This is a genomic window from Bacillus sp. LQ01 (assembly GCF_057624735.1).
The window spans coordinates 1,092,601-1,150,271 of sequence record NZ_JBYEZL010000001.1; the positions used below are offsets into that span (position 1 = coordinate 1,092,601).

The window sequence follows — 57,671 nt, forward strand, 5'->3', positions numbered from 1 at the left end:
TTTACCTTGACTGTATAAAGGAATTGTTGTTAAGGTTAAATGTGAGCGTATAAAAGGTTTGCTAAAGGAGTTTTGAAATGAATCGGTTAAAATGGGGAAGGATGACAGTCCTATTAGTCATTATTTTAGGGATATGTTGGTTCTTATTCCAAGGAAATCAAAAGAGCATAGCGAATGTAGAGGGACAACCTTTGCAAGTGGCAGAACTACCTAAAGCAGGATTTACTGAAAAAGTAGTCCCGCCAAAGTACATCCCACCAGAAATTAACGCAAAAGCAGCTATGATTATCGATGCGAGTGATGGAGATATTATTTATCAATATAATGAAAATGAAGCTTTTGCACCGGCTAGTATGTCTAAGATGATGACAGCGTATCTCTTACTAGAGAGTATACATAACGGGAAAGTTCGCTGGGAAGATCCAGTGAAAATGAGTGCGAAGGCGGCACAAACAGAGGGAGCGAGAATCCCAGTACAAGTTAATGATACATTAACTGTTAAAGATTTATATCATGCATTAATGATTGAGTCAGCTAATAATTCAGCTGTGGCTTTAGCAGAACATATGGCAAAATCGGAGAAAGATTTCGTTCAGCTTATGGATGCAAAAGCGAAACAGTTAAAAATGTCGGAACATGCTAAATTTGCAAATGCTTCTGGATTACAAGAGCCAGATGGAAGTGAAACAAAAATGACGGCTGGTGATGTAGCACAATTAGCGTATCATCTTATAAAAGATTATCCGGAAATATTAGAAGTGACTCACTTACGCCAAAGTCAGCTAGCATTTAATAATATTAATGTTATAAGCACAAACGACATGTTAAACAAAAATAATAAAAGTTTATATATAGAAGGAATGGACGGACTAAAGACTGGATTTACAGATAGTGCAGGATACTGTTTTACTGGGACTGCAAAGCAAGGTGATAATCGAATTATTACAGTGGTCATGGGGACATCAAGTAAAACAAAACGTTTTACAGAGACAAATAAGTTAATGTCGTATGCATTTGGATTAGTTAATTAAGTAAGTAAAATACGAATCTAGATCGCTACATAAGTAAGACTGTTTGTTGTTACTAATTTTAGATAACAACAAACAGTCTTTTTATTTTTATTTTAAAAAGGAAAAAGCTTCTAAATATAAGTGTTATTATTTGAGTTTGTTTGTTGCTGTGATATTATAAAGTTATAAGCTTATTAATAATAAGTTTGAGGGGCGTAATATGATATATACATATGAAATAGCCTCAATTGAAAATTGGAGGGAATTATGATGGCAAAAGATTTTTACTCAGCAATTGAAGACAGAAGATCTATTTATGCAATTAGTAAAGAGCAAGTAGTTTCTGATGAGAAAATTCAAGAAGTGATTTATCATGCTGTAAAACATACACCTTCAGCTTTTAATTCTCAAAGTGCTCGCGTTGTTGTTTTATTAGGAGAACAACATGATAAATTATGGGATATTACGAAAGAAACGTTACGAAAAATTGTACCTGAAAATAACTTTGCACCTACTGAAGAAAAAATGAATGCATTTAAAAGTGGTTATGGAACGGTTTTATATTTTGAAGACAGTGAAGTAGTGGAAAGCCTTCAAGCTAACTTTGCATTATATAAAGATAATTTCCCAACTTGGTCTCAGCAATCATCAGGAATGTTACAATTTGCAATTTGGACAGCTTTAGAAATTGAAGGGTTTGGTGCTACGTTACAGCATTACAATCCGCTAATTGATGAAGAAGTGAGAAAAGAGTGGGATGTTCCAGAGAATTGGAAACTTATTGCGCAAATGCCATTTGGTAAACCGGTAGTACATGCTGGTGAAAAAGAATTCCAACCGCTAGAGGACCGTGTGAAAATTTATAAATAATTTAAAAAGGTGAACAGGAATATAACCTGTTCACCTTTTTTTATACGTAATAAGGGTTTTTTTGTCCGGCATTTTTCATCTGATTTTTTAATTCGTTTTTACGTGTTTCAATAGCTGATACTTTTTGTAATGTTATTATTGAAACGAATTGAATAAAAGCATAGTATAGCTCTATGTTTTTTTGTATTGGATCATCTATTATATTTCTCACAAATATGCCTCCTCTTTTTATTCCAATAAAACTCCGCATTAATGGGCAGCCCGAGTGGTGAGGGTTAATAATTAGCGGAGGATGTATAAAACCCTTCCTGATTAAAGTTTCATTTTATAAGGGAATGAAACTTTAATTAATTCGCTAAAATTCTTGTTTATTAAGATATGTATATAACACTATAAATATCCTATAAATTCCATTATAAGAAAAAGAGAACAGTTGATATAGTGTGTGTTTTCTTTAAAGGAGAAATGGCTTTTGTGAAATAAATCTTACAATTCGTCAAATTATTTCAAAATTGTAGATAGTATAGAAATTTAGTTTTCTAAAAATATTATACTATTGATAAATAGAGTGATTTTTGTCATGATGAAAGTATACTTCATGTAAGGAGCTTTATAAGGAAATACATACTTGAGTTTGTATTAGGTTAATAGAATTTTTTATAATAGATAGAAAAGGGATATTTTATATTAAAATATTAAATAGAATGTCGAATTTTCATGCGATATATAAGAAATTTGAAAAAACCATTGCAAAAACACTGTGTTTAATGATAAAGTTCACATGAAGTTCACACGGATTTCACTTTGTTCATTTAAAATGAACTCTGTGTGAAAAATAAAACTCTTGCTAAAAAATGGAACTGGATGAATATTTTACTTTGATAATATTGTAAAGTATTAAAGTTTTAGTTTTTTTTTAAGAGGATAGTAGGGAAAGGAAGTAAAGACAACTTATGAAAAAAGTAATTGCAGGTTTAGCAGCAGCTTCTGTAGCTGGCGTTGCAGTTCCAGGAATGGATTCTGCTCATGCACAAGTTTCAAATGAAGCGCTAAAAGAAATTAATGGACAAACTCAAACTCAAACGACTGTAACTGAAACAAAAACTGTAGAAACAACTTCTGAATTAAAATACACAGTAACTGCTGATGTATTAAATGTTCGTTCAGGTGCTGGTACAGGACATAACGTTATTTCTAAAGTAAAATCAGGCCAAGTGCTACAAGTAGTTGGACAAGAAAATGGTTGGTTCAAAGTAAACGTAAATGGTCAAACAGGTTATGTAAGTGGTGACTTCGTAACGACTGGTGGCAAAACAGGAACGACTGTTCAACAAGGAACAGGTACTTACACAGTAAACGTTTCTTCACTTAACGTACGTACAGGCCCAAGTACATCTCATACAGTATTAGGTTCTGTAAACAAAGGTAAAACAGTACAAGTTGTAGGTGAAGTGCAAGATTGGTTTAAAATCAACTTCAATGGTGGAACTGGATACGTAAGCAAAGACTTCGTAACAAAAGGTGGTTCTGCTGTATCTAACGAAACACAACAACCAACTACAAACAACAATACTACAACAGTTCAAACTGGTGGTTCTTATGTTGTTAACACTGGTGCCTTAAAAGTACGTACAGGCCCAGCTACATACAACGCTGTAATCGGTGGAGTAACAAATGGTAAAGTATTAAACGTTACTGGTGCTGAAAATGGTTGGTACAAAATTAACCATAACGGCCGCACAGGTTACGTAAGTGCAGACTTCGTTAAGTTTGTAAAAGGCGGAGTAAACAACGTTACAAATAACAATAATGTTACAAATAACGTTCAACAACCAGGTAAAGACGTACAAAAACCAACAACAGGTGGAGATACATCTTCAATCGCTGGATTCGCTAGATCTTTAAATGGTTCACCATACAGAACTGCTGGTACAACACCTGCTGGTTTTGACTGCAGTGGATTCATTCACTACGTATTAAATCAAACTGGTCATAAAGGCGCTCGTCAAACAGTTGCTGGATACTGGAGCTCTAAAACAAAAACTAGCAATCCACAACCAGGTGATTTAGTATACTTCCAAAATACTTATAAATCAGGTCCTTCTCACATGGGTGTTTACTTAGGAAACGGTCAGTTCATTAGTGCAGAAACAGATGCAACTGGTGTACGTATTAGTTCTGTAAGTAACTCTTACTGGAGCAAGCACCTATTAGGTTACACAAAAGCATACTAAGAAAAAGTAGTTTTATATACTTTTCGTATAGAGAAAAGGCTTTCCAAGGAAACTTGGAAAGCCTTTTTATAGTTGAATAAATTGGAAGTTTAATAGTTTTTATTTTAACTTTCCATTTAAAAATCGATCATATAAGTCATGGAAATAGTTAGGACGAAATAAGTTCGCTGCATGTCCCGCTAACGGTATTTCCTTATATAGAACGTTAGGCAAAATAGATTTCAAATCAAATAGACAAGATTTATAGAGATGATCATGCTCTCCCATTACCCATAGTATAGGGTGAGGAAGTGATTTTAATTTAGATTTTAAATCGAATTCTAACCGATGTCGTAATGACTGGGCAATTATGGATGAATGTAATTGTAATCCGAAACGGTAGTAAATATTTCTTGAAATGACTGCGAACGGATTTGCTTTTAATATACCGCTTGGAAAAATAGTATTTGCGTATTGAGAGAGCCATTTAGAGTATTCATCTCCTCGCTTCTCCCAAAAATTTTGAAATACATTATATAAACGAGAAGGGTTATTGTAATGTCCTCCAATATGACAAATACTTAATACTTTTTCTGGATGCATTTGTGCAAAAATTGTAGAGATGTAACAGCCGTAACTTAGCGCACAAATATGTGCTTTTTTAATACCTTCTTGTTCATATAAGTTTAATAATTGATCTACGAGGCGCTGTAATGAAAAGTCGATTGCTTCTCCTTTATCATCACCGTGACCTAATAAGTCATAAGTTATAATGCTGTAGGAGGCAGAAAATCGTTTTTGCTCTTTTTTGAAGGCGCGACGATTGCCAACTAATCCATGAATAAAAATAATTGTTTCCTTTTCAGAATGTATATTTGTTTGCAAAAAGGATACTCCTTTCACTAACTGGAGATTTATATCGTGTTTTAAATTATTTATCTATAATTTACATAGAATAATATTAAGTACCAGGTAATAATATCAGATGTTTATATCTGTTGTAAAGATGAGTTTTTATGTATATTTTGTAAAAATAGAAAAAGTGTGTTTACATTCAGTTTACATTTGTATCGTATTCTAATTTTAGAAAGAACAGTTTTGTTTAACATGAGGAGATGAACAGGAATGGAAGTTAGAAATGAAATAAAGAAAAAAGGGAGTTGGAGGCAGTTTTTACGCCTTATTCAAGATACAAATCCTCCGAAAGGAATTTTAGTTTTTGCGTTGTTAATGAGTTTGCTTTCTACGGGAGCGAGTTTATTTATTCCTATGCTGACAAAAGGATTAGTAGATAATTTTTCGCTTTCTTCAATTAGTGCAGGACAAATTGTTGGGTTAATTGCTTTCTTTGTAATGCAAACTATTGCGGCAGGGTTGTCTATATATTTACTAAATTATATTGGGCAGAAGATTGTAGCGGGACTAAGAGAACGTTTGTGGAAAAAGGTACTTATCTTGCCGGTATCTTATTACGATCAAAATAGAACAGGTGATACGATTAGCCGTATGACGAATGATACAGGTGTTGTGAAAACGTTAATTTCTGAGCATTTGTCAAACTTATTAACAGGTGGTATTTCAATTGTTGGATCGTTAATTGTATTATTTGTTTTAGATTGGAAAATGACTGCGTTACTTTTAACGGTTATTCCGTTGTCTGTGTTAATTTTAGTTCCACTTGGACGAAAAATGTATAAGATTTCAAAAGCGCTTCAAGATGAAACTGCATCTTTTACAAGTGTGTTAACGCAAGTGTTATCAGAAATTCGTTTAGTGAAATCTTCAAATACAGAAAAGAGAGAATATGAAACGGGTAATACAGGTATACAAAAGTTATTACAATTTGGTTTGAAAGAAGGAAAAGTGCAAGCATTAATTTCGCCAGTTATGTCGTTTGTTTTAATGGCACTACTTGTTATTATCGTAGGGTATGGCGGGATGCGAGTTTCTAGCGGTGCATTAACAACCGGTGAACTTGTAGCGTTTATTTTGTATTTAGTTCAAATTGTAATGCCAATGAGTCAATTATCTATGTTCTTTACACAATTCCAAAAGGCAATTGGTGCAACGGAAAGAATTAGTACGATTTTAGAATATGAAGTAGAAGATCATGAAACTGGTGTGAAAGTGACAAATGCTAAGCAACCGATCGTTCTTGAAAATGTACATTTTGAGTATAACGAAGAAGAGCAAGTTTTGAAAAATATTGATTTCACAATTGAATCTGGAAAAGTGACAGCGATTGTAGGACCAAGTGGTAGTGGGAAAACAACGTTATTCTCATTACTGGAACGTTTTTATGAGCCAACTAGTGGCGCCATTAAATTAGGGGAAGAATCAATTACGAGTTATTCATTACAGTCATGGCGACGTCAAATCGGTTACGTATCACAAGATAGTCCGTTAATTGATGGAACAATTCGTGATAATATTTGTTATGGCGTCGAGGGCGAAGTAACGGATGAAGAAATTGAAAAAGTAGCAGCAATGGCATATGTTGATGCATTTATTCATGACTTACCAAACGGTTATGCAACAGAAGTTGGAGAACGTGGTGTGAAGCTTTCTGGGGGACAAAGACAGCGAATTGCCATTGCCCGAGCGTTACTTCGAAATCCGCAAATTCTTATGCTAGATGAGGCGACTTCAAGCTTAGATAGTAAATCTGAGTCTGTCGTTCAAAAAGCGTTAAATAACTTAATGAAAGGCAGAACAACGTTAGTGATTGCGCATAGACTTTCTACTGTTGTAGATGCAGATAAAATTGTCTTTATTGAAAAAGGGAATCTTACAGGTAGTGGTACGCATGATGAATTATTACAGACGCATGATATGTATCGTGAGTTTGCAACGCAACAATTGAAAATTAAAGAGGGTGCATTATAAAATGAATCATCAGCGGGAAGTTTACTCCACTGATGATTCTTTTTTAAAAAATATATTAGATGCTAAGTAGAAAGGAAATGGTTCCTTTGATACCTAAAATTTTAATAGTAGATGACGATCCACACATTAGAGAACTCGTTTCGGTATTTTTAGAACGAGAAGGTTTTCAAACATATGAGGCAATTGATGGAGTAGATGCACTTCAGAAAATGGATGACGTAAAAGTCGATATGGTTATTCTTGATATCATGATGCCAAATATGGATGGATTTGATGTATGTTTTGAATTAAGAAAATACTATGATATCCCGGTTCTGATGCTAACTGCCAAAGGGGAAACATCACAAAAAGTAAAAGGATTTCACCTTGGGACAGATGATTATCTTGTAAAACCATTTGACCCTATAGAATTAGTAGTGAGAGTAAAGGCATTATTGAAACGTTACCAAATTACAGTTTCCCAATCGATTCAAGTTGGAAATGTATTATTAAATCGTAAAACATTCGAAGTTACATCTGGAGAACAAACGGTTACATTACCGTTAAAAGAATTTGAGCTGCTCTTTACTTTAGGGTCTAAATCGGGAAGAACTTGTTCGAGAGAGCAATTAATTGAAGAAATATGGGGATATGATTTTGAAGGGAATGAACGTACACTAGACGTTCATATTAATCGGTTACGTGAGAAGTTTCAAGAAGAGCAGTCGAAATTTAGTATTAAAACAATAAGAGGATTAGGGTATCGCTTAGAGGTAAGTAAATGAGAAAAAGAAAACGAATGAGTAAGTTGAAGATGCTGAAAGTATTTGGAGCGGTATTAGCGCTCTTTTCTTTTCTTACCATAATTTGGTCTATCGCATTTTATGTAGCAACTAGTATATTGAATGCTTTTGACGTAAACGTATCGCCGTTTGTTGCTTTTCTAATTAGTGATATGGTCGGTTTTGTCTTTATTATTCTTATTTGGACATTGATTGGAATATTAATGAGACCAAAACGAGAGGCGATGATTTGGACTATTATTGAACCGATACAAAAAATTGCAAAAGGAGACTTCTCCGTAAAAATAAGAAATGAAGAAAAGTATGATGGTGAAATTGGCGTGCTCGTAAAAAGTATAAATGATATGACAGATGAACTGAATACGATGGAGAAAATGAGACAAGAGTTTGTATCGAATGTTTCTCATGAAATACAGTCACCGTTAACTTCTATAAAAGGATTTGCTAGAGCACTACAAGACGATAATCTTTCGGAGGAAAAAAGAAAGCATTATCTTACCATTATTGAAACTGAAACAACGAGATTATCTAAACTAAGTCAAAATTTACTAAAGCTAACTCTTTTAGAATCAGAAGAGTATACACCAGAAAGAGTGAGCTATCGATTAGATCAACAATTAAAGCAAATTGTGTTAAATAGTGAACCACTCTGGGCTGAAAAAGAAATTGAGTTAGAACTAGATTTAGAAAAAGTATATGTTATTGCTGACCAAGAAAGTATGAGTCAAGTGTGGATTAATTTAATTCATAATAGTATTAAATTTACTCCAAGCGGTGGTACGATTACTATTCAGTTAAAGGAACATGAGACAGTAGTGGAAGTGCGTATCCGTGATTCAGGAATTGGTATATCAGAAGAACAGAAACAACATATTTTTGAGCGTTTTTATAAAGCGGATTCTTCACGAAATCGTGCCTATGGAGGAAGTGGCTTAGGTTTAGCTATTGTAAAGAAAGTACTCGACCTTCATCAAGGAGAGATAAAAGTGGAGAGTGAGGAAGGAAAAGGTACTGAATTTATTGTGCGTATGCCGAATCATGAAGAGAAATAGTGTTAGAAGGAGAACCTTCTAACACTATTTCTCTTTAAAAATGCATTTACTGTTACTGCAATTATATTGATAAGCTTTTCCTTCGCTTTTCATACTCATACACTCCCCTATGCTGGATTTGTTTTTATTTTACATGAATAATGGTAAAAAAATGAAACTTATAAATAAAAACTTTCTATAGTTACCTACAAGTAACCTACGCACATGAAAGTGCATCATTGCCTTTTTACATAAACATAGATACAATTTTAATATAATACATAACTGAGATGATTAAGGAGTGTTATACTTGGCAGAATTATTACAAGGTAAAAATGCTTTAATTACAGGAGCAGGTAGAGGGATTGGTCGCGCTGTAGCAATCGCATTAGCGAAAGAAGGCGTAAATGTAGGCTTATTAGCTCGTTCAGAAGAAAACTTAAAAGCTGTAGCAAAAGAAGTAGAAGCAGAAGGTGTAAAAGCTGTTATTGCAACTGCTGATGTTTCTTCATGCGAAGAAGTAACAACTGCGATTGAAACGTTAAAAAATGGTTTAGGATCTATCGATATTTTAATTAATAACGCTGGTATTTCTAAATTCGGTAAGTTTTTAGAACTAGACGTTGCTGATTGGGAAAAAATCATTCAAGTAAACTTAATGGGTGTATACTATGCAACTCGTGCAGCTTTACCGAGCATGATTGAACAACAATCTGGTGATATCATTAACATTTCATCTACAGCAGGACAAAAAGGTGCACCTGTAACAAGTGCATATAGTGCTTCTAAATTTGGTGTCCTTGGCTTAACAGAATCGTTAGCGATGGAAGTTCGCAAACATAACATTCGTGTAACAGCTTTAACTCCAAGTACAGTAGCAACTGATATGGCTGTAGATTTAGGATTAACTGATGGAAACCCTGATAAAGTAATGCAAGCAGAAGATATTGCAGAATTTATCGTAGCGCAGCTGAAATTAAATAAACGTACATTTATTAAATCTGCTGGGCTTTGGTCTACTAATCCATAGGAATTAAATTTAACTTTAAAAGAAGGGATATCTATTCTGTAAGGGGTAGATGTCCTTTCTTTATTTTTTGTATTCGAGACAGAATTTTCGGTATAATTAAAAGTGAATGGTAGAAAGCATTGGGAAATTGAAAGGGATGGCAGTTGTAAAAGAGTGATGTAAGGAGGAAAAAGGGATGAAAAAGAAGTTTCAAAAATTATAACATGTATCGTGTATAACGAGATTAGCTCGTGGACCTCCAATATACATAACACTATATTATATATTAAAAAATTGGAGGATATAAGTAGATGAGAACTGAAAAAGAAATGTTAGACGTAATTATAAATATAGCAAAAGAGGATGAAAGAATTCGAGCAGTTATCATGAATGGATCGCGTGTAAATCCAAATGTGAAAAGAGATTGTTTTCAAGACTATGATATTATGTATGTTGTAAATGATATACAATCTTTTACGTCTAATCATAATTGGATTCATAGATTTGGAGAAATAATGATAGTACAAATGCCAGAAGAAATGTCGTTAGTTCAACCAGATGAAGATGGGAAGTTTCCATATTTAATGCAGTTCATGGATGGGAATCGGATTGATTTAACGCTAGTTCCAGTTGAGTTAATAAAAAAGTTCGTTGGACAAGATAGTTTAAGTAAACTGCTTCTTGATAAAGATAATTGTATGGAAGGATTCCCGCCAGCAAGCGATAAGGATTACTTAATAAAAAAGCCTACAGAAAAAGAGTTTTTGGATTGCTGTAATGAATTTTGGTGGTGTAGTACAAATGTGGCAAAAGGGTTATGGAGAGAGGAACTTTCTTATGCAAAAGGAATGCTTGAAGGACCAGTGCGAGATATGTTCATCGTAATGCTAGAATGGCATATTGGTATGAAAACAGACTTTACAGTTAATACAGGGAAGTTTGGAAAGCATTTCGAGCAATATATTGAAGAAGATATGTGGGAGCAATTTAAAAGGACATTTTCTAATGCTGAATATGAAAACATATGGGAGTCATTCTTTGTCATGAGTGATTTATTTAGGGAAGTGGCGAACGAAATCGCTAACACGTATGAATATCAATATCCGCAAGAAGATGATGATAAAGTGACGAACTATTTAAAACATGTGAAAACTTTGCCAAAAGATAGTACATCAATTTATTAATAATATAAAGCAGTAAGACTGTCCTAATTAAGGACAGTCTTATTTTTGTTTATGAATAACAATTTCTCTAACAAAGTGCAGATGAATCACATATGAAAATTTAGGGAGGTTTTTTATCATGTATTATTTTTATTCGCCACAAATGTTTACTCCATATCAATGGGGACTAGAACGAGATGTTTCGTATGCTTATATGCCATATAACTCACTTTATTATGGAGAATATATAAGCGCATTGCCATACGCATATATCCCTCAAAGCTATGAAGTACAAATGAAAGCAGATGATCGTGGATCGTGGACACCATTTTCATGGGTTGAAAAATATGCGTACGCATTTTCAGGACCGTATAATAAAGCGGAAGTAGCTCTTACATTTGATGATGGACCAGATTCAGAATTCACGCCAAAAATATTAGATAAGTTAAAACAACATAATGTAAAAGCTACTTTTTTCTTACTTGGTGAAAACGCAGAAAAATTTCCGAACGTAGTAAAGCGTATTGCAAATGAAGGGCATGTAATTGGTAATCATACGTATAGTCATCCGAACTTAGCGAAAGTAAATGAGGATGAGTACCGTAATCAAATTATAAAAACGGAAGAAATATTAAATCGTTTAGCTGGTTATGCACCGAAGTTTATACGTCCGCCATACGGTGAAATACTTGAAAATCAATTAAAATGGTCCACAGAGCAAAATTTTATGATTGTACAGTGGAGTGTTGATACGGTTGATTGGAAAGGTGTGAGTGCTGATACGATTACAAATAATGTGTTAGGGAATTCATTTCCTGGAAGTGTCATCCTCCAACATTCAACACCAGGTGGGCATTTACAAGGATCTGTAGATGCACTAGACAAAATCATTCCGCAGTTAAAAACGAAAGGGGCACGTTTTGTAACACTTCCAAGTATGTTCCAGACATCAAAAGAAAGAAAGTGAATGTGTTATGAATTGGGAAAATAAGGTTTATGTCGTATAATGAAAGTGTAAGTTAGGGGGGATATAATTGATTTATGCACTAGTAAACATAGGAATAAGTATATTGATTGGTATTATTTTTGTACTTGCGGCAATTATTCTTCAAAAAAATCCACCGACCGATATTAATGCGGCATATGGTTATCGTACGAAACGATCTATGAAAAATAAGGAATTATGGGGTGCGGGTAACAGGTATAGTGCAGAAGTGATGAAGCAAAATGGATTCATCATGATGTTAATTGGAAGTGTTATTAGTATACTGTTTAGATACTCCCATACAACGTTAGCTATAATGATCTTTATGCTAGTACTAATCATTCGCTTATTCATACGAGTAGAGAAAAGATTGAAGGCACTTGAGCAATAATGAAAAATAGGACTCCACGCAATATAATGCTAGGAGTCCTATTTTATTTATAAACTATTATTTTCTAGTAAGTCTTTTCCTTGTTCAACAACAAATTCATAGTATGCAAGATCATATGGATAAATATCATCAAAAGTTATCGTTATCGGTTTATTGCTCAAAACAGAAGTAGCTGTAAAAGATGAAATTTCACCATTTAATAGTTGTAGAAAAGAAGTTGCATGTACTTTCATCACATCGTCTACTTCTTCACCTGGTGCGAATGGAAGTGGATTGATGACATTGTGAAAATACATATGACAAAATTCACGATCAGTAAGATTTGAAATTTCATAATCTATTTTAAAGATTCCTTTGTATACTAAATCAGTAGTTTGAAAGGAAAGCCCCAATTCTTCTTCGATTTCACGAAGACCACCAATTTGTACATCTTCATCATGCATAATATGTCCAGCTGAAGTAATATCCCATATAAGTGGAGCTTCTTTTTTATTTTTAGAGCGTAATTGGAAATATAAGAATATATCTTTAGCATCTTTTTCTACAAACCAACAATGAAATGTTTCGTGCCAATCACCGTCACGATGCACTTCATCGCGTAATTTCTTCCCAAGTGTATTTCTTTCAGAATCAAATATTGTTAACCACTCTGTCATTTTAATTCCCCTTTCTGCAAATTTTATTATACAATATTCGTATTGAATTTTGGGAAAATAAAGAAAAAGGGGCGATTATAAGTGGAGATAGAGCGTATGGAAATAAAATCGATTATTTCAACAGAGGAAGAGTTACGGAAAATATTGGGGAAACCAAGTGAGCGAGCATTGAAAAAAGTTATTTCATCATTAGACCACCATTGTGTAGATTTCCTTTCTAAATCTCCTTTTCTAGTATTATCTACTGCAAATAAGTTGGGGGAGTGTGACGCCTCGCCGAGAGGAGACGCACCTGGATTTGTATACGTACTCAATAATAATAAAATTATCATTCCAGAAAGGCCAGGAAATCGTCGTATAGACTCCATTTTGAATATTATTTCAAATCCACGTGTAGGACTAATCTTTTTTATTCCAGGTCTTGGGGAGACACTTAGAATAAATGGCCGAGCGTATATTACAAACGACGAAGAAATTTTGAAAGAAATGCAGGCGAATGGACGTAATCCGTTGCTTGGAATTGTTGTTGAAATAGAAGAGTGTTACATTCATTGTGCAAAAGCGTTTATTCGTTCGAAGATATGGGATCCAGAATCTTGGTTAAATAAAAAAGAGTTACCTTCAGCAGCAAAAATGTTGTTAGAGCATGCGAAAGTGAATGCTTCAGAAGAAGATGTTGCACGTTCTTTAGAAGAAAGTTATACAAAAAGATTGTATTAAAAATTTTATTGATATAATTTTGTAAGGTGAGTATGTACGGGTTTTAGAATGGGGATTTATCCCGCATTAACGGGCAGTAACACCCCTACCTCAAAATTCAGCGAAAGCAAAGAAGTTAGGTGGGGATCAACTGCCCGTAAAAGCCCGATTGGTGAAGGCTAATAATCAGTGGGGATGAACAAAATCCTCACTGATTAAAGTTTCACTTTATATATGAACCGTTGATTTATAAACTGGAGAAATGACAAAATAGGTAAATTGAGTGGCAGTTGCATAATGCTATTGTGAAATATAATAAAAAATTATTTTGAAAATAGTTAGTAAAAATAGGCTTGCTTTTTAAAAATTTGATAACTATAATAAGTTAACAAATAGACATGAACGAAAAAGTAATGATAAGGACACGAAATCATTTTTACGGTTTACAGAGAGGGAAGCCAAGGGTGTGAGCTTCCTAACACGAGAAATGATTTTACCACCTTTGAACTTCAATAGTGAACGAGTAATCTAGTAATTATTGGCGGTATCAGCCGTTATCTGAACTTGAGCAATCTAGAAGGAGATACGTCTAGATTGGAACAAGGGTGGAACCACGAAAACACATTCGTCCCTTTCCTAGGGATGAGTGTGTTTTTTATGGTATAAGAGATTGAAAATTTAAAATAATTAAAAAATAGTATTGATTTTGTTTTTTATGCGAGTATAATGAGTTAACAAATAAACATGAACGAAAAAGTAACGATAAGGACACGAAATCATTTTTACGGTTTACAGAGAGGGAAGCCAAGGGTGTGAGCTTCCTAACACGAGAAATGATTTTACCACCTTTGAACTTCAATAGTGAACGAGTAATCTAGTAATTATTGGCGGTATCAGCCGTTATCTGAACTTGAGCAATCTAGGAGGAAATACGTCTAGATTGGAACAAGGGTGGAACCACGAAAACACATTCGTCCCTTTCCTAGGGATGGGTGTGTTTTTTTACTTTGAAAGGAGGTGCGGTAATATGAAACGATTTATAAGTACGGAAATAACCACCACCTGCATGACAAAAAAGCAGAGTAAGGTGATTTATAGATGTAACAATTAAACTTTTAGGAGGAGATTAGAAGATGAATAACGTTATAAATGTTGGGGTATTAGGTTTAGGTACGGTCGGAAGTGGTGTTGTTCATATTTTGAAAGAACATTATAAAAAAATCGCACTTGATACAGGATACGAAGTGAAAGTGAAAACAGTCGTTGTACGTGATTTGGAAAAAGAACGCGATGTTTGTATTGATGGAATTGCAGTAACAAGTCATGCAGATGAAGTTCTAAATGATTCAAATATTGATATTGTAGTAGAGGTAATGGGCGGAATTGAAGAAGCAAAACAGCATATTGTTAAGGCTTTACGAAATAAAAAACATGTCGTAACAGCAAATAAAGATTTAATGGCTGTATATGGTGCAGAGCTTCTTCAACTGGCGAACGATAATGATTGTGATTTATGTTACGAAGCGAGTGTAGCGGGCGGTATTCCAGTGTTAAGAGGACTAACTGATGGGTTAGCATCAGATCAAATTGAAAAAATAATGGGAATTGTAAATGGTACAACAAATTATATGTTAACAAAAATGAGTCAAAATGGATGGTCTTATGAAGAGGCTTTACAGGAAGCACAAAAATTAGGCTTTGCAGAATCGGATCCGACAGCAGATGTAGATGGACTAGATGCGGCGAGAAAAGTAGCAATTCTTGCAAACTTAGGTTTTTCGATGAATGTTTCATTAGATGATGTGCAAGTAAGAGGGATTCGAAAGGTCGAAAAAGAAGATTTACAAATGGCTGAAAAGTTAGGATTTACTATGAAGTTAATTGGTAAAGCTGAAAAACAAGGACCAGCCATTCATTTAAGTGTAGAACCGACGCTTTTACCGAGCCAGCATCCATTATCAAATGTGAATAATGAATTTAATGCGGTATATGTCCATGGCCAAGCGGTAGGAGAAGTGATGTTTTATGGACCCGGAGCTGGGAAGTTACCGACTGGTTCTGCTGTAGTAAGTGATATTATTTCAATCGTTAAAAATATGAATCAAGTTCCGAAAAATAAAAGTGCGTTAAAAGAACCAGTTCCTTATGAATTACAAGGTGATGAAGAAGTAGTTTCGAAATATTTCTTACGTATTTCATTACAAGATGAGCCTGGGATGTTACAAAAAATAACAGAATGTTTCGTTAATTATTCTGTAAGTTTAAAAGAGGTTATTCAATTACCTTTAAACCGTGAACTGGCAGAAGTCGTTGTTGTGACACATCGAACTTCCAAGTATCAATTTGAACGAGTTTTAGAAGCGATAGAAGCTGTCGCAAGTGAAATAAACAGTTACTACATTATTGAGGAGGAAAAACAATATGTATAAAGGACTATTAAAACAGTATGCGTCTTATTTACCGGTGAATGAAAATACACCTGATGTCAGCTTAATGGAAGGAAACACACCACTTATTCCATTATTAAATATATCAAAACAATTAGGGATTCAGCTATATGGTAAGTACGAAGGAGCGAATCCGACAGGTTCTTTTAAAGATCGTGGTATGGTTATGGCAGTTGCTAAGGCGAAAGAAGAAGGTTCAGAAGCAATCATTTGTGCATCAACAGGTAATACATCAGCGTCAGCTGCAGCATATGCGGCACGTCTTGGGATGAAATGCATTATCGTAATACCAGAAGGAAAGATTGCACATGGAAAATTAGCGCAAGCGGTCGCTTATGGAGCTGAAATTATTTCAATAGAAGGGAATTTCGATGATGCGCTTAAGGCTGTAAGAAATATTGCTGCAGAAGAGCCGATTACGTTAGTAAACTCAGTAAATCCTTATCGAATTGAAGGGCAAAAAACAGCAGCGTTTGAAATTTGTGACCAATTGCAAAATGCACCAGATGTTCTAGCTATCCCTGTTGGGAATGCAGGGAATATTACAGCGTATTGGAAAGGCTTCTGTGAATATGAGAAAGAAAAAGGTTATAAAAAGCCAAGAATTCATGGCTTTGAAGCGGAAGGAGCAGCTGCAATTGTAAAAGGGCATGTAATTGAAGAGCCTGAAACAATTGCAACAGCGATTCGCATCGGTAACCCAGCAAGTTGGTCGTATGCAGTAGAGGCTGCCGAGCAGTCTCGTGGTGAAATAGATATGGTATCAGATGAAGAAATTTTACATGCGTATAGGTTATTAGCAAAAACTGAAGGAGTTTTCGCTGAACCAGGATCAAATGCTTCATTAGCCGGCGTAATTAAACATGTTCAATCTGGGAAAATCAAAAAGGGAGAAACAGTTGTTGCGGTATTAACTGGAAATGGTTTGAAGGATCCTGATATCGCTATTTCTTCAAATCAACTAGACATCGCAAGTGTGTCAAATGATATAGAACAAATTAAAGATCATATTAAAGGGGTGATTATGTCGTGATACCATTTAGCGTTCGTGTCCCTGCTAGTACGGCGAATGTTGGTCCTGGATTTGATTCAGTTGGAATAGCTTTGTCATTGTATTTAGGTGTGGTGGTTAAAGAAAAAGCTGATAAATGGCAAGTAATCCATTCCTTTGAAGAATCAATTCCGACAGACGATAAAAATTTAATCGTTAGCACGGCATGTAAAGTATGTCCTTCTATATCACCCCATATAATAGAAGTTACTAGTAATATCCCATTAACGAGAGGGCTAGGAAGTAGTGCATCAGCGATTGTAGCTGGGATAGAGCTTGCGAATCAACTAGGCAATTTGAACTTAACTGCTGATCAAAAAGTTCAAATTGCTACAAATTTTGAAGGACATCCTGATAATGTTGCTGCTTCTATATTAGGTGGAACTGTAATTGGAGCACTTGATGGAAAGGATGTTTCCGTCGTAAGAATTGAGAGCAAGGAATTGGGTGTAATTTCTCTCATTCCGAATGCAGAATTAAATACAGATGAAAGTCGATCTGTATTACCAAAGATGTTTCCGTTTCATGAGGCAGTTAAAGCTAGTGCGATAAGTAACGTATTAGTAGCTGCATTATGTCAAAAGCGGTGGGAAGTTGTAGGTGAAATGATGGAGAGAGACCATTTTCACGAACCATATCGTTTAGAACTCGTACCATTATTACCATCTATTCGTAAATGCGCAAAAGAATTTGGTGCGTACGGCACAGCACTTAGTGGTGCGGGGCCATCTATTTTTATATTAACGCCATATGAGAAGCGTCAAGAAATCGCTGAGCAATTAGCGAGAGTATTTACAGATATGAAAGTATGTGAGCTTGAAATCGACCATAAAGGTATTATTGTAAATAAGGAAGAGCATATTGGATCGTAAAGAAAGCTGGCATGGCTAGCTTTCTTTACGTTGCAAACCTATTTTAAATTAGGTTTTTTCGGAAAAATATAAAACAAATGTTGATTTTGAATAATGTAAGTAAAGAGTGCATTCATTTTGGAGGTGATTAAATGAATAAAGAGTCACCAGAAGAAAAAAGAGAGCGTATGAGACAAAGTGAATTAAAAAGTAATCCTACGGGTTCTTTACGTGACGGACTCAATAGAGCGGAAACGGGTAGTCCAGTTGATATAGCAGGCGGTATGAATTGGAAAGGTACAGGAATAATCATTTTAGTACTACTTTTAGGATACATTGTATACACTTATTTTTTCAGTTGAAGAATGCTTGTTAAAATTTTGATTTGTTTAGTTTCATAATTGTTGAGAAAAAATGTAGTTACTGTATTACATATCTTCTAAGCGAATTATAGTTGTTCATATCAACTTTTAATACTCCAAACAGAGCTAGCAAAATGCTAGCTCTATTATTTTTTGCCACATTCCTGTAACAAAGCATCTGTATATTCATTGGTGGAGGTGCAGAGGATGAAAAAAATGATAGCGATATGTCTTCTTACAACTATGTCGTTTTCGACTTTAGTCGGTTGTGACGTAAAAGGTAGTAATGCTGTACAAGAGTCTAAAATAAAGAAAGCGACGTATAAAGATTTTACTTATGATGTAAATCCAGAAACATTCACATTAACTGTAGAACATGAGGGGGCAAAGGAACAGGCATCACAACCCCTACCGAAAATGAAGGTATCGAATGTAAAAAAAGAAAAGGATCGTACATCGTGGGAATATCCAGATCAAAAAGTAAAAATAAAATTAGAAAAGAAAAAAGACCACTTAAACATTGAAGTGGAATCGACTGGTGCAGAAAGCTTTACATGGCCGAAAGTAGAAGCTGAAAATTATACACTTCCGTTATGGGAGGGTAAGCAAATTCCGAGCAATGATGAGAATTGGAAGAAGTTTTTAAAGGATGATGCATATTCATTTGCTGAATCATTTTCTATGAAGTTTTTCGCATTAAATGGTTCGAAATATTCAATTGTATATATTGCAACGAATATGTTTAATAATGAATTGAAATTTCATTCGGATCCGAAAATAGGATTTGATTTTACACATGAATTTCCGAGCATAAATAAAAATAAAACATATGGATTTCAATTATATGTGACAAATAATGATGCGGTAAGCATTGCTAAACTGTATAAGGATGATATTGTTCGAAAAGGTGAATTTAAAACATTACAAGAAAAGGCTAGAAAAAATAAAGAAATCGAAAAGTTATATGGAGCGGCGCATTTTTATTTTTGGAATCAAAATGGTTTATTAGAAAATAATATAAATTGGCCAAAACTAAGGGAGCAAATAAATAGCCCGCTGTTTAGTCATATAAAAGAACTTATTCAAAAGAATAGTTCCGAGCCTGGGGAACTGAATGTATTGGATCAAGTAAGTAAACAAGATTTCATTGATAAGTATCAAAAAAATGTTATTTTACGTTATATAAACGAAGTATTATCGATGAAGGAATTTTATAAAGAGGATATTTTTCAAAACGTTAATCAGGAAGCTAGTGTGCTATTAAAGAAAGGTGTAGGTCACTTAACGAATACAGAATTGTATAGCTTAAATAAGCATTTATTAAAGTCGCTACTTGGTGATGCGGTTGAAGAGGTAAGTAAATGGGGTAATGCAGATGGAACGGATATATTAAAGGAAATGAAAGAGGCAGGAATAGAAAAAGCGTGGATTGGTCTGCCGAACTGGGAACAAGGATTTATGCAACCTAATTTCGTGACAAAAGCTAAGGAAATGGGGTATTTAGTTGGTCCGTATGATTCGTATCATTCCATTCACGAAAAAAGTGATAAAAATTGGAACACAGCATCCTTTAATGACCCGTCATTATACGAAGAGGCTACTGTAACGAAGAAAAACGGAGAAAAGGTGCAAGGCTTTTTAGGAAGAGGTCGCAAGTTAAATCCGACTTTATCGCTGCCTAGTGTAAAGGAACGCATGAATGATATATTACAAAATGGTCCTAAATATAATTCATGGTTTATTGATTGTGATGCGACAGGTGAAATTTACGATGACTATTCAGCGAAACATATAACGACGCAAGAGCAAGATTTAAAAGCACGTTTAAAACGAATGGACTACATTGCGCAAGAAAAGGGTATGGTCGTTGGTTCTGAAGGCGGAAATGATTTTGCTAGTAGTACGATTGCATTTGCACACGGAATTGAAACACCTGTTATTAAATGGGACGATGAAGATATGCGGAAAAATAAAACAAGTCCGTATTATGTCGGTGGATATTGGTCACCAAATCAAAATGTGCCTGAAAAATATGCAAAACAAGTACCATTGAAAGAAGAATATAAACAAGTATATTTAAACCCAGTATATTCGGTACCATTATATAAATTAGTATACAATGATTCCGTTATTACAACGCATCATTGGGAATGGGGAAGTTTAAAGGTAAAAGATGAAGTTGGAAATCGAATGCTGTCTGAATTATTGTATAATGTTCCTCCGTTGTACCATTTAGATGAAGTAGAGTGGAATAAGCATAAAAAAGAAATTACAGAGCATCTAAAAGTTTGGAATGAAGTTCATGAAAAAGCAGTAAAAGAAGAGATGACGAATTTTGCGTATTTGTCAGAAGATAAGCTAGTACAATCTGTTTCTTATGGAAAAGATATTAAAATCATTGTGAACTTCTCAAATGAAGACATGGAAGTAGAAAAAACGAAAATAAAAGCAAAGTCGGCTTACATTGATAATCAGGGGAAGAAAAGTGTGTATACGCCGTTTGAGAAATAATAAAGTTAAATATACTGTATTCATAGAGATTTTATAATTAGCTGGATTCTTTATTCATATCGTTTGTTAGGAAAAAGACATTCTAATTTAAAATGAAAGAGTTAATAAATTTGTAAATCCGTATGTTGCGAAGTGCTAAATTTTTGAAATTGGTAAATAGTGACTTGCCAAAAATAAGTACGAGAGTATAATGTGAAATGGAATACGTATTGGGTTTAAGTAGTAACCTTACAAAATTGTAAGGTTAGTGAAAGGAAATTCAATATGAAGATAAATAGACTTACATTATACTTGGTAAAGAGAAAGAGAGGCGAATGGGTATGAGCTCTGAATTAGAACAAAATACGAGAAGTAATAAAAAGCGTTCTAAAAGAAAGTCAATAAAATGGTTCATATTAATTCCATTTTTCCTACTTATTTTTGGAGGAGTAGGATATGGTTCGTTTATATATAATAAAGCAAAAGCTGTTGTAAATGATGCGTATGCAAAAATTGATAAGTCATCAAAGCGTGATAAAGAAGTTGAACCTTTAAAGGATAATATTTCAATATTAATCATGGGTGTAGATGGAAGTGAAATGAGAAAAAGCCAATATGGCGAAGCAGTTCGAACAGATGCACTTTTATTAGCAACAATTAATAAAGATGATAAGTCTGTTAAGCTAGTAAGTATTCCACGTGATTCACGTGTTTACATTCCAACTAGAAAAAAATTAGATAAAATTACTCATGCTCACGTATTTGGTGGCGTAGAAAGCACACGTGATACGGTGGAAAGATTTTTAAATGTCCCTGTTGATTATTATGTGAAGTTTAACTTTGAATCATTCGTACAAATTGTCGATTCAATTGGTGGTATTGATATTGATGTACCAGTTACTTTCACTGAACAAGATAGTAAAGACCAAGCTGGTATGATCCATTTAGAAAAAGGTTACCAACATTTAAATGGAGAACAAGCACTTGCACTTGCAAGAACGCGTAAAATTGATAGTGACGCAATGCGTGGACAGAGACAGCAACTTGTAATAGAAGCAATTGCTAAAAAAGCGATGTCTGTTCAATCAATTAGCAAAATGGGCTCTTTACTGGATGCGGTTGATAAAAATATGAAAACGAACTTAACATTTGACGATATGCTGGCCATTACAAAAAATATGGCAGGATCTAATTTGGAAATGGAAAAAATGCAAATAGAAGGTACAGATAAACGTATCGGTGGTATTTATTATTACATTCCAAATGAAAAAAATGTAAAAGACATTTCCAAAAAATTAAATGATCATTTAGGTGTAACGCCAAAATCAGTCCGAAACGAATAATAAAAAAAGATTGGCTTTTGCCAATCTTTTTTTATGGGAATGTATTTGTAACTTTTCTGTAACGATTTTTTAGTTTAGAAAAATTATACTCATATGTATGAGTATAATGGATAGGTAAAAAGGTAAAAGGACATATTCAAAATTTGTGGTAAGGAAAGATATCATATGCAGAAATGGTTAAGCATGATGGGAATTATCTTTATATTGACTGGATGTAAAATGTCTGAAGCTCCAACAAGTCTAATGGAAGCTCCTACAAATGAAAAATGGATTAATGAATTAAAGGAACAAATTGATAAAGATTTACCTGTTAATTATCGCTTACTTACTCCAATGTCTAACAAAGATAAACAGATGATTTGGTCAATGAATTTTAAACAAGATAATAAGAAAGAAGCCATCTTATTTTATAAATTGCCGAATGAAGATCATAGCGTATATTTAGCCGTATATGAAGAAATCGGAAATGGCTGGAGAATAAAGTCCACACATAAATTTGATGGTGGAGATGTAGATATCGTTGAAGTCGGTGATTTTACAGGGAACGGGAAGAGAGAGTTGTTAATCGGAATCTCTGTAAATCGTGAATCGTTAGAACATGTTATGTATGTTTTTTCAGAAGAAAATGAAGAGATGAAGGAAATATATAATCGAAGTTATACGAAGTTATTCATAGAGGATCTAAATGAAAATGGACTGAAAGATATAAGCCTTGTTACATTTGAAAAAGATGAGAAGCTGACAGTTGAGTTCATGGAACAATTTAAGACTTTATCTGAAGTGTCATACGATCCATTTATAAATAGTATTCAAAGAATACAAATGGGTCGTATATCTAAATCACTAAAGGCGGTAGTAATTGATGCAGGAGTTGGCGCTCATTCAGGTATAACTTATGTAGCAAAATTTGATCAGGATCATTATGAAGTATTACCTATAGATGGGAAAGAAGATTTATTTAATGAATATGTTGTAGAAAGTAAAGATGTTAATGAAGACGGCATTATTGAATTTGTTCGTACTGTACGTCCAAAAGGTTGGGAAGATAAATCACATGGTGATAGTCCGCTTTTTGAACGTTACATACAGTGGAGTGAATCTGGAATTAAACCAATTGAAGAACGATATATAGATATAGAAAAAGGGTATTATGTGAAAATTCCTAAAGAGTTAATAGGGAAAATTACAATACCAGATCAGCAAAAAGAATCAAATTCTCAAAAGTTTTTGGATACAAGAACAAATGAAATATGGCTTGAAGTTCATATTTTTAAGCGGAAAGAATGGTTCAATATAAAAGGCTACAGCGCAGCAATTAAAACAGCTTCTCACGTATATGCAGTACCGAAGCAATCGAAATTTGAAAAAGTGAAAGCATATATAAAACCGCTAGCGGATTATCAACAAGAGTAGGAGGTGGGAATTATGTCAAAAATTTTAGTTTTAGAAGATGAATTAACAATCCGTAGCTTTATTGTTTTAAATTTAAAACGTGCTGGATTTTATGTAATAGAAGCTACTACTGGAGAAGAAGCGTTACAGATTTTGAGTGAACAAACTGTTGATATAGCACTGCTGGATGTTATGTTACCGGGGATTGATGGTTTAGAAGTTTGTAAGGCTATCAGGAAAGAAAATGAAAAAATGGGTATTATTATGTTAACCGCACGTGTACAAGATGAAGATAAGGTGCAAGGACTAGGAATAGGGGCAGATGATTATATTGCAAAACCGTTTAGTCCAGTAGTATTAACTGCACGTATACAGTCTTTATTAAGAAGAATAGAAGTACATGAAGAAAAAACAAATATTGTTACGTCAGGTCCATTTTCGTTAAATATTATAGAAGAGAGATTGTATAAAGATGGACAATTAGTCGATTTAACACCTACAGAGTATATGATATTACAGTATTTAATGAATCAGGCTTCAAAGCCAGTTTCGCGTGATGAAATTTTAAATATGATTTGGGGAACCAATTACGTAGGTGAAACGAAAGTAGTAGATGTAAATATGAGACGGTTACGTCAAAAAATAGAATGTAATCCATCAGAACCTGAATTTATTCTTACGGTGTGGGGAAAAGGATATGTGTGGAAGGAAAGTATAAGATGAAACGGAAAGTGACTCTATATTTTATGACGGTCATTACACTTATGCTTGTATTATTTGAAGTTGTATTTTCAGTCTCAATTTATCGATACTATTATAATGGTATTGTGCAATATATAGAGTCTCATGCGAAAACGAGTACACGTTTTTTTTCAGAATACAATTCACTATACTTTATTCGATTACAAGAATATAGTGGTGACATAATTAGTAGCTTTCAATTAGAAGGAACAGAATTACAGTTAATTGATCGTCACGGCTCGGTTATACAATCTTCAATTGGTGAAAAGGTAGAAGATAAAGTGAATATTCCACAATCATTATTAGAAGGTGAAATGTATAATCAAGTTACTACGAAAGGTAATAAAAAACAACTAGAGGTGCTAAGCCCACTTATACATCAAGGACAAACTATTGGTGTTTTAAAATATACGACTGTTTTAACAAATGTAAATAAAAAGATTATTGAAATCATTACGTTTACTATTTCTGTAGGTATTGTTATTTCAGGAGTTGCCTTCTTAATTAGTAGACGTTTGGCAAATTCATTTGTTGAGCCAATTGAATCCATTATTCAAGCCTCTTCACAAATTGCAGAAGGCACATTAAAGCAAAAAATTAAAGAAGATTATCCTGGAGAATTAGGTGACTTGGCACATAGTTTAAATTATATGGCCTATAAAATAGATAAGGCTGAGCAGATGAAAAATGAATTCATTGCTTCTATTTCGCACGAAATACGAACGCCTTTAACAGGAATTAAAGGTTGGAGTGAGACGTTAAAAACAGTAGATCATTTAACAGAAGAAGAAATAAAGCAAGGTATGGGCATTATTTCAGGTGAGACAGATAGGTTAATTCATTTAGTAGAAGAATTGCTAGATTTTTCAAGATTACAATCAAATCATTTTAATTTATATAAACAAAAGGTGCAATTGTACGATATACTAGAGGAGACGATTTGGCAATTAACTCCTAAATCGGAAGAGAAGGAAATTCAATTTATTACTACTATAGATCGAATTGAATTGATGGGAGATCGAAATAGGCTAAAGCAAGTTTTCTTGAATATTGTTCAAAATGCAATTAAGTATTCACATGAAAAAAGCACAATACACATTGAAGCGACTAAAATAGAAGGACAAGCAGTGATTAAGGTAAGAGACGAAGGGATTGGAATTGCTAAAGAACATTTACCATATATTGAGCAATCATTTTACCAAATTAATAATCATGCTGCAGGTGCAGGTATTGGTTTAGCTATCGTTAAAAAAATGGTAGACCTTCATGGCGGTGCGCTTAGTGTTACAAGCAAAGAAGGAATAGGAACAACAATTTTGATAAAACTCCCATTATAATACAAATAAAATCTATTTATATGGTGAAATAAAAATAAATAGATGTATAATTATATTGGGCGATTTATATATAAGATTAATAGGGAGAGGAATTCGATAGAATGGAAAAAGCTTTAAAAATTAAACAAATAGTAGTCGTTTTAATAGCGATTGCCGCAGTAGCTATTGGGTATTACATGTTTCAATCAATTACTTCACCAGCAAAAGCTGTTGCGAAACAAGAAAATGTAGTGCAGCTTGCAAGTGAACAGCCGAAAGTTGAAATGAATAAAACGGCACCAAGTCGTTTTAATGGAAAAGAAAGAAAAGTTGCTTATCTTACATTTGACGATGGGCCAGGGAAATATACGGCTGAATTATTAAATACGCTAAAACAACATGATGCGAAGGCGACGTTCTTTTTAATTGGAGCGAATGTAAAAGAATTTCCTGATTTAGTGAAACGTGAAAATGCTGAGGGTCATTATGTAGGCATGCATAGTATGACACATAATTTCGCAAAGTTATATAAAAATGGCGAGTATGTAAATGAGATGAAAGAAGATCAAGGTTTAATCGCTAATATTATTGGGAAATCACCTAAATTAACACGTCCTCCATATGGTTCGATGCCTGGATTAAATGAAGGTCTTCGAAATAAAGTGGTAGAAGGCGGATTTAAAGTATGGGATTGGACAATTGATTCATTAGATTGGAGATACAATAAAATGCCAGTTGATGCAGCTGCAGCACAAATTGCTCAAAATGTATTAACAAACGCAACAAAACCACAAGAAGTAATTTTAATGCATGATATTCACCCGCAATCAGTTGCTGCTGTGCCAGCAATTTTAAAAGGGCTAAAAGAAAAAGGTTATGAGTTCGAAGCTTATCATGAAGAAAGTCACTTCCCAGTGAACTTCTGGCATGATAACCGTATGTAATGGAGGAATGAACGTTGAAGTATGGAAAAGTAGCAGTAGTTGGAGCATTATCAGTAGGACTTTTAACAGGTTGTTTCGGTGAAAAGCCAGAAGAAAATCTATATACAGCTTTTGAAACAGCAGCAACACAAGAAAAATCTTTAGTGGATGAAGCAAAAAAATTAGAGCAGTTAGAGAAACAAGGGCAAGAATTATATGCTCAAATTTTGCAAGAAGGTAAAGATCATAATGAAGCAGTTGTGAAGAAAATAGAGCAAGCTACTGCAAATGTAGATGATCGTGAAAAAGTATTGAAAAGTGAGAAAGAAATGCTAGAAAAAGCACAGAAGGAAACGAAATCTGTTCAAAGTAATATAGAGAAGATTGAAGATAAGAAGTTACAAAAACAAGCAAAAGCAGTAGAAGAGTCGTATAAGAATCGTTATGATGCATTCCAAAAGATGAATGAAAATTACACGAAAGTGTTAGCGACTGAAAAAGAACTGTATGAAAAATTAAAAGTAAAAGAAACGAAATTAAAAGAAATCGGTGAAAAAGTTAAAACTGTTAATGAATTAAATGTGGAAGCACAAAAGTCGAAAGAGCAGTTTAACAAATTTACAAAAGAGTATAATGACAGTAAATTAGCATTCTACAAAGATGCAGAAATTAAGATTAAAGATCAGAAATAAAGAAGAATCTAAAGTGTAATAAAAAGCCGGAGAAACATCGTTATAAATGTTTTTTCGGTTTTTTACGTTAAATGAATAGAAAAGACTGGAATTGATATCATAAAAGAGTTATAGTGAGTTATTCTAAGGGAAACATTGTAAAGTAAGGAGAATGGGAATATGTCATATGAATTTTTACTCAAATTAGGTTTAGCACTCTTTTTAGGATTATTCATCGGGATAGATAGGCAGCTAAAGAATAAACCACTGGGTGTGAAAACAAGTATGGTTATTTCTGTAGCAAGTTGTTTAATTACGATGGTTTCAATTGAATCTGTGCATGTATATTCTGTTCCAGGACATACAAATATGGATCCGATGCGACTGGCCGCTCAAATTGTTAGTGGAATTGGTTTTCTTGGCGCAGGTGTCATTTTACGAAGAAGTAATGACGTTATTTCTGGATTAACAACAGCTTCTATGGTGTGGGCTGCTTCAGCTTTAGGGATCGCAATTGGTGCAGGATTTTATTTACAAGCGACAGTTGCTATGGTTTTAATTATTTTAGCGATTAATGTACTTCCGCAACTTGTGAAAATTGCAGGACCGTATTCATTAAGACAAAAGGATTTATCTATAAAAATTACTGTTAAAGAGCATCATGAGTTAGATGGTATATTTAAGCAAATTAAAAATTTAGGCATGCATGTGAAACGCGTGAAAATTAAAGATATAGATAGTGGAGCATTTCAGCAACTGGAGATGGTTATTTTAGCTCCAGAAGATTTATATACAACAGAGTTATATAGTTCCCTGAAAGAGATTGATCGAGTAGTTTCAGTTGAAGTGGAAAGTAGATAATTGTGATAAAAAAGAGTGAAGTTCAAATTCACTCTTTTTTATTTGGATTTTTAAGGAATGAAATTGATATAATGATGAGTAATAAGGGGGGAGAAATGATGGGAATACATATTAGAAGAGCAATAAAGGATGATATACCAGGTATAGCAAAGGTGCATGTTGATAGTTGGAAGACAGCGTATAAAGGGATATTTGCTGACGAAATTCTAGATAATATAGCATATGAGAAACGAGAAAAACAATGGGAAGATATTTTTCAAAAAGAAGGTAATCATCAATTTAGATTTGTAGCAGAGAATTTAAATGGAGAAATAGTTGGATTCATCGATGGGGGAGTAGAAAGAACTGGTACATATAATTGTGATGGAGAATTATATGCAATCTACCTTTTACAACAGTATCAAGGAATGAAAATAGGACAAAAGTTATTTCAAGCTTTATTATCGGATTGTATAAACAATGATATGCAATCACTTTTAGTTTGGGTTGTTACGAATAATCCTTCTAAAAAGTTTTATGAAAAATTTAACCCTGAAAAAATTGATACGAAATTTTTAGAGAGAGTAAGGGTAGAAGAAACAGCGTATTGTTGGAGAGATTTAAATTTGTTACAAAAACAAACAGCTATATAGATTTATACATATAATAATATTATGTAAACATATCATAGGGAAAGGTATACCTCATTTGGTGTACCTTTTTATTAATCCATCAAAAAATGGATTAATAAAAAATAGTAGGTAATTAGTTTGAAAGCAAGAAATTTTCTAGTGTACTTTTAACTAGATTAAAGAAAAGAAAGAAAAAAATAAAAATTTAATTTGATAAAAAATTCCGAAATATACTCTTGAATTGAATATCATTATCAATTAGAATCAGAATTGATAACGATATTCAATTATCGTTTATTATATAAAATTTCGATAGCTTTAATATAAAGAGGAGGACCAACATGCAGCATGCGAAACAAATCGCAGAACATGCAACATTACAAAGCTTTTTAAACTGTTATTTAAGAGAAACAGGGAGTGGAGAATGGATTACAGAGGATGAAAGAATGAAAAGTATCTTCAGTAATACGTTGAATAGAGATACAGTCCCCACATATTTATGTTGTCGGCTATCGGCACAGAACGTTACTTTGTATGGAGAAGTTATATATAAATCATCAACAGATCGCCATTTGTTTGGAGAACAATTTTATTATCAAATTGGAGATAGTAATTCCGTTATTACAGCAGATTACGTTACAGTTATTACGTTTTTAATAAAAGAGATGTCGATCAACTACGGAGAAGGAACGAATCCTGCGGAACTTATGCTTCGAGTTATCCGCAGTTGTCAAAATATTGAGGAATTTACAAAAGAGAGAATAGAAGATACATCCGCATTATACGGTTTCCATACAACTTTTATAGAAGCGGAGCAGTCTTTATTATTTGGGCATTTAACTCATCCTACACCAAAGAGTAGACAGGGGATATTGGATTGGAAAAGTGCAATGTATTCTCCAGAATTAAAAGGGGAATGTCAGCTTCATTATTTTCGGGCACATAAAAGTATAGTAAATGAAAAATCATTATTATCAGATTCTACAACAACGATTATAAAAGAAGAATTAAGTAATGATGAGATGGTTAGTAAGGAATTTATAGCGAAGTACTGTAAGGAAGATCAATATGCATTAATTCCAATTCATCCGCTTCAGGCAGAATGGCTCTTGCATCAAGCTTACGTACAAGATTGGATAATTCAAGAATTGCTTGAGTATATTGGTCCTGTAGGTAAGTATTATATGGCAACATCATCACTAAGGACGCTATATCATCCCAATTCGAAGTATATGCTTAAGTTTTCATTTCCGGTGAAAGTAACGAATTCAATGCGTATTAATAAACTGAAAGAACTTGAGAGTGGTCTTGAAGGGAAGGAAATGTTAAATACGGCTATTGGTGAAGTACGAGAAAGATTTCCAGGATTTGATTTTATTTGTGATCCAGCCTTTATTACATTAAATTATGGAACACAAGAATCTGGATTTGAAGTGATTATTCGTGAGAATCCTTTTTATAGTGAACATGCAAACGACGCAACATTAATTGCTGGGCTAGTTCAAGACGCTATACCTGGGGAGCGTACGCGGTTATCGAATATTATTCATCGCCTAGCAGATTTAGAAAGTAAAAGCTGTGAAGAAGTAAGCTTAGAGTGGTTTAGACGATATATGAATATTTCTTTAAAGCCAATGGTATGGATGTATTTACAGTATGGTGTTGCATTAGAAGCTCATCAGCAAAATAGCGTTGTTCAGCTAAAAGATGGTTATCCGGTCAAATATTATTTCCGTGATAATCAAGGATTTTATTTCTGTAATTCAATGAAAGAGATGCTTAATAATGAATTAGCTGGTATTGGAGAACGTACTGGAAATTTATATGACGACTATATTGTGGATGAGAGATTTCGTTACTACTTAATTTTCAATCATATGTTTGGCCTCATTAATGGTTTTGGCACAGCAGGATTAATTAAGGAGGAAATTCTTCTCTCGGAATTAAGGTCTGTACTTGAATCATTCCTTCCATATAACCGGGAACCTTCTACATTTTTAAGAGAATTATTGGACGAAGATAAGTTAGCGTGTAAAGCAAATTTACTAACGAGATTTTTCGATGTCGATGAGTTAAGTAATCCATTGGAGCAAGCTATTTATGTGCAAGTACATAATCCACTCGTTAGAGAAGTGGCTGTTCGTTCATAAGTAACGTTAAAATTTCACGTAATACAAATAATGGTATTTTGTCATAAGGTGGAGGGTTTTATGAGAGTGGACATGTATCATACGAAAGTATTGAAGGCGCTCGAATCAGAAGATTACATTTCAGTACGAAGAAGAGTGCTACGTCAATTAGTAGAATCGTTAATTTATGAGGGGATTATTACACCGGTTCGCATAGAAAAAGAAGAACAACTTCTTTTTCTAATACAAGGACTTGATGAAGAAGGCAAAAGTGTCACGTACAAATGCTATGGCAGGGAACGGATGACATTTGGACGTATTTCGTTAGACTCATTAATAGTAAGAGTTCAAGATGAACAGCAAGAAATACAATCTGTCTCGCAATTCCTAGAAGAAGTTTTTCGGGTTACTAGTGTAGAACAAGCTAAATTAGATTCTTTTATACACGAATTAGAACAAACAATATTTAAAGACACGATTGCACAATATGAAAGAAATAATAAGAGAGAATATACTCAAAAATCTTACGATGAGTTTGAAAGCCATTTAATAGACGGCCATCCATATCATCCTAGTTATAAAGCACGTGTTGGATTTCAATATCGTGACAATTTTCAATATGGTTATGAATTTATGCAGCCAATAAAACTCATATGGATTGCAGCGCATAAGAATTATGCGACTGTAGGTTATGAGAATGAAGTGATGTATAACAACCTTTTAAAAGAGGAGATTGGCGATCGTAAATTAGAAGAGTTTATGGAACGAATTCGTAATAAGGGATGTAATCCAAAACAGTACGTGTTTATACCTGTTCACCCATGGCAGTGGGTGAATTTCATCATTTCAAATTATGCGGATCATATACAGGGGAAATTTATTATTTATTTAGGAACATCTGAGGACGATTATTGCGCGCAACAGTCAATGAGAACATTAAGAAATATTACGAGTCCAAAGAAACCGTACGTTAAATTATCGATGAATTTACTCAACACTTCAACACTTCGTACGCTGAAACCATACTCTGTTGTGAGTGCACCAGCAATATCAAATTGGTTAAATGATGTTGTAAGTAATGACGCCTATTTAATGGATGAAGCACGTTTAATCTTGTTAAGTGAGTTTTCAAGTGTAACGTATGACACGAATAAAAAAGCTATATATGGTTCATTAGGATGTATTTGGCGCGAAAGCATTCATAAGTATTTAGATGCACAAGAAGATGCAATTCCTTTTAATGGTTTATACGCTAAAGAGAAAAATGGTACACCAATTATTGATGCGTGGTTGAATAAATATGGAATGAAGGATTGGCTACAATTACTTATTCAAAAAGCGATAATACCAGTTATACATCTTGTTGTAGAGCATGGCATCGCACTGGAATCACATGGACAAAATATGATTCTAGTCCATAAAGAAGGGGTGCCTGTTCGTATTGCGTTAAAGGATTTTCATGAAGGGCTTGAGTTTTATCGTCCATATTTGAAAACGGTTGACAAATGTCCCGACTTTACTAAAATGCATAAAACATATGCGAATGGAAAAATGAATGATTTCTTTGAAATGGATCGCATTGAATGTTTGCAAGAGATGGTGTTAGATGCACTATTCCTGTTTAATTTAGGAGAATTAGCATTCGTACTTGCGGATGAATATGGATTGAAAGAAGAACATTTTTGGATGATGGTTGTTGAAGAAATTGAAAATCATTTAAGAATATATCCACATTTGAAAGGTAGATTTGAAAATATTCAATTATATGCACCTACATTCTATGCTGAACAATTAACGAAACGTCGATTATATATGGATCTGGAATCGCTTGTTCATGAAGTTCCAAATCCATTGTATAGAGTAAGACAACTTATGAAACAAAAATCAGCTGTTACAGGGGGAAATTATGCTAATCGTTAATAAACAAGAGTATAGCAAAAGTGATTTTGAATCGAGATTACAAGTTTATGAGGAAATGGAACAATTTAAAGAAGCAGAAGGAAATAGATTTGCACTTTGTCTGAAAGATCCATTCGATATTATTACGATTGTGTTTTTCTTAAAAGAAAAGAAATCATCAGTATTACTTATACATGAAGATACACCAAAAGAAACAGCTATTGAAATGGCAAAGCGTGCAAATTGTGTAGGAATTTTATATGGAGAATATGGCGATTTTACAAAATTAGAAGTAGGGAACTTTTTACTAGAAGAGCCTTCTTTATTGCAATATAGTTCTGGAACTACAGGGGAACCGAAACTAATTCGTAGAGCATGGACGGAAGTTGATACGGAAATTACCGCTTATAATGAAGCTTTAAACTGTGAAGTAGATGAAGTTCCAATCGTTATGGCTCCTGTTTCACATTCATACGGACTAATATGTGGTACTTTATCAGCAATTAAGAGGGGGAGCCAGCCTGTAATCATTACGAATAAAAATCCTAAATTCGCATTAAATATAGTTCGCAATACAGAGAAACATATTATATATGCAGTACCACTTATGTTACACATTATGGGGAGTTTTCCATTAGGAACGTTCCAGTTTCATAAAATTATGACATCAGGATCGCCTTTGCCAGAAGCACTATTTTATAAACTAAAAGAAATGACAACATATATGATGCAGCAATACGGTTGTTCTGAAGCAGGTTGTATTAGTATATGTCATGATATGAAGAGCCATTTAGATTTAGGAAACCCTTTACCTCATGCGAGTATAAGCATAGGTTCAGATGAAAATGCACCGGAAGAAATCGTCGTGAAAATGAATGATAAGGAAATCTTCACGAAAGATTTAGGGTATAAATCTGAGCGTGGCATTCATTTTATGGGGCGTATGGACGATGTAATTAATGTTTCGGGATTAAAAGTCTTTCCTATAGAGGTAGAAGAAACGATGCTTCGATTGGAAGGTGTTCAAGAGGCAATTGTATATCGAGGGAAACATCCTGTCATGGGCGAAATAGTTAAAGCGAAAGTGATCTCTCATGTTGATCCAGTACAAATAAGAGAATGGTGTATTCAGCACTTACCTTCTTATAAAGTTCCCCATGAAATTGAAAGTGTAAATGAAATTCCTAAAAATAAAACTGGAAAAGTAAGTAGAAAGTTACTAGAGATGGGAGAGGTTACAACATGAGACGGGAAGCGTTAAAGAATGCCGTGTTAAAAATTATGATAGAAAAAATGGAACTGAAAAATGTAACGCATTTAGAAGAAACGATGCGCTTAAATCAAGATTTATATATGGATTCGGTAATGATGTTACAGCTTATTGTATACATAGAAATGGATATAAAGCTATGCGTTCCAGAGGATGAGGTAGATCCAAAGGCATTTCTTACTGTAGGATCTTTGCTTGATTTTATGGAGGAGTTACAAGAAGTAAATGTGAATAACTAACCTTTAGGAAAGTGGATGAGAGTATGACTTCAATAAAAGTGCACTGTTTAGTGAGTTGTTTTTGTGAAATTATAAAAAGGCGTAGCGACATTGATTTTCGTCCATTTTATTTTGGACTATGGGATGGAGATTTTGATATAACAGAAGGCGGAATTATTTCATATCACTCTGAAAACATTAACCATGATCATTATTTACTTTGGTTTGAAAAATTGTACGGTATTAAAGTAAACGAATGGTATGATCATGCAAAAGATAAAGATAGCAATGTAGAAACGTTTTTAGAATTAGTAGAAAACAAGCCGGGAAATCGTTATGTCATTGTAATGGTTGATATGTCTCTATTACCAGAGAGGGAAAATAAATTTCATCAAAAACCGTTTCCACATTATTTAATGATATCAAAAACAGAGAAAGAAGAAGAGTGGTTCATGCTAGATCCTGATTTTCGTTGGGAAGGAAATATGGAAAGAGAAAAAGTACTTCACTCTATTCAAGATAACCCATTTGGTGGAGGGTATTTCATTGATATAGAAGGAATTGGGGAGCCAACGCAAGAAACAGTAGCTAGTTATTTCACAGAAACATTCAAAAAGAACGACAATGAACTGACTATGGAGCTGAAAAATTTAATTGTAAAAATGGCAAATGAGGAAGAAGGATATGCGCTTTCTGGACTTGTAGCAGCAGTAAAACAAATACCAGTACTTGCAATTCGTAAATATAGTTATGAGCATGCCTTTGCATACTTCCGTGAAACGTTGCAATATTCGGAGCAAGAATTTGATTATTGGTGTGATCGGGTAGAGGATATTGTACAAGGATTTACAAATGTACAGTATCGTGCAATTAAAATGGCAATGACGAATAATAAAGGTATGCTAGTATCGATTATTGAAAAACTGGATGAAATGAATGCGATTGAACTGCAAATTAAGAAGGAATTAGAGAGACAGTTTCTATCATGGAAAGGTATGAAAACAAATCAGTCTGTCGCAACTTTTTAATAAGCTAACTGAATTTAAGATAGGGGAGTTTAATGCTATGAAATATTCGCTATGTACCATTTCATTTCGTCATCAATTAATTTCATTTACTGATATTGTTCAATTTGCATATGAAAACGGTTTTGAAGGAATTGAATTGTGGGGGACTCATGCACAAAATTTGTATATACAAGAACGCGAAACGACAGAACGAGAATTGACTTTTCTAAAGGATAAAAACTTAGAAATTACGATGATAAGTGATTACTTAGATATATCATTATCAGCAGATTTTGAAAAAACGATAGAGAAAAGTGAACAACTTGTAGTACTAGCTAATTGGTTTAATACGAATAAAATTCGCACGTTTGCTGGGCAAAAAGGGAGCAAGGACTTCTCGGAACAAGAGAGAAAAGAGTATGTGAAGCGAATACGTAAGATTTGTGATGTGTTTGCTCAGCACAATATGTATGTGCTGTTAGAAACACATCCCAATACACTAACGGACACATTGCCTTCTACTATAGAACTATTAGAAGAAGTAAATCATCCGAATTTAAAAATAAATCTTGATTTTCTTCATATATGGGAGTCTGGCGCAGATCCAATAGACAGTTTCCATCGATTAAAGCCGTGGACACTACATTACCATTTTAAGAATATATCTTCAGCGGATTATTTGCATGTGTTTGAACCTAACAATGTATATGCTGCAGCAGGAAGTCGTATTGGTATGGTTCCGTTATTTGAAGGTATTGTAAATTATGATGAGATTATTCAGGAAGTGAGAGGTACGGATCTTTTTGCTTCCTTAGAATGGTTTGGACATAATGCAAAAGAGATATTAAAAGAAGAAATGAAAGTATTAATAAATAGAAAATTAGAAGTAGTAACTTCGTAATGTGAAATGATGTGAGAGTCTCGTTTTAGAGGCTCTTTTTTTATGGTAAAAAATAACCAAAAATTTCCATGTATTTTAATTTGAATTTAACACAATTTATATATAAATAAGGAGGTGATTGGTAATGGCTAGAAATCGTAATTCTAATCAATTAGCATCACATGGAGCACAAGCAGCTTTAGATCAAATGAAATATGAAATTGCACAAGAGTTTGGTGTACAACTTGGCGCTGATACTTCTTCACGTGCAAACGGTTCTGTAGGCGGTGAAATTACAAAACGCCTTGTAGCGATGGCAGAACAACAACTTGGTGGCGGATATACTCGCTAATTGTAGAAGGTTATAGGAGAAAGGAAGGATTCTTCCTTTCTTTTTTTTTCAATTAATTGGTATGGATATATTGTGAACTGGATTCAAAGAATAGGAATAATACTATAATTTCCCCAATTTCTTTTGTTGTGAATGGGAAGTAGTAAAGATGTAATAGCCCTGGTGGAATGAAAAGTTACGTTCCAGCGGGGCTATTATATGGTAAGAAATATATGATGAAAGGTTTCGAAGCCAACATGTTAAAAAAAGAAAACTGTTGTTTAATTGCGCTTGCATCAGTTCCACTTGTTATGACATTAGGGAATTCAATGCTCATCCCAATTCTGCCGACTATTGAAAAGAAATTACATATTTCATCGTTTCAAGTATCCATGATTATTACAATTTACTCTATCGTAGCCATTCTACTTATACCGATTGCTGGTTATTTATCAGATAGATGGGGACGAAAGATGGTAATGGTTCCGAGTTTGCTGATTGCAGCTATAGGAGGAGCGATAACTGGTTGGGTATCTTGGAAAGTTGATAATCCCTACAATTGGATATTGATTGGTAGAGCGATTCAAGGTATTGGTGCTGCTGGTGCAATGCCAGTTGTTATACCGTGTGTTGGTGATTTATACAAAGACGAAAAACAAGTTAGTACAGGTTTAGGAATCATAGAAACATCCAATACATTTGGGAAAGTGCTGAGCCCTATTTTAGGGTCTGCTCTTGCTGCCGTTGTATGGTTCTTACCATTTTGGGCGATTCCAATTTTATGCGTAGTATCAATTGTTTTATTACTTGTTCTAGTAAAGGCAAAGAAACAAGAAGGAGAAGTACCACCACTTAAAGAGTTTATAAAATCTATTCTGTCTACGTTTCGAGAAAAAGGAAGATGGTTAATTGCCATTTTTGCATTAGGTGCAATTATTATGCTTATTTTATTCGGAATTCTCTTTTATTTGTCGACTATACTGGAATCAAAGTATGACATTCATGGTATATGGAAAGGGTGTGTGCTTGCTATCCCGTTACTTGTACTGTCACTTAGTTCATATATGGCCGGTAAAAAAATTGGAGATAATCAAAATGTTATGAAGAAGTGTATCTATATTGGTTTTTTAATGGCAGCTGCATCAGTCATCATTCCTTTATTTATAAAAGGGATTTATTTACTACTTCTTTGTCTCGTTATTATGGGGATAGGGATTGGTATGGCACTCCCATGTTTAGATGCCCTCATTACACAAGGAATTGAAAAGGAGCAAAGGGGAACAGTTACGTCATTTTACAGTTCAATGCGATTTATCGGTGTAGCAGCTGGACCACCTTTATATTCTTTTTTCATGAAAGGGGCGGACCATGAAGTGTTTTATTTGACTAGTATTTTCGCTGCCATTGGTGCTGTCATAGCAATCATTTGGATTAAACCAGCAAAGGATGCAAAGGCGGTAAAACAGAAACCGGAACCTACTTCATAATTTGTAAGAGAATTGCATGATGTTTTGAGTAACATGCAATTCTCTTTCGTTCATTAAGAATAAATAACTTGTTTTAACATATAAAGTGCGACACCCCATATGATGAGACCAGAAAATTTATTTAATAATAAAATTGTCTTTCCGGTTGAGTCTAGTCTTTTTAGAAATTTCCCCGCTAAAGCTAAGCTTATAAACCAAATCCAAGAAACGATAATAGTTGCAAGTGTGAAAGCCCATTTTTCACTTCCTATGTATTGAATAGAATTTGTTCCAATTACACCGATTGTGTCTAAAATAGCATGTGGATTTAATAACGAAACTGATGCTGCGAAAAGGATTTGCTTTTTTAAGGGCATACTTTTTTCTTGTGTTACATCGTTGGAAGGGCTACTTCTCCAAATAACAAAGCCCATGTATAGGAGAAAGAAAAATCCAATTATATATAATGAGTTAGTTAGCCAAGAAAAAGTAAGGAGTACAAGGGAGACACCTTGCACTGCAATCAATATGAGTAACGTATCACATATAGAGGCAGTTAATACTACAGGGGCTGCCCTCCAAATGTTTGGTTGGCTCGCACCTTGGTTAAAGACAAAAACATTTTGTACACCTAATGGAATGATAAGTCCAAATGCAAGAATGATACCATGAATAATTGCTTCACTCATCATATTACCTCCTATTTTAATTCATTATGATAGTGTATATTGTATAGAAGAAATGAAAATTTGTATCCATCCATATGGTTGGGGAGGTTACCAACCAAAAAGAATATAAGGTGATATGATGGAAAGATTCGTTTGGAAACCGGATATGTCTCTAGCGACGCCGCTGTATAAACAAATAGAAACGTATATAAAAGAAAGGATCGTTAATGGAGAATGGACCGTTGGAACGAAATTACCTTCACAAAGAGATTTGGCCCATACATTTGGTGTGAATCGAAGCACAATTGTAATGGCTTTCGATGAACTAGTTGCGAAGGGATATATTGAAGGGAATGGCAGGAAAGGAACAATTGTTGTAAATAATAATGAGAATGTTTCAACTTACGCACCCCCGCCTAATTGGCAGTCTTATGTAGAAACAGGACTTCATTATCCGAATCTCCCAGCTATTCAAGAGATTAATCAAGCTGAATTTTACCCACATGTAATTCGGTTAGGAACAGGTGAGCTCGCGCCGAGTCTCTTACCTGAGAAAAAGATGAAAGAAATTATGAATAACCTTTTAAAGTCAAATGTGACGCTTGGGTATGAAGAGCCGAAAGGAAATCTTTATTTAAGGGAAAAGATTTCCGAATACTTAAAGGAGCATGGCGTATATGTATCTCCTGACTCTATATTAATTGTTTCAGGAGCAATTCAAGCGCTGCAACTTATTTCTATGGGGCTTCTTTCGAAAGGGGCATCAATCTTATTAGAGAAACCATCCTATTTATATTCGCTTAATGTTTTTCAATCAGCAGGAGTACGTTTAATTGGAATCCCAATGGATGAAAGCGGGTTACATACATCATATATTAAGAAATATAAGAAGCAATTTAATGCCTCTATTTTATATACAATCCCGTCTTTTCATAATCCAACGAACTTTAGTATGAATGCGAAGAAACGAATAGAAGTGATGGAAATATGTAATGAAATTGGATTACCTATTATAGAGGACGCAGTGTATCAAGACTTATGGTTTGATGCACCTAGTTCGAAACCTTTAAAAGCCTATGATAAAAATGGAATCGTACTACATATTGGAAGCATGTCCAAAGTAATTAGTCCAGGTTTAAGAATTGGATGGATTGTTGGACCCGAGCCAGTAATTCAAAGATTGTCAGACATAAAGATGCAAACAGATTATGGTTCAAGCACTATATCCCAGCAAATTGCAGCAGAGTGGTTTACAAATGGTCTATATGATGAGCATTTGCGATTTGTAAGAAGTGAATTGAAAAAACGAAGAGATTTTATGTTACTAATGTTAGATAAATATCTTCGTGAAATAGCAACTTGGCATGAACCAACAGGCGGGTTTTATATATGGGTACATATAAAAGTACCCATTTCATATCGCAGTTTATTTGATAAAGCTCTGCAAGAAAAGGTTTTATTAAACCCAGGTACTTTATATGATAGAAGTGCAAATCAATTTTTGCGCCTATCGTATTCATACGCAACGTTAGAAGAAATTGAAATAGGTATAAAAAAACTTGCACAACTAATGAAAAAGTAAGAGGAGAAAGTAATGAAACAATATGTAATTTGCCAAATGATCAATGGAGAAAAATATTTAGCTGCTTATGCGGAGACGAAGCAAGAGGCGATTGAAAAAGCAGAACTGTTAGGATTAAGAACGGGAAATCGTTACATAGTTATAACTGCAGAAGAAGCCGAAGGCTTAACGTATCCTTAAACAATGTATGAGATTATATAGGAAGTAAATAAGTCTAGTAATATAAGAATTTACTAGGCTTATTTACTATTAAGTTGTTAAACGTTCTCGTATTTATACGCAAAGTAATAATATTATGAGTCAAGTTGACGAAAAAATCGATTTGTCTTTCGGTCTTGATTTCCTTTTCTATACTCATCAATATATTGCCTAAAGTTCCAAGCTTGTAAAAATTTATTAGCAGAGTTATAACCAGAATTGTAAAGCCAGTCTTTTTCTTCCTTCGTCAGTTCAAAATTAGTACTTGTAATCGTTCCTGTTGGAATTGTAATCGTTCTTGCTTTTGATTCTTTATCTAAATGACGTAAATCATGAGCTTGCATCATTGTTTTAAATAGTCCTTTGAACATAGAAATAGGCTCGTTATAGTGAGCAGGGTCAGCTTGAATCTCATCTTTTACAAAATGAAATCCGAAAGTCGGCCAGCGAGGAGCGGTAGGTGAATCGAAGATCCAAATTGGATAATTACTTAGAATTCCTCCGTCAATCATATAACAAGGCTGCTTCCATTTTGGAGTTCTCCATTTTACGGGTTCAAAGAAGAAGGGGATTGTACTACTCATTCTTACCGCTTTAGCGATAGAGAAGCGATAATTTAAAAATCCATAGTTTGGTAAGTCGTCAGGAAAGACAACCATTTTACCATTACTAATATCAGAAGCGATGATTTTGAGTTTGTTTAGATCCGGTAAATCAGTAAATAAATGAACACCTTTTTTTCGAAGTAATTCTTCAATCCATTCTTCTATAAATACATTAGAGTATATACCTAGAGTAGTCCATGCACTTAGTCCTTTTCCGATAAAGGGGATTTTGTCAATAAAGGTTTTCTTCGTAAATTTGTTATAATCGATATCAGTTATAATGGTTTTTAGCTCTGAACAAGAATATCCTGCAGCTAAAAGTGCCGCGATAATTGCACCAGCTGATGTTCCAGCTACACGTTCCCATTCATAACCTTTTTCGGCTAACGCGCAAATTGCCCCAACATGCGCAATACCGCGCACACCGCCTCCTTCAAAAACACCATCAATCTTCATTAAACATACTTCCTTTCAAATAAAAGATTTGGAAATGGCAAAAAAGCACGTATTGTACGTGCTTTTTTACAATGGTTTTTAAGTTTACTAGCAGCCTACAAAGCCGCCCCAACAGCTAGCTCCGATGATGATTAGAAGGATGAATAAAACGATTAATAAAGCGAAACCTCCGTAACCACAACCACCACAGCTACCGCCGTAACCGTAACCGCCGCAACTATATCCGTAACCCATGTGGAATTCCTCCTTATATTAAAAATAAAAATGAACGAGGGGAAAATGTACTGGAAGAACTAAAGAACTATCGTGTTTGTAGGAACAATGTATAGTATGCTTTTTTAAACTTGTTCGCGTACGAAGGATAAGCCCGTTTTTGGAGGCTTGTTGATTTTGTAAAGAATGAAGTATAATCTTTGTACTATGATATAAATAAGTATGTAAATGTAAGGAGAATTTATGAATAAAAAAATTGAAGTATTAATTGATAAATATGAACTAACACACTTGAAAGAGGAACTTATTAATACTGTATTTCCTTGTATAAAAGTTGTGCCAAAGCAGCAGGAAACTGTTGCGATAGGTAGTTCGAAAATGGGAGGAGTTCCTGATTTACCAGCTTTATTTGAATATCCAAAGCATAAAGGAAATCCACTACAATTTATCGCGCAATTTAACTTAAGTGATTTACAAAACGTTGGTATGGATCACAATCTTCCTAAGACGGGGATGCTGTATTTCTTTTGCATTGAAAATTATTTTGAAGAAAATGTGAAGCTAACAGAGGGTGGGCGTGTACTTTATTATGATGTTCCTGTAGAGCAATTACGAAGAGGAAATGAAGTACAAGCGAAATATAACCAGTGTGCAATTACTTTTGAACTGACATACAAATTACCAGAACTTTTCATTGAAGATGAGGCTGATTCAGATCGTTTCTTGCAATTACTTGAAGAGCTAATTCCGGATAACTACGATAACCATCAAATGTTTGGAGAGCCATTCTCTGTACAAGAAGAAGTGTTATATGAGACGGGAGAATATATGGGAGTAGACCCGCAGCAAATGACTCTTTTATTCCAAATTGATTCAGATCATAAAAATTGTAATATGGTTTGGGGAGAACTAGGGATGCTATATTTCTGTATTAGTAATGAAGATTTGAAAAATCAACGTTTTGAAAATACATGCTGCGTATTACAAACATGCTAATGAAAAAAGGTTGTTCTTTTTAAAAGAACAACCTTTTTATGTGAATTAGTTAATATGCATAATCTCATATGACCTATACGAAAAAGTATTGTATACTCTGAAACTATACGATACTTTTTCGTATAGTTATAGAATATAAGGAGTGACAAGATGGGAAAGACAAGTAAGTATGTGACAGCTGCCGCACTTTGTTCAACTATAGTAATGGGAGGCTTACAAGCGTCATCTGTATCTTATGCAGCTACAAATCCGACTACAGTGACAGCACAATCAGATGTAAAGTTATTAGATGATTTCAGAAAAGAATTAAAAAAACAGATTGATAATCGAGAAGAAAATATTACAATCACATATAAAACAAAAGATAGAAATGCTAGAAATATTATGGATCAATTGTATGGTGAGTTTAATAAAATTGTAGATGCTGATGAGTATGTAAAATATAATGTAGCATCTACTAGATATTCCATTAAAGGAATGCCAGGGGACTATACGTTTACACTGCAAGTAAAATACCGTGAATCAAAAGAACAAACTCAATATGTAAAAGCTCAGGCGAAATCAATTGTTGGATCAATTGTAAAACCAGGGATGGATGAGCATGAGAAAGTAAAAGCTATTCACGATTACGTTGTTAAGCATGTGTCTTATGATACGTCTTATCAAGCGTATACAGCATATGAAGCATTAGCGAATCGTTCTGCCGTTTGCCAAGGATATACATTATTGACGTATGAGTTGTTAAAAGAGGCAGGTATTCAAAATCATATTGTAACAGGCACAGGAAACGGACAAGCTCACGCGTGGAATTTAGTGAACATTGAAAACAAATGGTATCACCTAGATACTACATTTGATGATCCAGTACCAGATAAAGCAGGGCGTGCAACTTACTCATATTTTAATATGTCTGACGAACAGTTAAGTAAAGATCATGAATGGGATCGTAGCAAATATCCAGCGGCAACTACAAGTTATTTTGGTGAATTAACAAATAAAATAAAAGCTGGTAGCTCAAAAACTGTCGTATATGAGCAGATGTTAAAAGAAACAAATTTACAATACTTATCTGCAGAATACGGAGCAGAAAATTATAATGAATTTAAGCAAAAGTTGCAGCAAAAGTTTGCAACCAAACCAGAAAAAGTAGAAGTACGATATAAGCAGTCCATGGATGGGACGATGCAAGATATAAAGAAAGTATTAAATGAAATAAATTGGCCAAAAGGTGCAAAGCGTGTGTCTTATCAAGTAGCGCCTTACAGTGCATTGGCGGGTTATTCATTAGCGACAATTACATTTACGTATTAAGCAATGAGAAAGAGCATCTGTAAAAGATGCTCTTTTTATATTTATCGATCACTTTAAAATTTGGGGAATTATGTGATAAAATAAAAAGGAGAGGATGTGAATGCTGAATGAACTTGTTCGAAAGTAATATTTTTACATTGATATATACTTGTTTAGTAATCGGACTTATCGTTTTGTTTTTCATATCATTTACTTTGTTTATTAGAAGAGTATTACAAAGCAGTGCTGCAAAGAAACACCACGTGATTAATATGAACCAGAAGCTAGATCGAATCATTGAATTGCTTGAAAAAGATAAGAAATAGCGATAGAAGAGGTATGAAAAGGGGAAAGAGAATGGCCAATTATATAAAAGAATTACGTGAAAAAGTAGGACATGATTATGTTTTCTTAAACTTTGCCGGTGGTTGTGTATTTAATAAAGAAGGAGAAGTATTACTGCAAAAAAGAGGAGACTTTAACGCTTGGGGATTTCCAGGTGGTGCAATGGAGATAGGAGAATCAGCTGCGGAAACTGCAATCCGAGAAATAAAAGAAGAAACCGGGTATGATGTAGAAATAAATGAGCTTATTGGAGTGTATACAAAATATTTTCAATCATATCCAAATGGAGACAAGGCCCAGTCAATTGTGATGTTCTTTTCATTCTCAATAGTTGGAGGTGACAAAAAAGTAGATGGTGATGAAACGTTGGATTTGAAGTTTTTCCCGTTAGACGACATGCCACCGTTATTTTGTAAACAACATGAAGATTGCCTGCAAGATTTATTGGAGAAAAGAGTAGGGGTATATCGTTAACATATAAAAAAGAAGCTAAATGAAGATTAGCTTCTTTTTTATGTTTAATTTATTTCCACCAATCATCAAACATTGACGCTGGTACTTGTCTTTTATGCTCACTCACTGTGTAACGTTTTTCAATTTTCTCTGCAACGTCAGCTGGAACTGCTTTACCTTCTAAATAATCATCTAATTGATCATAAGTAATACCTAACTCTGTTTCATCAGCTTGACCTGGTTTTTCATCTAATAAATCAGCTGTTGGCATTTTTAAGTACAGTCGCTCGTCTGCGCCTAACTCTTGTAATAATGCACGTCCTTGGCGCTTCGTTAATCCCGTTAATGGTAATAAATCTGCACCACCATCTCCGAATTTTGTAAAGAACCCTGTTACAGCTTCTGCAGCGTGATCTGTTCCGATAACAAGTAGCCCTTTTTGTCCACCAATTGCATATTGAGTAACCATACGGATACGTGCTTTCACGTTACCTTTATTGAAATCTGTTAATGATTCACCCAATAAGTTTTCATATTGATTTGAAAAAGCATCAACAGTTGAAGCAATATCAAATGCAACAGATTGATCTGCTTGAATGAATTGTAATGCTAATTGTGCATCATCTTCATCTTTTTGTACTTTATAAGGAAGACGCACGGCGATAAACGTTGCATTACCACCTTCGTTACGAATTTCTTCAACTGCAAGTTGTGCTAAGCGTCCTGCTAATGTAGAGTCTTGTCCGCCGCTAATACCAAGTACAAATCCTTTTGCACCTGTTTTTTTTACATAATCCTTTAAGAAATCAACTCGTTTACGAATTTCAATTTTTGGATCAATTACAGGCTGAACATGTAATGCTTTCATAATCTGTTCTTGTAATGTCATTATGTTTCCTCCTATTCATATTAAAGCGGTAATTAAGTTTATATGTATAATGGTACATACTTCTATCCTTTATTATTTCGCAAAATTAACGAATATACAATAGGATGTGTGTATGAATATGAATGTAGTCATTATAAATAAAGTACTACGTATAAGCAATTTTTTAAACCTTTCAAAAATGTAAGGTTTTTGTCATTTGAATCGATGGAAGGTATTTCCGCACTTTACTAATATAAAAACATAGATAGTAGAAGGGCGGAGAAGTAATATGAACATTAGAGAACTAGCATATCGGAATGTAACCCGAAATAGACGGACATACTCAGCCTATTTTTTGAGTAGTGCATTTGCAATTATGGCCTTTTTTGTGTATTCATTTTTTGCGTTTCATCCGGCATTAAGTGCAGGAGAATTAGGTCAGTACATATTCGTAAGTATGTCTTTTGCACAGTCTATTATTTACTTATTTACATTCTTCTTTATTTTATATTCGATGGGAATGTTTTTAAAAACGAGAAAGCGTGAAATAGGAATTTTAATGATGCTAGGTATGACGAAATATCAATTAAAGCGTCTGATCTTTTTTGAAAATATTATGATTGGAATAGGGGCAATTATTTTTGGTATTCTTTCAGGTATGTTATTTTCAGGGGGATTACTATTTGTCGCTCCGATGATATTGAAACTAGATATCTCCTTATCCTATTACATACCGATGAAAGCAATTGTTGTAACGAGTATTATGTTTTTTATTTTATTTATGATCATATCATTGTTTAGTGCAGGAATGATTCGTAAAAATAAGATTATGAAGTTGTTTAGAGGATCAGCAGAGGCGAAACCGGAACCGAAAGCATCAATCATTTCTTCCATATTAGCAGTAGTATTGCTTAGTGCTGGCTATGTAGGAGCTCTTCTATCACATGGAGCAATGGTATTTATTATGATGATTCCTGTTACAACGGTAGTTATTATTGGGACGTATTTGTTGTACAAGCAGCTGAGTGTCTTTATTATTCGATTATGTAAAAAAAGTAAACGTTTCTATTGGACACAGACTAATATTATTACGTTATCAGATTTAGCGTATCGCATGAGAGATAACGCAAGAATGTTCTTTATTGTAACCATTATTTCTACTGTAGCATTTTCCGCAATAGGGACATTAGTTGGCTTCGCATCCATGACGAAAGGGATAATGGAGAGACCGATTTCGTTTCATTACCATTCTAAGCAAGGGAATAGTAACGAATCACAGCATATACAAATGATTGACAAAGGATTAAAGAAACATAGTATAGCAGCTTCAAAAACTAATATTTCGACAAAGAAAACGGAGGAACAGTCGTTAAGAAGCGCCATTTTTATAAAAGAATCAGACTATAAGAAATATGCAAAGTTAACAGAAGAACCATTTAATACTGTAGCAAATAAAGAAGTTGTATTTTTGTCAGCTAATATACCAGGGCCAACGATGAAAGAAAGAAAAGAAATTACTTTACCTAATATGAATGAAAATTTAAAAGTGAAAAAAGTTACCTCATCTTCATTGGGGAAAATATTAAGAGGAAATGTTTATGTAATCTCTAATAGTCAATATGATTCATTACAAGATGGGTTTATAGAGACAAAAGATTATATGTATAAAACTGAAAGAACGAAAGATGAGATTGAAATTGGTAAAGAGCTTACGCATCAAATTAAACCGTATCAAGAATATTCAACGTTTAGTGCGGAAGAGTACGAGCAAAACCAAAGTTTACAAATTACAGGACCGATTTTATTTGTAGGTTTCTTTATTGGTATAGTATTTTTCGTTTGCGCAGGAAGTTTCCTTTACTTCCGTTTATTCTCCGATTTGGAGGATGATGTTCGTTTGTTCGAAATGATTCGTAAAGTTGGATTGACAAGTAGGGAATTATCGAAGGTAGTTACAATTCGATTGGCGCTTTTATTCTTCGTTCCAATTGGTGTTGCAACATTACATGGAGCAGTAGCCTTAACGGCGTTAGGGCAAATGTTTGAGTACTCATTGTTTAAAGAAAATACAGTTGTATTAAGTATTTTCATAGTTATTCAAGTTGTATACTTCTTACTTATAAGATCCCGTTATGTAAAACAATTAAAAGAGAGATTACGTATGCATTAAATGTGTTTTTTTAACTCGAGTACAAAATTTTCTAAAAAGAGGCAAGTATTGTCAAAAAGTGATAAAATGGAAAAAGCGAGGTGAAAAAATTAATAGAGAGTAAGGGGGGAGAAATATGAAAGCAACAGGAGTTATTCGAAAAGTAGACGAATTAGGACGAATTGTTATCCCTAAAGAATTACGCGATGTATTGGGAATACAAATCAAATCACCGCTTGAAATTTTTGTAGAAGCAGATAAAATCATTTTACAAAAATATCAACCTTACAATGCTTGCCAAATCACAGGTGATGTTTCAGGGCAGAATATTACATTAGCAAATGGAAATATTACAGTTGGCATAGAGGGAGCGGAATATTTAGTAAAAGAAATAGAAAAGTTTTTAAACAAGAGTGAGGTTTAGTCTTAATTTATATTATTTTTCAAATACATATCATTCTTTTAAAAGACTGTAAGAGGACCATTAATTGGTCCTCTTATTTTGGTTATTAGTTGAACGACTCGGGTTGTTACTTCCTACAAATCATAGGGAAAATAAAGAAGTATTATAGAGGTAGTAAATGATGTTGAGAAATATTTGAAAAGAAGGAAAACAAAAAGAATAAAACGAATGTTACATTTACACGTATTCAAAAGTGGTCTGAAATGAAAATAATACATTTTCAGGAGGGATTACGATGAGTAGTACAGTGAATAAACAAAAAGGTATACAATTGATTCCGTTTACCGTAAATAAGGTGGTAGAACAAGTAAATGAAATTCCACCAGGTGTACAACTGATTCACGCTCCGCAAGTATGGGAAAAGAGTGTGAAGGGGCAAGATGTAGTCGTTGCCGTATTAGATACAGGGTGTGATACTAATCATATAGATTTAAAAGATCGTATTATCGGCGGAAGAAATTTCACAAAAGATTATGAAGCTGATCCAAATGTGTATCTTGATAATAACGGACATGGTACTCATGTTGCGGGAACGATTGCCGCGACTGAAAATGGTGTCGGTGTATTAGGAGTTGCACCACTTGCTAAAATGTTAGTATTAAAAGTTTTAGCGGGAGATGGTTCTGGAAGTTATGAGCAAATTATTGAGGCAATTCATTATGCTGTAAATTGGAGAGGGCCGAATCAAGAGAAAGTGAGAATTATTTCAATGTCACTTGGTGGTCCGCAAGATGTTCCAGAATTACATGAAGCAATTCAAAATGCGGTAAAGCAGGATGTTCTCGTTGTATGTGCTGCTGGAAATAATGGAGATTGCGATGATGAAACAGAGGAACTAGACTTTCCGGGTGCGTACTCTGAGGTAATTGAAGTTGGTGCCGTTAATTTAGAGCGGAAGATTGCATGTTTTAGTAATTCAAATCAAGAAATTGATCTAGTAGCGCCAGGTGATGAAATATTATCTACGTATCCAGAAGGAAAATATGCTGTGTTAAGTGGAACTTCCATGGCGACGCCGCATGTTGCTGGAGCGCTCGCCTTGCTCATTAAACAGTGTGAGAAAGAATACGGTCGAAAGTTATCGGAGCCGGAAATATATGCACAACTCATTAAAAGAACTGTACCTTTAGGGTACGAACGTACATCTGAAGGGAATGGATTAATAGATTTATTAAAAGAATAGCCATATTAAAAAACATCTCATATTCATATGAGATGTTTTTTAATATGGCTCTGTCGTATGTAATACTTCCCTATTTAAAGAGTCTTATTGTTGTTGAATACTTTTTCTTTGTTTTATTTTTTGTGACAGGAATTTTGTTTGTATTAATAATGATGAGGCACTTACAAAACATGTCTAGTGTAGCAAGAGGAACAGGAGCCGTGCTTGCAAATGCTTCTATGTACATTGGTCAAATGATTGGTGCGGCAATAGCTGGAATGTTATTTGCAATATCTCACAATTTTATACTTATAGGTAGTTTTACTGCGTTACTATATATAGGAGCTTTATTTTTGTTTAGAAAAAGTGAAAAACTTACTGAAAATAGTGAAACAGGAATTGCATCATAAAGCTTGTATAAATATTTCGCAAATCAGAATTAATAAGAGTGTGAATACATGAATGTGCTTTTAATTAAAGTGGTTACTAAAAGTATAGAGATAGTAGAAGAAATGTATTGTAACAAAGTTATGAGGAATCAAAAAATAAAAATCCCTATAAAGATAGGGATTTATATATCGGCATATAGTTCCTTGGAAAAGGATATACTTAGTTTAGCATATCGGACTACTTATATTTGTGAAATAGATGTGAAAGTAATGTGAAAAATGCCGAAGGAAAAAACTATTTAAATAGAGGGCAATTTAGATGGGGATATGGATTTTACATAAATGTTGTGTTATATTTCTACTTATCTGTTAATAATTACATATTTTAATTTTATTGGGGATAAAAGGGAGAGGTTTAAATGCAATGGTATTTGAAAGCTCTAAAGAATTATGGGGATTTTAGTGGTAGAGCTACGCGAAAAGAGTACTGGATTTTTAGTTTATCCAATATCGTAATTTTTTGGCTACTGTTATTTTTATCATCATTTTCAGAGGTGTTAGTTGCTATTATTGCGTTGCTATTTATGTTAGTAATGATTATACCAAGTTTTTCGGTTGGTGCACGACGATTACATGATATTGGGAAAACGGGATGGTGGCAACTATTAAATTTTGTACCGTTTGGTAGCATTGTTTTACTTGTATTTTTTATCATTGAAAGTGAAGAAAATGACAATCAATACGGACCAAATCCGCATTCAGATTTAAAAGAAGCGATTTAATAAACTTATTTAGTTTGTAGCATTACTAGTTCAATTATTTTATCTATTATTAAAATGGTTTGCGTGGGCTAATATTATTAGGTTGATCTTTAGGTCTAGATGACTTTTGAAACTGTAAAAATGGAAAGATAAAGGCAGAGAGAATATAGCATGGAAAGAAAAAAATTCTAAATAAAAAGCACTGTTTTAGCTAATGTAGCTAAAACAGTGCTTTTCTCTTTGATTGAACAGTTGCAGCATTTTCATCATGTATACCTGCATCTTTTATAATTCGTTGTTTTGCTTTATTTAATAGATGGTTTACTGCTTCGCCAAAATAGTTAGCTTCGCTTTTTGTGCGGGCTTCTCGTAAACATTTATAGTTTTCTAGCAGTTCCTCTTTTTCGGAGTTTGTTAAGAAATCTTCTATTTTCTTTTTTGTCATACGAAACACCCTTTCTCCTGACAAACGACGCAATAGAAAATATTTATTTCTCATTATAACAATAATTTTAAAAGAAAGTATACACTAACGTCGCAATAATTTGTCAATTTCTTGAATCTTCTCATCAGCTTTCCCAATTTGCGTATTTTTAGCCTGTTCGCCACCAAGAGCTTGATGTAGTAAAAAAGTTTGACCGGAAATAGCAGTTACAATGGATACTTTTATAATTTCTTTTATTGCGGTGACATCGAATAAAACGAGCCCAAGAAGTGCGGCTAGGCTACCAGTAAAAATATCAGTTAAAAATCCAAAATGAAAAAATGTTTTCAAACGGCGTGGAAGCAATAACTTACCTTGGTTATTGATTAGATGGGAAACGAAGCCGGTAATGCCACCAACGAGAACAGCGGTTAGCCATTGATACATTTCCATCGAATCCACTCCTTTTAGTGAATAAGATTCGATTATTTTATATTGATTCCTTTTAATATTTCATATAAGCATATTGAGAAAGTTTGTTTGGGTATATTTTGTATTCAAATTAATTATAACAGAAAATTTAGATAGATTTCAGTCTATTATATGAATCATTTTTACAATAATATGAATGCAGAAAGGGGTGCGTGATATGAATATAGATTATCGAATAAGAAGTGTAGATGGTTATACAAAAAAAATAGGGGAATTAGTAAGCCTGCTTGAGCATACGAGAGCTGTAACATTAGGCGAAGTAAAAAATTTATCAGTTGAGCAATTAGATTTAATTATGCAAAGCAGCGGAAATTCAATTGGCGCCTTATTAAAGCATATAGCAGCTATTGAAAAAGTTCATCAGCTTATTTCATTTCAAGATCGTGACTTTACAAAAGAAGAATTAGAAATATGGGAAGATGCACTGTATTTAGGGGAAGCGGGTAGAGCAATCCGTGGTCATGAAATAAAGTATTATGTACAACTTCTACAAAGTGTTCGAGAAGAATCTCTGAAGTATTTAAGTGAACAAGGTGATGAGTGGCTCATGTCAGAAAGAAAGTGGCCTAACGGTGTAGCATATAACCAGCACTATCTATGGTTTCATGTGCTAGAAGATGAAATTAGTCATCGAGGACAAATTAGAATGCTCAAAAACAAGTTATTTGAAAATTACGTAAAATAATGTAGCTTTTTATAGGAGAATTCCATATAATGAGAATAATTAAAATAAGAACGGGGTGATGTATTATGGCGAAAATAACTTATATGAATAATCAACCAAATACAAAGGTGGATGGAAAGGGCGATATTATATAAGGTAATTCGCAATCCTTCCACTTAGTACAAACTAGGGAGGATATTTATTTGAATCAAAATATTTTAGAATCTTTTGGCTGGGATTCATTTTTTGAAGAACAAGTTACAGAGAAAAATTATGAAGTAGGTCGTATTTTACTTGAGCATAAGCATATATATCGCATTATTTGTAATGATGGTGAATATATGGCAGAACTGTCTGGGAAGTTTCGGCATGAAGCGATTACGAAAGGCGATTATCCAGCAGTTGGTGATTGGGTGTATATAAAGAAAATAGAAGATGAAAAGAAAGCGATTATTCATCGTATTTTCCAGCGAAGAAGCTCTTTCTCAAGACAAGAGGCTGGAACAAGAACAGAAGAACAGATTATAGCAGCAAATGTAGATTATTTATTTTTAGTGAATGCACTTAATCATGATTTTAATGTTAGAAGGATGGAACGTTATTTATTATTAGCGTATGAAAGCGGCGCTATGCCAGTTATTGTTTTAACAAAGAGTAGTATATGTAATGATGTGGAAGAGAAAATTGTAGAAACGGAAGCTATAGCAATTGGTGTTCCTATTTTCGTTGTTGATAGTTTAGAGCATACAGGTATAGATTCGTTGAAACAATTCGTTTCTTCAGGGAAAACAATTGCTTTAGTTGGATCATCAGGGGTAGGAAAGTCAACTTTGTTAAATGCTCTAATAGGAATTGATGTAGCAAAAACGGGAGATATACGTGAAGAGGATAGTAGGGGGAGGCATACGACAACGCATCGAGAATTATTCCAATTGCCTAGTGGCGCTCTCGTGATTGATACGCCTGGCATGAGGGAATTGCAACTTTGGGAAGGCAGCGAAGCGATTCAAACAGCATTCTCTGATATTGAAGAATTTGCGACAACATGTCGTTTCCGTGATTGTAAGCATGAGAATGAACCAGGATGCGCGGTGTATAGTGCAATTGAAAATGGACTTATTACGATAGATCGTTTGAAAAGCTATAAAAAATTACAAAGAGAACTGGCGTATTTTATGAGGAAACAAGATGCAATCCTTGCCAGAGCAGAGCGTGATAAATGGAAGAAAATTTCTAAACAACATAAAAAAATGTAAAAACCAAAGGGGCCCCTTTGGTTTTTTCTATTTGTAAATTTTATAATAATATTATTCGTATATATAGACAAAAGGAAATTAATTGTTTAAACTTTACAAAGTATTCACCATAATAGGTTATGAAAATAATAATTAGGGAACGGGAAATATTCATAATTAACTCAATTTAACTTTTAAATTTGAAAATTAGGAGGTTCATAATGGGTAAACTATTAAATTTGTTTCGTGATATGAAAGTAGCAAAAAAGCTATTAATTTCATTCTTTGTAATTTTAATTGCAGCCGTTTCTATAATCGGGGGCATGTCTTATCAAACTGCTAAAAAGAATTTTGAATCACAAATTACGAGTAGTGCTAACGATAATATAAAAATATTAGATAATTTAATCAATCAAATGATTGAAGCAAAATTTAACGATGTGAATAACTTTGCACGAGTAATTCAAGGGAATATGTATCAAGGGGATAATCAGGATGAGCTAAGAAAGACATTATCTCAGTATATCAATTTGAATATAGATGTTGAACAAGTGTATGTTGCCGGTAATGATAAGAAATTTGTACAGGAACCAAATATACAAATGGCAGCAGATTATGATCCAACAACACGACCTTGGTATAAAGATGCAGTGGCAAAACAAGGTGGTATTGTTGTTAGCGAGCCATATAAGGCAAAAGGAAATGGACATATTGTCGTAACGATTGCAAAACAAACAGAAGATAAAAATGGGGTTGTTGCGCTAGATTTAAGTTTAGACAATTTATTAAAAACAACAAAGTTAATCAATATTGGTAAAAAAGGATATGCCTTCATTTTAGATGGAAAGCAAAAAATCATTGCTCATCCACAAGAAAAATCAGGGGATAAAGCAGCTGATTCTTGGGCAAAGAAAATTTATGAAGATAATCATGGTGCTTTTACATATTCTTATGGTGGTAGTGAAAAGAATATGGTATTTGCTACAAACGTAAAAACAGGTTGGAAAATTGGTGGGACGATGTACGCAACTGAAGTAATTGAAGCTGCTCAACCTGTATTTTATAATATGTTAATTGTTATGCTTATTTCGTTAGTAGTAGGTGGAGTACTTATTTATTTTGTGACACTTTCAATTACGAAGCCTTTAAAGAGATTAGTTATCACTTCTAAAGAAATAAGTGAAGGGGATTTAACGCAAACAATTGAAATTCATTCTAATGATGAAATTGGTCAACTTGCGAAAGGTTTTAACGAGATGACAAATTCATTACGGACGTTAATTGGAAGGATTAACACTTCGGCAGGACATGTTGCAGCAGCATCAGAAGAACTAACTGCAAGTGTAAGACAAGCGAGTGAAGCAACTGAGCAAATTACAACAGCAATGGATGAAATATCAAGTGGGGCAACGACGCAAACAACAAGTGTAGAAAATGGTGCTATGTTACTGTTTGATGTAACGGAAGGAATTCAGCATGTAGCAAATAGTTCATCATCTATTAATATCGCTTCTGCTCATACTCGTGAAAAAGCAGAAGATGGTGGGAAACTAGTAGGAAAAACAGTAAACCAGATGCAGTCTATTGCAGAATCGGTTTCACAATCAGATGCTGTTATACAGTTATTAAATAATAAATCAAAACAAATTGGTGATATATTGGAAGTAATTCAAAACATTGCAGATCAAACAAATCTTCTAGCTTTAAATGCGGCAATTGAAGCGGCAAGAGCTGGTGAACATGGAAGAGGTTTTGCAATTGTTGCAGATGAAGTACGTAAATTGGCAGAGCAGTCTAGCATATCTTCCAGTGAAATTAGTAAATTAATAGGCGAAATACAAGACGATATGGGTAAGACAGTCAAATCAATGAATCATGTAAATGAAGAAGTTCAATCTGGACTTGTTATTGCAAATGAAACGAAGCAAAATTTTGCTGAAATTTTACAATCTACAAATGAAATAGCTAATCAAATTAAGACGATGGTTGAAACGGCTAATGGAATGTCAAAAGGGGCAAATGAAGTATCGATTTCAGTAGGACAAATTGCAATGACAGCACAAAATAATGCGACAAGCACACAAAATGTTGCGGCTTCAGCTGAAGAACAGCTAGCTTCGATGGAGGAAATTGGATCAGCGGCGGGTACGCTATCTCAAATGGCTGAAGAATTGCAAGTATTAATTGAGAGATTTAAAGTTTAATAGAGAACAGACTCCCCCTAGTAGCATTATGACACTAGAGGGTAGTCTGTTTTATTATGTAAAATCAAATGGAGATGTAAACTTCCTTTATGACGTTTAAAATGGTATTTTGCATAATATTTGTCGAAAAATAGAGGTGTTTGTTAGCTTTGTGTATAATTATTAACCTATAGAATACAAATAAAAGGAGAGTATTATGGGAGTGTATTGGGGGACAAAAAGACATTCTTGGCTTAGTTACGTCTCATTTTGGCTAAGTATTTCATTTTTTATTGTTTTTCTAATTGAAGTGTTTATATTAAAAACACTTTCGAATAGCTCGGTGCAAATTGTTAAATATTTTTATTTTATACTTGTACCAGTAAATATTTTTCTTAGTTTAAAGTTACTATTTAAGAAGAATGAAAAGAAAGCGTTACCTATTTTTAGTTTCATTGTCTCATTATTATTTGCAATTTTAATAATCGTATTAGTTTTAGCAGCTATAGGGAAGTTCTTTTAAGGGGAGTGGTATAAGTCACTCTCCTTTTTTATTTGTGGTAGTCTTACTATATGTAAAAGTGTGAATGCTGTGAGCTAATAAAAGCGGAGAGTAGACAATATTTGCATGGATTAAAGTCTGTCGTTATTTGAACTTGTAAGAGTGTATGGAGTAATGAGGTAATATACATAATAATGGAGATAGAATTAGTTATTTTATAAGTGTGTATGAAGCAAATGAATACGGTAAGAACGGTGATATATGGTACAATAGCTATGGATAGTGATAGAGATAAAGGGTATATAAAATACTCATCGTTTTTTAGTAAGAGAGGGGTTATCTTATGCTATACGAGGATTTGGAGACATTATTTCAAACAGCTCCGAAAGAAGATAGAGGCGGATGGAAATATATAATCCAAGAACAAAATGATACATTTAAAATTGGTGATGAAATACTGAAAAATCAAATGAGTGTCGAATTGTATTTTAATGAATACGATGAGGTGAAAATCACTTTATATAAAGATGGAATTCCCATTACGACTATGCAAAAAATTACGATTTCAAAAGTTGAATTAGACGAAGATGAAGAAGGTATTCAATTTGTTTTAGAACGCATGCCTAGTCGAATGATTCGGTTGCAGTTAAAGCCGTATTTAGCATTAGAAATGGGACCGTACTGGGAAGTATGTGATGATTGTGAATGAACATAAAAAAGCATCCAATAACATGGATGCTTTTTTATGTTTTTTGAAGTTGTTTAAACGCAATGATTGGAAGTATAACAATACTTACCCATCCGATGATAGGATATAGAATGTGAAGTAAGTCACTGTAACCGATGTAACTAAAGCAATAACTAATTAGTAAAATGAAGAAAATAATATTGTGATTTTTCCACCCAGTAATAGATTGCATCTGTTTTGTCATTCCGAACACATTACCAACTAAAGTTGTGAAAACTTCACCGAAAATAATGAGAACGAAGAAGAAGTGAAAAGTTGCATTAAATCTTCTTATGACTTCAGCCATTGGGATATTATATTGATAAAATTGATCGACTGATAAGATTGCTAAATGGCTGCATAATAAAATTAAAGAAAGTCCAGCACCACCTAAAATCCCACCCCAAAAAATGGCTTTTCGATCCTTTACTTCACTGGCTAATGGGACGAGAACACTTTGGGCGAGAGAAAGGTTTAAGGCGACATATGTAATAGGGCTAGTAATCCATTTCATATTCCAGCTCTCTGCAGGAATAGTGTTATTAATAAGAGGTGTACCGTGAAAAAAGGTTGTAATAGCAAGTCCGATAATAAAAATCATCATAATAGGTACGACAAGTGTATTTACTTCAAAAACACCTTGTAACCCGCGGCTACTTATAATGAGACAAGCGATAACTGTAATGAGAATACCGAGTTGTCTTGGTAAGCGAAGTTGCTCTTCAAATACTGCACCGGCCCCTGATAACATAACGCTCGTTACGCCGAATAAAACGAGTAATAATAATGTGTTTACAACATTCCCAAATACATCCCCAAATAAATATTTGTTAAATTCTTGCGCTGAAAATGCCCCGATTTGTGATGAAAGTAACATCATCTTTGTACCAAG

58 protein-coding genes, 2 pseudogenes and 2 other annotated features (1 of these 62 running past the window's edge) are annotated in these 57,671 nt (G+C 33.9%); of the genes and pseudogenes, 49 read left to right on the plus strand and 11 right to left on the minus strand.

What is annotated here, in order from left to right; translation table 11 throughout:
- Window positions 1-77 precede the first annotated feature (77 nt).
- Window positions 78-1,031: a D-alanyl-D-alanine carboxypeptidase family protein gene (locus AC22L0_RS05810; protein ID WP_001080871.1), complete on the plus strand. Its 954-nt coding sequence runs from the start codon at window positions 78-80 to the stop codon at window positions 1,029-1,031.
- A 246-nt stretch (window positions 1,032-1,277) separates the two neighbouring features.
- Window positions 1,278-1,880, plus strand: coding sequence for a nitroreductase family protein (locus AC22L0_RS05815; RefSeq protein WP_001987122.1), 603 nt, complete (start codon window positions 1,278-1,280; stop codon window positions 1,878-1,880).
- Between the two features lie 40 nt (window positions 1,881-1,920).
- Here the strand turns inward: AC22L0_RS05815 and AC22L0_RS05820 are convergent, their stop codons facing one another.
- The gene (locus AC22L0_RS05820) at window positions 1,921-2,091 is read right to left on the minus strand and encodes a DNA mismatch repair protein MutT (RefSeq protein ID WP_487272167.1); all 171 of its coding nucleotides are present in this window, start codon (window positions 2,089-2,091) and stop codon (window positions 1,921-1,923) included.
- A 742-nt stretch (window positions 2,092-2,833) separates the two neighbouring features.
- On the opposite strand from AC22L0_RS05820, the gene entFM reads away from it, so the two are divergent.
- Entirely contained in the window at window positions 2,834-4,114 is a 1,281-nt protein-coding gene (gene entFM / locus AC22L0_RS05825) for an enterotoxin EntFM (protein ID WP_000755525.1), read from the plus strand.
- Window positions 4,115-4,213: 99 nt separating this feature from the next.
- Here entFM and AC22L0_RS05830 read toward each other — a convergent pair whose 3' ends face one another.
- Window positions 4,214-4,978, minus strand: coding sequence for an alpha/beta fold hydrolase (locus AC22L0_RS05830; RefSeq protein WP_087968019.1), 765 nt, complete (start codon window positions 4,976-4,978; stop codon window positions 4,214-4,216).
- A 240-nt stretch (window positions 4,979-5,218) separates the two neighbouring features.
- Here AC22L0_RS05830 and AC22L0_RS05835 point away from each other — a divergent pair, with 240 nt between their 5' ends.
- The 3 genes from AC22L0_RS05835 (at window position 5,219) to hitS (ending at window position 8,813) form a co-directional block, all read left to right on the plus strand.
- Window positions 5,219-6,979 carry an ABC transporter ATP-binding protein gene (locus AC22L0_RS05835; protein WP_000453861.1) on the plus strand — a complete coding sequence of 587 codons (1,761 nt, stop codon included), beginning with the start codon at window positions 5,219-5,221 and terminating at the stop codon, window positions 6,977-6,979.
- Between the two features lie 86 nt (window positions 6,980-7,065).
- Window positions 7,066-7,743: an envelope stress response regulator transcription factor HitR gene (gene hitR, locus AC22L0_RS05840; RefSeq protein ID WP_000612414.1), complete on the plus strand. Its 678-nt coding sequence runs from the start codon at window positions 7,066-7,068 to the stop codon at window positions 7,741-7,743.
- Window positions 7,740-8,813, plus strand: a complete 1,074-nt coding sequence (gene hitS, locus AC22L0_RS05845) for an envelope stress sensor histidine kinase HitS (RefSeq protein ID WP_001231621.1) — start codon at window positions 7,740-7,742, stop codon at window positions 8,811-8,813. Before hitR ends, hitS begins: the two co-directional genes overlap by 4 nt.
- Before the next feature lie 24 nt (window positions 8,814-8,837).
- Here hitS and AC22L0_RS05850 read toward each other — a convergent pair.
- Window positions 8,838-8,906: pseudogene (locus tag AC22L0_RS05850) on the minus strand (DUF3139 domain-containing protein); the annotation flags it as partial.
- A 196-nt stretch (window positions 8,907-9,102) separates the two neighbouring features.
- On the opposite strand from AC22L0_RS05850, the gene AC22L0_RS05855 reads away from it, so the two are divergent.
- The 4 genes from AC22L0_RS05855 (at window position 9,103) to AC22L0_RS05870 (ending at window position 12,340) form a co-directional block, all read left to right on the plus strand.
- Entirely contained in the window at window positions 9,103-9,822 is a 720-nt protein-coding gene (locus AC22L0_RS05855) for a 3-ketoacyl-ACP reductase (RefSeq protein ID WP_000818979.1), read from the plus strand.
- Window positions 9,823-10,112: 290 nt separating this feature from the next.
- Complete coding sequence (locus AC22L0_RS05860) at window positions 10,113-10,985, plus strand: aminoglycoside 6-adenylyltransferase (protein ID WP_087968017.1); 873 nt, start codon at window positions 10,113-10,115, stop codon at window positions 10,983-10,985.
- A gap of 118 nt (window positions 10,986-11,103) precedes the next feature.
- Complete coding sequence (locus AC22L0_RS05865) at window positions 11,104-11,931, plus strand: peptidoglycan-N-acetylglucosamine deacetylase (protein WP_000291226.1); 828 nt, start codon at window positions 11,104-11,106, stop codon at window positions 11,929-11,931.
- Between the two features lie 70 nt (window positions 11,932-12,001).
- Window positions 12,002-12,340: an SdpI family protein gene (locus AC22L0_RS05870; RefSeq protein ID WP_033667343.1), complete on the plus strand. Its 339-nt coding sequence runs from the start codon at window positions 12,002-12,004 to the stop codon at window positions 12,338-12,340.
- A gap of 47 nt (window positions 12,341-12,387) precedes the next feature.
- Here the strand turns inward: AC22L0_RS05870 and AC22L0_RS05875 are convergent, their stop codons facing one another.
- Entirely contained in the window at window positions 12,388-12,996 is a 609-nt protein-coding gene (locus AC22L0_RS05875; RefSeq protein WP_000141384.1) for an NUDIX hydrolase, read from the minus strand.
- Window positions 12,997-13,077: 81 nt separating this feature from the next.
- Between AC22L0_RS05875 and AC22L0_RS05880 the strand changes: the two genes are divergently transcribed.
- The 22 genes from AC22L0_RS05880 (at window position 13,078) to bcbE (ending at window position 37,975) form a co-directional block, all read left to right on the plus strand.
- The gene (locus AC22L0_RS05880; RefSeq protein WP_061457078.1) at window positions 13,078-13,716 is read left to right on the plus strand and encodes a pyridoxamine 5'-phosphate oxidase family protein; all 639 of its coding nucleotides are present in this window, start codon (window positions 13,078-13,080) and stop codon (window positions 13,714-13,716) included.
- 383 nt (window positions 13,717-14,099) lie between these two features.
- Window positions 14,100-14,331: a binding site (T-box leader), on the plus strand.
- A gap of 114 nt (window positions 14,332-14,445) precedes the next feature.
- Window positions 14,446-14,677, plus strand: a binding site (T-box leader).
- A gap of 151 nt (window positions 14,678-14,828) precedes the next feature.
- Window positions 14,829-16,124, plus strand: coding sequence for a homoserine dehydrogenase (locus AC22L0_RS05885; RefSeq protein WP_001066899.1), 1,296 nt, complete (start codon window positions 14,829-14,831; stop codon window positions 16,122-16,124).
- Window positions 16,117-17,175 (plus strand): threonine synthase, encoded by a 1,059-nt coding sequence (thrC, locus tag AC22L0_RS05890; protein ID WP_000276439.1) that lies wholly within the window; start codon window positions 16,117-16,119, stop codon window positions 17,173-17,175. The genes AC22L0_RS05885 and thrC overlap by 8 nt, the downstream gene beginning before the upstream one ends.
- Entirely contained in the window at window positions 17,172-18,065 is an 894-nt protein-coding gene (gene thrB / locus AC22L0_RS05895; RefSeq protein WP_000612105.1) for a homoserine kinase, read from the plus strand. Before thrC ends, thrB begins: the two co-directional genes overlap by 4 nt.
- Before the next feature lie 131 nt (window positions 18,066-18,196).
- Window positions 18,197-18,406, plus strand: a complete 210-nt coding sequence (locus tag AC22L0_RS05900) for a DUF6366 family protein (protein WP_001031483.1) — start codon at window positions 18,197-18,199, stop codon at window positions 18,404-18,406.
- A gap of 207 nt (window positions 18,407-18,613) precedes the next feature.
- On the plus strand, window positions 18,614-20,917 hold the full coding sequence (locus AC22L0_RS05905) for a glycoside hydrolase (protein WP_000738150.1): 2,304 nt from the start codon (window positions 18,614-18,616) through the stop codon (window positions 20,915-20,917).
- Between the two features lie 320 nt (window positions 20,918-21,237).
- Window positions 21,238-22,239, plus strand: a complete 1,002-nt coding sequence (locus tag AC22L0_RS05910) for an LCP family protein (RefSeq protein WP_001987131.1) — start codon at window positions 21,238-21,240, stop codon at window positions 22,237-22,239.
- 165 nt (window positions 22,240-22,404) lie between these two features.
- A complete protein-coding gene (locus tag AC22L0_RS05915; protein WP_048568913.1) occupies window positions 22,405-23,652 on the plus strand; it encodes a hypothetical protein in 1,248 nt (415 codons plus the stop codon).
- A 12-nt stretch (window positions 23,653-23,664) separates the two neighbouring features.
- Window positions 23,665-24,354 (plus strand): response regulator transcription factor, encoded by a 690-nt coding sequence (locus tag AC22L0_RS05920; protein ID WP_000036068.1) that lies wholly within the window; start codon window positions 23,665-23,667, stop codon window positions 24,352-24,354.
- Entirely contained in the window at window positions 24,351-25,709 is a 1,359-nt protein-coding gene (locus AC22L0_RS05925; RefSeq protein WP_048568915.1) for a sensor histidine kinase, read from the plus strand. Before AC22L0_RS05920 ends, AC22L0_RS05925 begins: the two co-directional genes overlap by 4 nt.
- 101 nt (window positions 25,710-25,810) lie before the next feature.
- Entirely contained in the window at window positions 25,811-26,632 is an 822-nt protein-coding gene (locus AC22L0_RS05930) for a peptidoglycan-N-acetylglucosamine deacetylase (protein ID WP_000409484.1), read from the plus strand.
- A gap of 14 nt (window positions 26,633-26,646) precedes the next feature.
- The gene (locus AC22L0_RS05935; protein WP_000873565.1) at window positions 26,647-27,303 is read left to right on the plus strand and encodes a YkyA family protein; all 657 of its coding nucleotides are present in this window, start codon (window positions 26,647-26,649) and stop codon (window positions 27,301-27,303) included.
- Window positions 27,304-27,462: 159 nt separating this feature from the next.
- A complete protein-coding gene (locus AC22L0_RS05940; RefSeq protein ID WP_000119510.1) occupies window positions 27,463-28,143 on the plus strand; it encodes an MgtC/SapB family protein in 681 nt (226 codons plus the stop codon).
- Window positions 28,144-28,238: 95 nt separating this feature from the next.
- On the plus strand, window positions 28,239-28,775 hold the full coding sequence (locus tag AC22L0_RS05945; RefSeq protein WP_033667347.1) for a GNAT family N-acetyltransferase: 537 nt from the start codon (window positions 28,239-28,241) through the stop codon (window positions 28,773-28,775).
- A gap of 320 nt (window positions 28,776-29,095) precedes the next feature.
- Window positions 29,096-30,904, plus strand: a complete 1,809-nt coding sequence (locus tag AC22L0_RS05950; protein WP_001163356.1) for an IucA/IucC family protein — start codon at window positions 29,096-29,098, stop codon at window positions 30,902-30,904.
- 60 nt (window positions 30,905-30,964) lie between these two features.
- Entirely contained in the window at window positions 30,965-32,803 is a 1,839-nt protein-coding gene (locus tag AC22L0_RS05955) for an IucA/IucC family protein (RefSeq protein WP_139894409.1), read from the plus strand.
- A complete protein-coding gene (locus AC22L0_RS05960) occupies window positions 32,790-34,028 on the plus strand; it encodes an AMP-binding protein (RefSeq protein WP_000909579.1) in 1,239 nt (412 codons plus the stop codon). Before AC22L0_RS05955 ends, AC22L0_RS05960 begins: the two co-directional genes overlap by 14 nt.
- On the plus strand, window positions 34,025-34,291 hold the full coding sequence (gene asbD / locus AC22L0_RS05965; RefSeq protein WP_087968015.1) for a petrobactin biosynthesis protein AsbD: 267 nt from the start codon (window positions 34,025-34,027) through the stop codon (window positions 34,289-34,291). Before AC22L0_RS05960 ends, asbD begins: the two co-directional genes overlap by 4 nt.
- A 23-nt stretch (window positions 34,292-34,314) precedes the next feature.
- On the plus strand, window positions 34,315-35,298 hold the full coding sequence (locus AC22L0_RS05970; RefSeq protein ID WP_000200708.1) for a DUF6005 family protein: 984 nt from the start codon (window positions 34,315-34,317) through the stop codon (window positions 35,296-35,298).
- A gap of 37 nt (window positions 35,299-35,335) precedes the next feature.
- Window positions 35,336-36,178 carry a sugar phosphate isomerase/epimerase family protein gene (locus AC22L0_RS05975; RefSeq protein ID WP_000877670.1) on the plus strand — a complete coding sequence of 281 codons (843 nt, stop codon included), beginning with the start codon at window positions 35,336-35,338 and terminating at the stop codon, window positions 36,176-36,178.
- Between the two features lie 124 nt (window positions 36,179-36,302).
- The gene (locus tag AC22L0_RS05980; RefSeq protein WP_000113545.1) at window positions 36,303-36,509 is read left to right on the plus strand and encodes an alpha/beta-type small acid-soluble spore protein; all 207 of its coding nucleotides are present in this window, start codon (window positions 36,303-36,305) and stop codon (window positions 36,507-36,509) included.
- Window positions 36,510-36,745: 236 nt separating this feature from the next.
- Window positions 36,746-37,975 (plus strand): bacillibactin exporter BcbE, encoded by a 1,230-nt coding sequence (bcbE, locus tag AC22L0_RS05985; RefSeq protein WP_033667350.1) that lies wholly within the window; start codon window positions 36,746-36,748, stop codon window positions 37,973-37,975.
- A 53-nt stretch (window positions 37,976-38,028) separates the two neighbouring features.
- Here the strand turns inward: bcbE and AC22L0_RS05990 are convergent, their stop codons facing one another.
- Window positions 38,029-38,643: a LysE/ArgO family amino acid transporter gene (locus AC22L0_RS05990; protein ID WP_001287305.1), complete on the minus strand. Its 615-nt coding sequence runs from the start codon at window positions 38,641-38,643 to the stop codon at window positions 38,029-38,031.
- A 118-nt stretch (window positions 38,644-38,761) separates the two neighbouring features.
- Here AC22L0_RS05990 and AC22L0_RS05995 point away from each other — a divergent pair, with 118 nt between their 5' ends.
- Both AC22L0_RS05995 and AC22L0_RS06000 read left to right on the plus strand, forming a co-directional pair.
- Entirely contained in the window at window positions 38,762-40,204 is a 1,443-nt protein-coding gene (locus AC22L0_RS05995) for an aminotransferase-like domain-containing protein (RefSeq protein ID WP_000439399.1), read from the plus strand.
- Between the two features lie 12 nt (window positions 40,205-40,216).
- The gene (locus AC22L0_RS06000) at window positions 40,217-40,384 is read left to right on the plus strand and encodes a DUF3933 family protein (RefSeq protein WP_000816389.1); all 168 of its coding nucleotides are present in this window, start codon (window positions 40,217-40,219) and stop codon (window positions 40,382-40,384) included.
- Between the two features lie 113 nt (window positions 40,385-40,497).
- Here AC22L0_RS06000 and AC22L0_RS06005 read toward each other — a convergent pair whose 3' ends face one another.
- Both AC22L0_RS06005 and AC22L0_RS06010 read right to left on the minus strand, forming a co-directional pair.
- Window positions 40,498-41,463, minus strand: a complete 966-nt coding sequence (locus AC22L0_RS06005; RefSeq protein WP_087968013.1) for a patatin-like phospholipase family protein — start codon at window positions 41,461-41,463, stop codon at window positions 40,498-40,500.
- 87 nt (window positions 41,464-41,550) lie between these two features.
- Window positions 41,551-41,697: a YjcZ family sporulation protein gene (locus AC22L0_RS06010; RefSeq protein ID WP_000540425.1), complete on the minus strand. Its 147-nt coding sequence runs from the start codon at window positions 41,695-41,697 to the stop codon at window positions 41,551-41,553.
- A 222-nt stretch (window positions 41,698-41,919) separates the two neighbouring features.
- Here AC22L0_RS06010 and AC22L0_RS06015 point away from each other — a divergent pair, with 222 nt between their 5' ends.
- The 4 genes from AC22L0_RS06015 (at window position 41,920) to AC22L0_RS06030 (ending at window position 44,781) form a co-directional block, all read left to right on the plus strand.
- Complete coding sequence (locus tag AC22L0_RS06015; protein ID WP_001034837.1) at window positions 41,920-42,672, plus strand: YwqG family protein; 753 nt, start codon at window positions 41,920-41,922, stop codon at window positions 42,670-42,672.
- 150 nt (window positions 42,673-42,822) lie between these two features.
- Complete coding sequence (locus tag AC22L0_RS06020; RefSeq protein ID WP_000520858.1) at window positions 42,823-43,983, plus strand: transglutaminase domain-containing protein; 1,161 nt, start codon at window positions 42,823-42,825, stop codon at window positions 43,981-43,983.
- Between the two features lie 107 nt (window positions 43,984-44,090).
- Window positions 44,091-44,288, plus strand: a complete 198-nt coding sequence (locus AC22L0_RS06025; protein ID WP_001048102.1) for a DUF4083 domain-containing protein — start codon at window positions 44,091-44,093, stop codon at window positions 44,286-44,288.
- Window positions 44,289-44,319: 31 nt separating this feature from the next.
- Complete coding sequence (locus tag AC22L0_RS06030; RefSeq protein ID WP_000024999.1) at window positions 44,320-44,781, plus strand: NUDIX hydrolase; 462 nt, start codon at window positions 44,320-44,322, stop codon at window positions 44,779-44,781.
- A gap of 49 nt (window positions 44,782-44,830) precedes the next feature.
- Here AC22L0_RS06030 and nadE read toward each other — a convergent pair whose 3' ends face one another.
- Window positions 44,831-45,649 carry an NAD(+) synthase gene (gene nadE / locus AC22L0_RS06035; RefSeq protein WP_000174891.1) on the minus strand — a complete coding sequence of 273 codons (819 nt, stop codon included), beginning with the start codon at window positions 45,647-45,649 and terminating at the stop codon, window positions 44,831-44,833.
- A gap of 268 nt (window positions 45,650-45,917) precedes the next feature.
- Here nadE and AC22L0_RS06040 point away from each other — a divergent pair, with 268 nt between their 5' ends.
- The 6 genes and pseudogenes from AC22L0_RS06040 (at window position 45,918) to AC22L0_RS06065 (ending at window position 50,573) form a co-directional block, all read left to right on the plus strand.
- Complete coding sequence (locus AC22L0_RS06040; RefSeq protein ID WP_087968009.1) at window positions 45,918-47,798, plus strand: FtsX-like permease family protein; 1,881 nt, start codon at window positions 45,918-45,920, stop codon at window positions 47,796-47,798.
- A gap of 115 nt (window positions 47,799-47,913) precedes the next feature.
- Window positions 47,914-48,201, plus strand: a complete 288-nt coding sequence (locus AC22L0_RS06045; protein ID WP_000648325.1) for an AbrB/MazE/SpoVT family DNA-binding domain-containing protein — start codon at window positions 47,914-47,916, stop codon at window positions 48,199-48,201.
- 274 nt (window positions 48,202-48,475) lie between these two features.
- Window positions 48,476-49,423 carry a serine protease gene (locus AC22L0_RS06050; RefSeq protein WP_000099756.1) on the plus strand — a complete coding sequence of 316 codons (948 nt, stop codon included), beginning with the start codon at window positions 48,476-48,478 and terminating at the stop codon, window positions 49,421-49,423.
- Window positions 49,424-49,470: 47 nt separating this feature from the next.
- Window positions 49,471-49,812, plus strand: a pseudogene (locus tag AC22L0_RS06055) (MFS transporter); the annotation flags it as partial.
- A 48-nt stretch (window positions 49,813-49,860) separates the two neighbouring features.
- Window positions 49,861-50,067 carry a hypothetical protein gene (locus AC22L0_RS06060; protein WP_001101741.1) on the plus strand — a complete coding sequence of 69 codons (207 nt, stop codon included), beginning with the start codon at window positions 49,861-49,863 and terminating at the stop codon, window positions 50,065-50,067.
- Window positions 50,068-50,210: 143 nt separating this feature from the next.
- Window positions 50,211-50,573, plus strand: a complete 363-nt coding sequence (locus AC22L0_RS06065) for a DUF805 domain-containing protein (RefSeq protein WP_087968004.1) — start codon at window positions 50,211-50,213, stop codon at window positions 50,571-50,573.
- A gap of 199 nt (window positions 50,574-50,772) precedes the next feature.
- On the opposite strand, the gene AC22L0_RS06070 is transcribed toward AC22L0_RS06065, so the two are convergent.
- Both AC22L0_RS06070 and AC22L0_RS06075 read right to left on the minus strand, forming a co-directional pair.
- On the minus strand, window positions 50,773-50,997 hold the full coding sequence (locus AC22L0_RS06070) for a hypothetical protein (protein ID WP_000162602.1): 225 nt from the start codon (window positions 50,995-50,997) through the stop codon (window positions 50,773-50,775).
- 84 nt (window positions 50,998-51,081) lie between these two features.
- The gene (locus AC22L0_RS06075) at window positions 51,082-51,429 is read right to left on the minus strand and encodes a DUF4257 domain-containing protein (protein ID WP_000426317.1); all 348 of its coding nucleotides are present in this window, start codon (window positions 51,427-51,429) and stop codon (window positions 51,082-51,084) included.
- A gap of 196 nt (window positions 51,430-51,625) precedes the next feature.
- Here AC22L0_RS06075 and AC22L0_RS06080 point away from each other — a divergent pair, with 196 nt between their 5' ends.
- The 5 genes from AC22L0_RS06080 (at window position 51,626) to AC22L0_RS06100 (ending at window position 56,761) form a co-directional block, all read left to right on the plus strand.
- Window positions 51,626-52,153 (plus strand): DinB family protein, encoded by a 528-nt coding sequence (locus tag AC22L0_RS06080; RefSeq protein ID WP_001018100.1) that lies wholly within the window; start codon window positions 51,626-51,628, stop codon window positions 52,151-52,153.
- Window positions 52,154-52,335: 182 nt separating this feature from the next.
- Complete coding sequence (gene rsgA, locus AC22L0_RS06085; protein WP_001073074.1) at window positions 52,336-53,388, plus strand: ribosome small subunit-dependent GTPase A; 1,053 nt, start codon at window positions 52,336-52,338, stop codon at window positions 53,386-53,388.
- A gap of 200 nt (window positions 53,389-53,588) precedes the next feature.
- Entirely contained in the window at window positions 53,589-55,571 is a 1,983-nt protein-coding gene (locus AC22L0_RS06090; RefSeq protein WP_087968002.1) for a methyl-accepting chemotaxis protein, read from the plus strand.
- A 196-nt stretch (window positions 55,572-55,767) separates the two neighbouring features.
- Window positions 55,768-56,073: a hypothetical protein gene (locus AC22L0_RS06095; RefSeq protein ID WP_000539571.1), complete on the plus strand. Its 306-nt coding sequence runs from the start codon at window positions 55,768-55,770 to the stop codon at window positions 56,071-56,073.
- Between the two features lie 322 nt (window positions 56,074-56,395).
- Window positions 56,396-56,761: a DUF3979 family protein gene (locus tag AC22L0_RS06100; protein ID WP_000965059.1), complete on the plus strand. Its 366-nt coding sequence runs from the start codon at window positions 56,396-56,398 to the stop codon at window positions 56,759-56,761.
- Between the two features lie 34 nt (window positions 56,762-56,795).
- Here AC22L0_RS06100 and AC22L0_RS06105 read toward each other — a convergent pair whose 3' ends face one another.
- Window positions 56,796-57,671, minus strand: the 3' portion of a protein-coding gene (locus AC22L0_RS06105) for a YkvI family membrane protein (protein WP_087968000.1). It continues 165 nt past the right edge of the window; the window shows 876 of its 1,041 coding nt (coding positions 166-1,041); its start codon lies beyond the right edge, outside the window; it ends in the stop codon at window positions 56,796-56,798.

Coding starts and splice junctions, on each gene's coding strand:
- AC22L0_RS05875 (WP_000141384.1), bottom strand. CDS start 12,996: ATGACAGAGTGGTTAACAATATTTGATTCTGAAAGAAATACACTTGGG.
- AC22L0_RS05920 (WP_000036068.1), top strand. CDS start 23,665: ATGTCAAAAATTTTAGTTTTAGAAGATGAATTAACAATCCGTAGCTTT.
- AC22L0_RS06030 (WP_000024999.1), top strand. CDS start 44,320: ATGGCCAATTATATAAAAGAATTACGTGAAAAAGTAGGACATGATTAT.
- AC22L0_RS05915 (WP_048568913.1), top strand. CDS start 22,405: ATGCAGAAATGGTTAAGCATGATGGGAATTATCTTTATATTGACTGGA.
- AC22L0_RS05925 (WP_048568915.1), top strand. CDS start 24,351: ATGAAACGGAAAGTGACTCTATATTTTATGACGGTCATTACACTTATG.
- AC22L0_RS06025 (WP_001048102.1), top strand. CDS start 44,091: ATGAACTTGTTCGAAAGTAATATTTTTACATTGATATATACTTGTTTA.
- AC22L0_RS05900 (WP_001031483.1), top strand. CDS start 18,197: ATGAATAAAGAGTCACCAGAAGAAAAAAGAGAGCGTATGAGACAAAGT.
- AC22L0_RS05980 (WP_000113545.1), top strand. CDS start 36,303: ATGGCTAGAAATCGTAATTCTAATCAATTAGCATCACATGGAGCACAA.
- AC22L0_RS05975 (WP_000877670.1), top strand. CDS start 35,336: ATGAAATATTCGCTATGTACCATTTCATTTCGTCATCAATTAATTTCA.
- AC22L0_RS06090 (WP_087968002.1), top strand. CDS start 53,589: ATGGGTAAACTATTAAATTTGTTTCGTGATATGAAAGTAGCAAAAAAG.
- AC22L0_RS06010 (WP_000540425.1), bottom strand. CDS start 41,697: ATGGGTTACGGATATAGTTGCGGCGGTTACGGTTACGGCGGTAGCTGT.
- AC22L0_RS05970 (WP_000200708.1), top strand. CDS start 34,315: ATGACTTCAATAAAAGTGCACTGTTTAGTGAGTTGTTTTTGTGAAATT.
- AC22L0_RS05885 (WP_001066899.1), top strand. CDS start 14,829: ATGAATAACGTTATAAATGTTGGGGTATTAGGTTTAGGTACGGTCGGA.
- AC22L0_RS06015 (WP_001034837.1), top strand. CDS start 41,920: ATGAATAAAAAAATTGAAGTATTAATTGATAAATATGAACTAACACAC.
- AC22L0_RS05835 (WP_000453861.1), top strand. CDS start 5,219: ATGGAAGTTAGAAATGAAATAAAGAAAAAAGGGAGTTGGAGGCAGTTT.
- AC22L0_RS05860 (WP_087968017.1), top strand. CDS start 10,113: ATGAGAACTGAAAAAGAAATGTTAGACGTAATTATAAATATAGCAAAA.
- bcbE (WP_033667350.1), top strand. CDS start 36,746: ATGTTAAAAAAAGAAAACTGTTGTTTAATTGCGCTTGCATCAGTTCCA.
- AC22L0_RS06065 (WP_087968004.1), top strand. CDS start 50,211: ATGCAATGGTATTTGAAAGCTCTAAAGAATTATGGGGATTTTAGTGGT.
- nadE (WP_000174891.1), bottom strand. CDS start 45,649: ATGACATTACAAGAACAGATTATGAAAGCATTACATGTTCAGCCTGTA.
- AC22L0_RS05960 (WP_000909579.1), top strand. CDS start 32,790: ATGCTAATCGTTAATAAACAAGAGTATAGCAAAAGTGATTTTGAATCG.
- AC22L0_RS05930 (WP_000409484.1), top strand. CDS start 25,811: ATGGAAAAAGCTTTAAAAATTAAACAAATAGTAGTCGTTTTAATAGCG.
- AC22L0_RS05950 (WP_001163356.1), top strand. CDS start 29,096: ATGCAGCATGCGAAACAAATCGCAGAACATGCAACATTACAAAGCTTT.
- AC22L0_RS05910 (WP_001987131.1), top strand. CDS start 21,238: ATGAGCTCTGAATTAGAACAAAATACGAGAAGTAATAAAAAGCGTTCT.
- thrC (WP_000276439.1), top strand. CDS start 16,117: ATGTATAAAGGACTATTAAAACAGTATGCGTCTTATTTACCGGTGAAT.
- AC22L0_RS05955 (WP_139894409.1), top strand. CDS start 30,965: ATGAGAGTGGACATGTATCATACGAAAGTATTGAAGGCGCTCGAATCA.
- AC22L0_RS06045 (WP_000648325.1), top strand. CDS start 47,914: ATGAAAGCAACAGGAGTTATTCGAAAAGTAGACGAATTAGGACGAATT.
- AC22L0_RS05815 (WP_001987122.1), top strand. CDS start 1,278: ATGATGGCAAAAGATTTTTACTCAGCAATTGAAGACAGAAGATCTATT.
- AC22L0_RS05905 (WP_000738150.1), top strand. CDS start 18,614: ATGAAAAAAATGATAGCGATATGTCTTCTTACAACTATGTCGTTTTCG.
- AC22L0_RS05865 (WP_000291226.1), top strand. CDS start 11,104: ATGTATTATTTTTATTCGCCACAAATGTTTACTCCATATCAATGGGGA.
- AC22L0_RS06000 (WP_000816389.1), top strand. CDS start 40,217: ATGAAACAATATGTAATTTGCCAAATGATCAATGGAGAAAAATATTTA.
- AC22L0_RS06070 (WP_000162602.1), bottom strand. CDS start 50,997: ATGACAAAAAAGAAAATAGAAGATTTCTTAACAAACTCCGAAAAAGAG.
- AC22L0_RS05945 (WP_033667347.1), top strand. CDS start 28,239: ATGATGGGAATACATATTAGAAGAGCAATAAAGGATGATATACCAGGT.
- AC22L0_RS06075 (WP_000426317.1), bottom strand. CDS start 51,429: ATGGAAATGTATCAATGGCTAACCGCTGTTCTCGTTGGTGGCATTACC.
- AC22L0_RS05940 (WP_000119510.1), top strand. CDS start 27,463: ATGTCATATGAATTTTTACTCAAATTAGGTTTAGCACTCTTTTTAGGA.
- AC22L0_RS06040 (WP_087968009.1), top strand. CDS start 45,918: ATGAACATTAGAGAACTAGCATATCGGAATGTAACCCGAAATAGACGG.
- asbD (WP_087968015.1), top strand. CDS start 34,025: ATGAGACGGGAAGCGTTAAAGAATGCCGTGTTAAAAATTATGATAGAA.
- AC22L0_RS06050 (WP_000099756.1), top strand. CDS start 48,476: ATGAGTAGTACAGTGAATAAACAAAAAGGTATACAATTGATTCCGTTT.
- AC22L0_RS06080 (WP_001018100.1), top strand. CDS start 51,626: ATGAATATAGATTATCGAATAAGAAGTGTAGATGGTTATACAAAAAAA.
- AC22L0_RS05990 (WP_001287305.1), bottom strand. CDS start 38,643: ATGAGTGAAGCAATTATTCATGGTATCATTCTTGCATTTGGACTTATC.
- entFM (WP_000755525.1), top strand. CDS start 2,834: ATGAAAAAAGTAATTGCAGGTTTAGCAGCAGCTTCTGTAGCTGGCGTT.
- AC22L0_RS06060 (WP_001101741.1), top strand. CDS start 49,861: ATGAATGTGCTTTTAATTAAAGTGGTTACTAAAAGTATAGAGATAGTA.
- AC22L0_RS06005 (WP_087968013.1), bottom strand. CDS start 41,463: ATGAAGATTGATGGTGTTTTTGAAGGAGGCGGTGTGCGCGGTATTGCG.
- AC22L0_RS06100 (WP_000965059.1), top strand. CDS start 56,396: ATGCTATACGAGGATTTGGAGACATTATTTCAAACAGCTCCGAAAGAA.
- AC22L0_RS05810 (WP_001080871.1), top strand. CDS start 78: ATGAATCGGTTAAAATGGGGAAGGATGACAGTCCTATTAGTCATTATT.
- AC22L0_RS05995 (WP_000439399.1), top strand. CDS start 38,762: ATGGAAAGATTCGTTTGGAAACCGGATATGTCTCTAGCGACGCCGCTG.
- hitS (WP_001231621.1), top strand. CDS start 7,740: ATGAGAAAAAGAAAACGAATGAGTAAGTTGAAGATGCTGAAAGTATTT.
- AC22L0_RS06020 (WP_000520858.1), top strand. CDS start 42,823: ATGGGAAAGACAAGTAAGTATGTGACAGCTGCCGCACTTTGTTCAACT.
- AC22L0_RS06095 (WP_000539571.1), top strand. CDS start 55,768: ATGGGAGTGTATTGGGGGACAAAAAGACATTCTTGGCTTAGTTACGTC.